This is a genomic window from Achromobacter arsenitoxydans SY8 (assembly GCF_000236785.1).
GTDB lineage: Bacteria > Pseudomonadota > Gammaproteobacteria > Burkholderiales > Burkholderiaceae_B > Achromobacter > Achromobacter arsenitoxydans.
Window position 1 is genome coordinate 1 of sequence record NZ_AGUF01000037.1, and the last position, 54684, is coordinate 54684.

At 67.0% G+C, this 54684-nt stretch carries 57 protein-coding genes; 27 read left to right on the forward strand and 30 right to left on the reverse strand.

Annotated features, from left to right (window positions below; translation table 11 throughout):
* Nucleotides 1-706: cytochrome c oxidase subunit II (locus tag KYC_RS08585; RefSeq protein WP_008161032.1), on the reverse strand; the 706-nt coding region annotated here is incomplete at its 3' end.
* A 158-nt stretch (nt 707-864) separates the two neighbouring features.
* On the opposite strand from KYC_RS08585, the gene KYC_RS08590 reads away from it, so the two are divergent.
* From KYC_RS08590 to KYC_RS08605, 4 genes are all read left to right on the forward strand, one after another.
* Nucleotides 865-1290, forward strand: a complete 426-nt coding sequence (locus tag KYC_RS08590) for a c-type cytochrome (protein ID WP_008161033.1) — start codon at nt 865-867, stop codon at nt 1288-1290.
* Nucleotides 1287-2135: a c-type cytochrome gene (locus KYC_RS08595; RefSeq protein ID WP_043517932.1), complete on the forward strand. Its 849-nt coding sequence runs from the start codon at nt 1287-1289 to the stop codon at nt 2133-2135. The genes KYC_RS08590 and KYC_RS08595 overlap by 4 nt, the downstream gene beginning before the upstream one ends.
* Before the next feature lie 115 nt (nt 2136-2250).
* The gene (locus KYC_RS08600; RefSeq protein WP_008161035.1) at nt 2251-2679 is read left to right on the forward strand and encodes a DUF2231 domain-containing protein; all 429 of its coding nucleotides are present in this window, start codon (nt 2251-2253) and stop codon (nt 2677-2679) included.
* Entirely contained in the window at nt 2676-4013 is a 1338-nt protein-coding gene (locus KYC_RS08605) for a PQQ-dependent sugar dehydrogenase (protein WP_043517933.1), read from the forward strand. The genes KYC_RS08600 and KYC_RS08605 overlap by 4 nt, the downstream gene beginning before the upstream one ends.
* A 75-nt stretch (nt 4014-4088) precedes the next feature.
* Here KYC_RS08605 and KYC_RS08610 read toward each other — a convergent pair whose 3' ends face one another.
* From KYC_RS08610 to KYC_RS08625, 4 genes are all read right to left on the reverse strand, one after another.
* On the reverse strand, nt 4089-4538 hold the full coding sequence (locus KYC_RS08610; protein WP_008161037.1) for a GNAT family N-acetyltransferase: 450 nt from the start codon (nt 4536-4538) through the stop codon (nt 4089-4091).
* 49 nt (nt 4539-4587) lie between these two features.
* The gene (locus KYC_RS08615) at nt 4588-5328 is read right to left on the reverse strand and encodes an MBL fold metallo-hydrolase (RefSeq protein ID WP_008161038.1); all 741 of its coding nucleotides are present in this window, start codon (nt 5326-5328) and stop codon (nt 4588-4590) included.
* Between the two features lie 117 nt (nt 5329-5445).
* Nucleotides 5446-6042, reverse strand: coding sequence for a TetR/AcrR family transcriptional regulator (locus KYC_RS08620; protein WP_008161039.1), 597 nt, complete (start codon nt 6040-6042; stop codon nt 5446-5448).
* Between the two features lie 23 nt (nt 6043-6065).
* Nucleotides 6066-6911, reverse strand: a complete 846-nt coding sequence (locus KYC_RS08625) for an NAD(P)H-dependent oxidoreductase (RefSeq protein ID WP_337999271.1) — start codon at nt 6909-6911, stop codon at nt 6066-6068.
* A gap of 146 nt (nt 6912-7057) precedes the next feature.
* Between KYC_RS08625 and KYC_RS08630 the strand changes: the two genes are divergently transcribed.
* Nucleotides 7058-7507 (forward strand): hypothetical protein, encoded by a 450-nt coding sequence (locus tag KYC_RS08630; protein WP_008161042.1) that lies wholly within the window; start codon nt 7058-7060, stop codon nt 7505-7507.
* A gap of 8 nt (nt 7508-7515) precedes the next feature.
* On the opposite strand, the gene KYC_RS08635 is transcribed toward KYC_RS08630, so the two are convergent.
* The 3 genes from KYC_RS08635 to KYC_RS08645 all read right to left on the reverse strand — a co-directional run bounded on the left by KYC_RS08635 (nt 7516) and on the right by KYC_RS08645 (nt 10136).
* A complete protein-coding gene (locus KYC_RS08635; protein ID WP_008161044.1) occupies nt 7516-7848 on the reverse strand; it encodes a cupin domain-containing protein in 333 nt (110 codons plus the stop codon).
* A gap of 88 nt (nt 7849-7936) precedes the next feature.
* Entirely contained in the window at nt 7937-8923 is a 987-nt protein-coding gene (locus tag KYC_RS08640) for a tripartite tricarboxylate transporter substrate binding protein (protein WP_008161046.1), read from the reverse strand.
* An 88-nt stretch (nt 8924-9011) separates the two neighbouring features.
* On the reverse strand, nt 9012-10136 hold the full coding sequence (locus KYC_RS08645) for a muconate/chloromuconate family cycloisomerase (RefSeq protein WP_008161047.1): 1125 nt from the start codon (nt 10134-10136) through the stop codon (nt 9012-9014).
* Between the two features lie 106 nt (nt 10137-10242).
* On the opposite strand from KYC_RS08645, the gene KYC_RS08650 reads away from it, so the two are divergent.
* Nucleotides 10243-11127, forward strand: a complete 885-nt coding sequence (locus KYC_RS08650; RefSeq protein WP_008161049.1) for a LysR family transcriptional regulator — start codon at nt 10243-10245, stop codon at nt 11125-11127.
* A gap of 18 nt (nt 11128-11145) precedes the next feature.
* Here the strand turns inward: KYC_RS08650 and KYC_RS08655 are convergent, their stop codons facing one another.
* Nucleotides 11146-11646: a hypothetical protein gene (locus tag KYC_RS08655; RefSeq protein ID WP_139026503.1), complete on the reverse strand. Its 501-nt coding sequence runs from the start codon at nt 11644-11646 to the stop codon at nt 11146-11148.
* 137 nt (nt 11647-11783) lie between these two features.
* On the opposite strand from KYC_RS08655, the gene KYC_RS08660 reads away from it, so the two are divergent.
* A complete protein-coding gene (locus KYC_RS08660) occupies nt 11784-12686 on the forward strand; it encodes a LysR family transcriptional regulator (RefSeq protein WP_008161052.1) in 903 nt (300 codons plus the stop codon).
* Nucleotides 12687-12725: 39 nt separating this feature from the next.
* Here KYC_RS08660 and KYC_RS08665 read toward each other — a convergent pair whose 3' ends face one another.
* From KYC_RS08665 to KYC_RS08695, 7 genes are all read right to left on the reverse strand, one after another.
* Nucleotides 12726-13595, reverse strand: a complete 870-nt coding sequence (locus KYC_RS08665; RefSeq protein WP_008161054.1) for an alpha/beta fold hydrolase — start codon at nt 13593-13595, stop codon at nt 12726-12728.
* Complete coding sequence (locus KYC_RS08670) at nt 13592-13978, reverse strand: hypothetical protein (protein WP_008161056.1); 387 nt, start codon at nt 13976-13978, stop codon at nt 13592-13594. The genes KYC_RS08665 and KYC_RS08670 overlap by 4 nt, the downstream gene beginning before the upstream one ends.
* 13 nt (nt 13979-13991) lie before the next feature.
* Nucleotides 13992-14807, reverse strand: a complete 816-nt coding sequence (locus KYC_RS08675; RefSeq protein ID WP_008161058.1) for an N-acyl homoserine lactonase family protein — start codon at nt 14805-14807, stop codon at nt 13992-13994.
* Nucleotides 14804-16009, reverse strand: coding sequence for an ABC transporter substrate-binding protein (locus tag KYC_RS08680; protein WP_008161060.1), 1206 nt, complete (start codon nt 16007-16009; stop codon nt 14804-14806). Before KYC_RS08680 ends, KYC_RS08675 begins: the two co-directional genes overlap by 4 nt.
* Nucleotides 16010-16092: 83 nt before the next feature.
* The gene (locus tag KYC_RS08685; protein WP_008161062.1) at nt 16093-17523 is read right to left on the reverse strand and encodes an NAD-dependent succinate-semialdehyde dehydrogenase; all 1431 of its coding nucleotides are present in this window, start codon (nt 17521-17523) and stop codon (nt 16093-16095) included.
* Complete coding sequence (locus KYC_RS08690; protein WP_043517938.1) at nt 17524-18501, reverse strand: Bug family tripartite tricarboxylate transporter substrate binding protein; 978 nt, start codon at nt 18499-18501, stop codon at nt 17524-17526.
* Between the two features lie 46 nt (nt 18502-18547).
* Entirely contained in the window at nt 18548-19441 is an 894-nt protein-coding gene (locus tag KYC_RS08695; protein WP_008161066.1) for an NAD(P)-dependent oxidoreductase, read from the reverse strand.
* Nucleotides 19442-19670: 229 nt separating this feature from the next.
* Here KYC_RS08695 and KYC_RS08700 point away from each other — a divergent pair, with 229 nt between their 5' ends.
* The 3 genes from KYC_RS08700 (at nt 19671) to KYC_RS08710 (ending at nt 24367) form a co-directional block, all read left to right on the forward strand.
* Nucleotides 19671-21026, forward strand: coding sequence for an MmgE/PrpD family protein (locus tag KYC_RS08700; RefSeq protein WP_008161068.1), 1356 nt, complete (start codon nt 19671-19673; stop codon nt 21024-21026).
* A 40-nt stretch (nt 21027-21066) separates the two neighbouring features.
* Nucleotides 21067-23148, forward strand: a complete 2082-nt coding sequence (locus KYC_RS08705; protein ID WP_043517940.1) for an acetate--CoA ligase family protein — start codon at nt 21067-21069, stop codon at nt 23146-23148.
* A gap of 67 nt (nt 23149-23215) precedes the next feature.
* Entirely contained in the window at nt 23216-24367 is a 1152-nt protein-coding gene (locus KYC_RS08710; protein ID WP_008161073.1) for an acyl-CoA dehydrogenase family protein, read from the forward strand.
* 39 nt (nt 24368-24406) lie between these two features.
* On the opposite strand, the gene KYC_RS08715 is transcribed toward KYC_RS08710, so the two are convergent.
* Nucleotides 24407-25324, reverse strand: coding sequence for a LysR family transcriptional regulator (locus KYC_RS08715; protein ID WP_008161075.1), 918 nt, complete (start codon nt 25322-25324; stop codon nt 24407-24409).
* A gap of 142 nt (nt 25325-25466) precedes the next feature.
* Between KYC_RS08715 and KYC_RS08720 the strand changes: the two genes are divergently transcribed.
* Nucleotides 25467-25871 carry a RidA family protein gene (locus tag KYC_RS08720; RefSeq protein WP_008161077.1) on the forward strand — a complete coding sequence of 135 codons (405 nt, stop codon included), beginning with the start codon at nt 25467-25469 and terminating at the stop codon, nt 25869-25871.
* A 21-nt stretch (nt 25872-25892) separates the two neighbouring features.
* On the opposite strand, the gene KYC_RS08725 is transcribed toward KYC_RS08720, so the two are convergent.
* On the reverse strand, nt 25893-26351 hold the full coding sequence (locus KYC_RS08725) for a MaoC family dehydratase (RefSeq protein ID WP_008161080.1): 459 nt from the start codon (nt 26349-26351) through the stop codon (nt 25893-25895).
* A gap of 168 nt (nt 26352-26519) precedes the next feature.
* Here KYC_RS08725 and proP point away from each other — a divergent pair, with 168 nt between their 5' ends.
* On the forward strand, nt 26520-28052 hold the full coding sequence (proP, locus tag KYC_RS08730; RefSeq protein WP_008161081.1) for a glycine betaine/L-proline transporter ProP: 1533 nt from the start codon (nt 26520-26522) through the stop codon (nt 28050-28052).
* A 9-nt stretch (nt 28053-28061) separates the two neighbouring features.
* On the opposite strand, the gene KYC_RS08735 is transcribed toward proP, so the two are convergent.
* Nucleotides 28062-28634 (reverse strand): cysteine hydrolase family protein, encoded by a 573-nt coding sequence (locus KYC_RS08735; RefSeq protein ID WP_008161084.1) that lies wholly within the window; start codon nt 28632-28634, stop codon nt 28062-28064.
* A gap of 164 nt (nt 28635-28798) precedes the next feature.
* On the opposite strand from KYC_RS08735, the gene KYC_RS08740 reads away from it, so the two are divergent.
* The 3 genes from KYC_RS08740 to KYC_RS08750 all read left to right on the forward strand — a co-directional run bounded on the left by KYC_RS08740 (nt 28799) and on the right by KYC_RS08750 (nt 31645).
* Nucleotides 28799-29677 carry a PhzF family phenazine biosynthesis protein gene (locus KYC_RS08740; RefSeq protein WP_008161086.1) on the forward strand — a complete coding sequence of 293 codons (879 nt, stop codon included), beginning with the start codon at nt 28799-28801 and terminating at the stop codon, nt 29675-29677.
* Between the two features lie 139 nt (nt 29678-29816).
* Nucleotides 29817-30302: a VOC family protein gene (locus KYC_RS08745; RefSeq protein ID WP_008161088.1), complete on the forward strand. Its 486-nt coding sequence runs from the start codon at nt 29817-29819 to the stop codon at nt 30300-30302.
* A 170-nt stretch (nt 30303-30472) separates the two neighbouring features.
* The gene (locus tag KYC_RS08750) at nt 30473-31645 is read left to right on the forward strand and encodes a GGDEF domain-containing protein (RefSeq protein ID WP_008161090.1); all 1173 of its coding nucleotides are present in this window, start codon (nt 30473-30475) and stop codon (nt 31643-31645) included.
* A 28-nt stretch (nt 31646-31673) separates the two neighbouring features.
* On the opposite strand, the gene KYC_RS08755 is transcribed toward KYC_RS08750, so the two are convergent.
* The 3 genes from KYC_RS08755 to KYC_RS08765 form a co-directional block, all read right to left on the reverse strand.
* Nucleotides 31674-32576, reverse strand: a complete 903-nt coding sequence (locus KYC_RS08755) for a hypothetical protein (RefSeq protein WP_008161092.1) — start codon at nt 32574-32576, stop codon at nt 31674-31676.
* Nucleotides 32577-33018: 442 nt separating this feature from the next.
* Nucleotides 33019-33954: a dihydrodipicolinate synthase family protein gene (locus tag KYC_RS08760; protein WP_008161095.1), complete on the reverse strand. Its 936-nt coding sequence runs from the start codon at nt 33952-33954 to the stop codon at nt 33019-33021.
* 42 nt (nt 33955-33996) lie between these two features.
* A complete protein-coding gene (locus KYC_RS08765) occupies nt 33997-34782 on the reverse strand; it encodes an SDR family oxidoreductase (RefSeq protein ID WP_008161097.1) in 786 nt (261 codons plus the stop codon).
* A 270-nt stretch (nt 34783-35052) separates the two neighbouring features.
* Between KYC_RS08765 and KYC_RS08770 the strand changes: the two genes are divergently transcribed.
* The gene (locus KYC_RS08770; protein WP_008161098.1) at nt 35053-35955 is read left to right on the forward strand and encodes a LysR substrate-binding domain-containing protein; all 903 of its coding nucleotides are present in this window, start codon (nt 35053-35055) and stop codon (nt 35953-35955) included.
* A gap of 1 nt (nt 35956) precedes the next feature.
* Here KYC_RS08770 and KYC_RS08775 read toward each other — a convergent pair whose 3' ends face one another.
* On the reverse strand, nt 35957-36811 hold the full coding sequence (locus KYC_RS08775; RefSeq protein ID WP_008161100.1) for an IclR family transcriptional regulator: 855 nt from the start codon (nt 36809-36811) through the stop codon (nt 35957-35959).
* A 322-nt stretch (nt 36812-37133) separates the two neighbouring features.
* Here KYC_RS08775 and KYC_RS08780 point away from each other — a divergent pair, with 322 nt between their 5' ends.
* Genes KYC_RS08780 through KYC_RS08800 form a run of 5 tightly spaced genes read left to right on the forward strand, consistent with a single transcriptional unit; the run spans nt 37134 to nt 41934 of the window.
* Nucleotides 37134-37889 (forward strand): substrate-binding periplasmic protein, encoded by a 756-nt coding sequence (locus tag KYC_RS08780; protein WP_008161102.1) that lies wholly within the window; start codon nt 37134-37136, stop codon nt 37887-37889.
* Between the two features lie 57 nt (nt 37890-37946).
* Complete coding sequence (locus KYC_RS08785; RefSeq protein WP_043517957.1) at nt 37947-38606, forward strand: amino acid ABC transporter permease; 660 nt, start codon at nt 37947-37949, stop codon at nt 38604-38606.
* The gene (locus KYC_RS08790) at nt 38603-39334 is read left to right on the forward strand and encodes an amino acid ABC transporter ATP-binding protein (protein WP_008161106.1); all 732 of its coding nucleotides are present in this window, start codon (nt 38603-38605) and stop codon (nt 39332-39334) included. The genes KYC_RS08785 and KYC_RS08790 overlap by 4 nt, the downstream gene beginning before the upstream one ends.
* A 10-nt stretch (nt 39335-39344) precedes the next feature.
* A complete protein-coding gene (locus KYC_RS08795) occupies nt 39345-40643 on the forward strand; it encodes an NAD(P)/FAD-dependent oxidoreductase (RefSeq protein ID WP_008161109.1) in 1299 nt (432 codons plus the stop codon).
* A gap of 22 nt (nt 40644-40665) precedes the next feature.
* On the forward strand, nt 40666-41934 hold the full coding sequence (locus tag KYC_RS08800; RefSeq protein ID WP_008161111.1) for an NAD(P)/FAD-dependent oxidoreductase: 1269 nt from the start codon (nt 40666-40668) through the stop codon (nt 41932-41934).
* A 67-nt stretch (nt 41935-42001) separates the two neighbouring features.
* On the opposite strand, the gene KYC_RS08805 is transcribed toward KYC_RS08800, so the two are convergent.
* The 4 genes from KYC_RS08805 to KYC_RS08820 all read right to left on the reverse strand — a co-directional run bounded on the left by KYC_RS08805 (nt 42002) and on the right by KYC_RS08820 (nt 45544).
* Nucleotides 42002-42976 (reverse strand): Bug family tripartite tricarboxylate transporter substrate binding protein, encoded by a 975-nt coding sequence (locus KYC_RS08805; RefSeq protein ID WP_008161113.1) that lies wholly within the window; start codon nt 42974-42976, stop codon nt 42002-42004.
* Between the two features lie 82 nt (nt 42977-43058).
* Nucleotides 43059-43823 (reverse strand): SDR family oxidoreductase, encoded by a 765-nt coding sequence (locus KYC_RS08810; protein ID WP_008161117.1) that lies wholly within the window; start codon nt 43821-43823, stop codon nt 43059-43061.
* Between the two features lie 28 nt (nt 43824-43851).
* Nucleotides 43852-44571, reverse strand: a complete 720-nt coding sequence (locus KYC_RS08815) for a fumarylacetoacetate hydrolase family protein (RefSeq protein WP_008161118.1) — start codon at nt 44569-44571, stop codon at nt 43852-43854.
* Nucleotides 44572-44590: 19 nt separating this feature from the next.
* Nucleotides 44591-45544, reverse strand: a complete 954-nt coding sequence (locus KYC_RS08820; protein WP_008161120.1) for a 2-hydroxyacid dehydrogenase — start codon at nt 45542-45544, stop codon at nt 44591-44593.
* Nucleotides 45545-45672: 128 nt separating this feature from the next.
* Here KYC_RS08820 and KYC_RS08825 point away from each other — a divergent pair, with 128 nt between their 5' ends.
* The 5 genes from KYC_RS08825 (at nt 45673) to KYC_RS08845 (ending at nt 51704) form a co-directional block, all read left to right on the forward strand.
* Nucleotides 45673-46815: a citrate/2-methylcitrate synthase gene (locus KYC_RS08825; RefSeq protein ID WP_043517941.1), complete on the forward strand. Its 1143-nt coding sequence runs from the start codon at nt 45673-45675 to the stop codon at nt 46813-46815.
* A 47-nt stretch (nt 46816-46862) separates the two neighbouring features.
* The gene (locus KYC_RS08830; RefSeq protein WP_008161124.1) at nt 46863-47414 is read left to right on the forward strand and encodes a sugar O-acetyltransferase; all 552 of its coding nucleotides are present in this window, start codon (nt 46863-46865) and stop codon (nt 47412-47414) included.
* A gap of 84 nt (nt 47415-47498) precedes the next feature.
* A complete protein-coding gene (locus KYC_RS08835; protein ID WP_043517942.1) occupies nt 47499-47903 on the forward strand; it encodes a DUF2946 family protein in 405 nt (134 codons plus the stop codon).
* A 190-nt stretch (nt 47904-48093) separates the two neighbouring features.
* Entirely contained in the window at nt 48094-50205 is a 2112-nt protein-coding gene (locus tag KYC_RS08840) for a TonB-dependent receptor (protein WP_008161128.1), read from the forward strand.
* 11 nt (nt 50206-50216) lie between these two features.
* Nucleotides 50217-51704, forward strand: a complete 1488-nt coding sequence (locus KYC_RS08845) for a PepSY-associated TM helix domain-containing protein (RefSeq protein ID WP_043517944.1) — start codon at nt 50217-50219, stop codon at nt 51702-51704.
* On the opposite strand, the gene KYC_RS08850 is transcribed toward KYC_RS08845, so the two are convergent.
* Together KYC_RS08850 and KYC_RS08855 are read right to left on the reverse strand one after the other, a co-directional pair.
* Nucleotides 51663-52532, reverse strand: coding sequence for an alpha/beta fold hydrolase (locus KYC_RS08850; protein ID WP_008161131.1), 870 nt, complete (start codon nt 52530-52532; stop codon nt 51663-51665). The genes KYC_RS08845 and KYC_RS08850 overlap by 42 nt on opposite strands.
* 52 nt (nt 52533-52584) lie before the next feature.
* The gene (locus KYC_RS08855) at nt 52585-53172 is read right to left on the reverse strand and encodes a hypothetical protein (RefSeq protein WP_008161132.1); all 588 of its coding nucleotides are present in this window, start codon (nt 53170-53172) and stop codon (nt 52585-52587) included.
* A 190-nt stretch (nt 53173-53362) separates the two neighbouring features.
* Between KYC_RS08855 and KYC_RS08860 the strand changes: the two genes are divergently transcribed.
* The gene (locus KYC_RS08860) at nt 53363-53692 is read left to right on the forward strand and encodes a YciI family protein (RefSeq protein WP_008161133.1); all 330 of its coding nucleotides are present in this window, start codon (nt 53363-53365) and stop codon (nt 53690-53692) included.
* Nucleotides 53693-53735: 43 nt separating this feature from the next.
* On the opposite strand, the gene KYC_RS08865 is transcribed toward KYC_RS08860, so the two are convergent.
* Nucleotides 53736-54635, reverse strand: a complete 900-nt coding sequence (locus KYC_RS08865; RefSeq protein ID WP_008161135.1) for a LysR substrate-binding domain-containing protein — start codon at nt 54633-54635, stop codon at nt 53736-53738.
* Nucleotides 54636-54684: the final 49 nt, after the last annotated feature.

Consider the following 54684-nt stretch of genomic DNA (forward strand, 5'->3'; position numbering starts at 1 on the left):
GCGGTCCGGCCGCTCGCGCTGGCTGGCGCTGCGCCTGCAGCCACGCGTCGAATCGCTCCGGGGACACCGCTACGGCGTCGAAGCGCATTCGCGCATGCTGCGCCCCGCAGTATTCCGCGCAGTGGCCGCGGAACGCGCCGGGCGTGCTCGCCAGGACGCGCATGCGGTTCACGCGGCCCGGAATCATATCCAGCTTGCCGCCCAGTTCGGGAACCCAGAAGCTATGGATCACATTGTCGGACTTGAGCAGGAGTTCCACCGGATGGCCGACGGGAATGCGGATGTCGTTGGCGGTTTCGAACAGCAGGGCGCCCGAGGCGTCCAGATAGCGCACGCGCCACCACCAGAGTTCGCCCGTCACTTCGATGCGCACGGCCGCCGGCTCGGCGTCGCGTGCGGCCAGCGATGCAGGGCTGAGCACATAGAGCAGCAGGGCCGTCAGCGCCACGATGGGAAAGGCGATCCCCGCTCCCAGGATCAGCGCGGGGCGGGACAGACGCCGGCGCAAGGAGGCCGGTCCGAACATTGCCAGCAACATCAGAACGGTCACGATCAGGAAAATGGCCGTTGCGCCCACATACAGCACCCAGCCTATATCGGCGATTCGGGCGGCCTGGACGCTGTTGGGCTGCGCCCAGACCACGGTCGGGGCAAGCGCGGCGAGCGGCAATGTGGCGGCGAGCACGTTCGGGATGGTAGGCGCCATATCGTTGCAGGTGTCGGACCGTGGGCCGGCGCGCCGATAATCCGGTTGACCGGGCAAGATTCCCGCGAATGGCGTCGTCAGCATTTTTCGTGCCTGCGCAGGTTCCAAGGGGGGCGGGCACGGCGCTTGCTGCAGTGCCCCGATCCAGGAGACAGCCCTTGTGCCGGATTGCCCGACCCTATCGCCTGCTGCCTGCCCTGACCGCCATGGTTCTGCTTGGCGCCTGCCATGACGACAGGGCGCCGCTGTTCGCCATGGACCGCGCAGGCGGAGCACGCTTGCAGGGCGACCCCGAGCGCGGCCGGCAGTTGATCGCCGAACGCGGCTGCATCGCCTGTCACGCGGTCCCCGGTGTCAGTGGTCCGTCGTCGCGAGTCGGCCCGCCGCTGGGCAATATGGCGCGACAGGCGTATGTTGCCGGGCTGCTGCCCAACACGCCGCAGAACCTGGTTCGCTGGTTGATGGATCCCCCCGCGGTCAATCCTCGAACCGCGATGCCGGATACAGGACTCCAATTGGCCGACGCCGAGGACATCGCCGCCTATCTGCTGCGAAACGCCGGCGCGAGGGAGAAAGCGCAATGAAGCCGGGAAGGATTGCCGCGCTCACCTTGGTGGCTGGCGCGTGCGTCGCCGGGTTGCTGGGTAGTGCGGTCGTCTATTTTGGCTTATACGACGTCAGCGCCACGTCGCCGCATACGATCCCCGTGCATCGCGTCATGGACCTTGCGCTAGCCCGGGCGGTGGAAACACGGGCAGCCGGCATAGAGGCGCCCGATCTTGACGGCGCCGAGCGCATCAGCAACGGCTCGCGGCTGTACCGGATGCATTGCGCCCAATGCCATGGTGGTCCCGGCGCTGCGCCACAACCTTACGCGATGGGGCTGAACCCCGCGCCCGCCGCGCTCGTTGCCACTGCGCGAACGCGGAGCGCGGCCGAAATATTCTGGATCACCCGGCAGGGGGTCAAAATGACCGGTATGCCCGCTTGGCAATACCGGTTGACGGACGACGAGATCTGGGACGTGGTGGCGTTTCTGCGCGTGTTGCCGACCCTTTCCGCCGAAGAATACCGGCGCGGCGAAGACGGCCGGCCGCCAACCGCGCAGCCGGACAAGAATGAGGCGTCCAAGGCTCGCGTCGGCGATGCCAGAGCCGGGCGCAATGCGCTCCAGCAATACCTGTGCGTCACCTGTCACGCCATTCCGGGGGTGCCCGGCGCCTGGAACTACGTCGGTCCGGCGCTGGGCGGAATCGCCGAACGGCCGTACATCGCGGGCGTGCTGAACAACACCCCGGAAAACATTGTGCGCTGGCTGCGCAGCCCCAGCACCATCAAACCTGGCACAGCGATGCCGGATCTGGGCGTCAGCGAGCAGGACGCGCGCGACATAGCGGCTTTCCTGGACACGCTGCAGGAAGGCCCTTGAATGGGTCTCTGGCGGGCCGGATCCCAGCCCACACGCGAAGGCGGCGGGCATGGCGCTTGCTGCGCCGAGCGCCACGGGCATGTGCTCGAGCGAGCTCGCAGCGAGGCGACCAAAAGTGACCCAACTCATTGAACACCGGTATGCCACGACCGTGCACCCGCTGCCCGCGGTATTTCTAGCGGGCACGCTTCCCATGTTTCTCGGCGCTGCGCTTGCCGATGCGGCCTATGCGAAGACTTTTCACATCCAGTGGAATAATTTCGCGTCATGGCTGGTCGTCGGCGGGCTGGTGTTCGGCGCCATCGCGCTGATCTTCGCGATCGTCGACCTCTTTCGGGCACGCCAGCGGGCCCGCGGCATCATTCCCTACGCCGTCGTGCTGCTGGCGGCGTGGATCGTGGGCATTTTCAATGCGCTGATGCACGCCCGCGACGCCTGGGCCAGCATGCCTGCCGGCCTTATCCTGTCCGTCGTCGCCGTGGTGCTGACCTGCTTGGCCATATGGCTGGGCTTTCGCACGCCGCATATCAGGGGCCCGATATGAAATGCCGCCGCTTGCTCGCCGTCATCCCGCTGTCCATCGTTGCGGGCGCAGCCATCGGCCAGGCCGGGCCTGCACAAGTGGGGCCGAATCCCGAATTGCCCAAGCCCGAGCGCGGGCTGCTGCCCGACATGGTGATCGCGAAGCCGGCGGAGTGGGGCGGCAAGACGCCCACCGTGCCGGAGGGCTACAAGATCAGCGCCATCGCCACTGGCCTGAAGATCCCGCGGCAGACGCTGGTCCTGCCCAATGGCGACATCCTGGTGGCCGAAGGCAGGGGCGGCAACGCCAGCGACCTCAAGCCCAAGGATGTGATCGCGGGGCTCATCAAGGCCCGGGGCACGAGCCCGGTCAAGGGGGGCAACCGGCTGACCCTGCTGCGCGACGCTGAAGGCGACGGCACGTATGCTGCCTCGACGTTCGCGGAAAACCTTAATGCCCCATACGGCTTGGCGCTGGTAGACAACAACCTCTATGTGGCGAACCAGGATGCCTTGGTGCGCTTCGACTATCAACCCGGGCAGACCAAGGCAAGCGGACCGCCCCAGATCGTCACGCCCCTGCCTTCGGAAATCAACCACCATTGGACCAAAGCCCTGACCGCCAGCGCCGATGGACAGTATCTGTACGTGGGCATTGGTTCGAACAGCAACATCACGGAACGCGGCATGACGGCGGAAGTCGACCGTGCCCGCGTCTGGCGCGTGAACGCGCGCACTGGCGAATACAAGACCTACGCCACCGGCCTGCGCAATCCCACCGCGCTGGCTATCCAGCCCGGCACCGGCCAGTTGTGGGCGGTGGTCAACGAGCGCGATGAGATCGGGCCGGACCTTGTTCCCGACTACCTGACCTCCGTCCAGGAGGGCGCTTTTTATGGCTGGCCATACAGTTATTGGGGGAACAACGTGGATGACCGCGTGCGCCCTCAGGATCCGGGCAAGGTCGCTGCGGCGATCAAGCCCGATTACAGCCTGGGCTCGCACGTCGCGGCGCTGGGGGTGGACTTCTCGACCGAGGCGATGGGCGCCAAATTCGCCAATGGGGTGTTCGTTGGCGAGCATGGCAGCTGGAACCGCCGCGATCCTGTCGGCTACAAAGTGGTCTTCGTACCGTTCAGCGATGGACGGCCGTCGGGCCCGCCCGTGGATTTTGTCGCCGGGTTTCGCGACAGCGACGGCACCACCCACGGCCGCCCGGTGGGCGTGACGGTGGATCCGAAGGGCGCGCTTATCGTGGCGGACGATCTTTCGAACACGATCTGGCGCATTACGCCGCCCGCAGCCGCTCAGGCGCAAAAGCCGGTCGCAGCGCTGTTGCGCGAGCATCGCCGTTGACGATGGGAACTGCCCGCGTGCTTCAGGTTTGCAGAAGTGCTCTTCAGAACGACTACAGCGGAACCTTCGCGGGATCTAGAAACGGATCGAAAAAAGCATCACGTCTCTGCCGTAGTGATGGGCCATGCACTCATATTCAAATCCCGCTCTTTCCAGAAGGCGCTGCGAAGGCGCATTGGCCGGCCAAACCACAGCGGCCAGCTCCGGCAATTTCAGACTGCGCCTTGCATAATCGCAGACATCCCGTAGCGCAGCGCAGGCCAGGCCCTTGCCCCAATACTCGCGCGCCAACCGGTACGCCACCTGCGTGCGCGTGGTGCCCGCCAATGGCGTAAGGCTGATCCAACCCGCCGTCTGGCTGTCGCTCGTAATGGCCCAATGCCCCAACTTGCCCTGGTCGGACGCAATGTAGGCGAGCAGGGCGGCACGGCTCTCCGGCGTAGGTTGGATCAGCCCGGTGCTGTGCCGCATGACTTCGGCGTCGGATTCCATCGCCAGAATCGCTTCCGCATCCTTTGCGTCCAACCGTCGTAATCTCATTCAAGAACCCCGTGTCAACGCATTGAAGAGCAGCCTAGTGCGGCGCCTGATCCCGTTCGACGCTGTCGGCAAGCGCGCGCAACAGCGTCGCGCCATCGCCGCGCCACGCGCTGCCGTGCATGCAGGCTAGCGTCTTCGGCTGCAATGCCGCAAGGCGCTCCAGCATCGCCCGCGCATTCCGGGTGTGCGAGAAGTAGTCCATCTGCCTGCGGAACGCCTCGCTGGGTTCAAGGATGTCAGACTCGGTCAGCGCCGGATTGGTTGAGCCACCCTGGGTGAACAGGTCGCCGCAGAGCAGCGTGGCCGTCGCGGTTTCCAAGAGGAACCCGCACTCCCACGCGTGAGGTAGATGCGGCGTGTCGAGCCAGCGCACCTGATGCCGACCGAGCGATAGGGTCTCATCGTCTTGCAGTGCGCGCGGCGGCCGGTCGGCAAAGTCGCCCACCGAGACCATGGCCGCGACCTGCCCGCATAGCGGCTCAGCATGCGGCGCGGCGGCCAGAAAATCATTCAGCGCGCCGCACTCGTCGGCCTCGAAGTGCGAGAAGCCGATATAGCGCAGGCTGCCGATAGGCAGAATCCGCCCGACCGCTTCGCTGACCACGGGAAACAGCTTGCGCAGTCCCGTGTGAAACAGCAGCGGCGCGTCGTCGTCGATCAGGTACTGGTTGAATGAGAACCCGCCGCCGGGGATATCGACGGGGGTGGAGATGCGATAGATGCGGTCGGCAATCTCGTCGATTGTGGTGCCGCTGGAAAGGGACAGAGTCGCCATGGCGCGCTCCTTTCTGGACAACGGACGTGGGACAGGCTTGGCCTGTGCCGGGGGAAATACTCGACGATTGTCGAGCGTCCGGCCGTGGAAGTCCATCCGACCAGGCAGGGCCGGCCATTAAGTCCGGCTGCGCTTCACCATATTCACAATGATCTGGAAAAGCTCGTCGCAAGCCTCGGCCTGGGTGATCTCGCCCGCCACGGCTGCCTGCGACAGCGCGTCCGCGGCGCCGAGCATGCCCCACAGGTTCGCCAGCGAAATCCCTTGAGGGCCGGCGTACGGCGCAAGAATCTTCTGGCATTTTTCGATGAAGACGCGCTGGTACTGCGCCTTCACCGCCGCAAGCTCCGGCGACCCGTTCAGCGCCGCGAGCACGCCGGGAATCTCGCGCCCCTGGGTCGACACGCACTCGATGTAGCTTGAGGCGATGACGCTGGCCTTGTCCTTCAACGTCGGCTTGCTGGCGGCGATGGCGTCGTCGATGATCGCGGTCTGGCGTACGTCGAAGTCCTGGTAGAGCATCGCCAGCAGGCCGTTGCGGGTGCCGAAGTGATCGTAGGCGACGGGCTTGGAGACGCCGGCGGCTTCGGCCAGCCGGCCCAGCGTCAAGGCGTCCGTGCCTTCATCGCGGATCAGCGTCCAGGACACGTCGATGAGCTGGCGCTGCCGCTCTTCTTTCGACAGCCTGCGGCGTGGGGCAGGGGTGGGCGGCATGGGGGGGCGTCCTTTCGTTCGGTTCACTGCTGCGCGGCAAAGATCCGCTTGCCGATGGCTTGCGCCGCATCCAGATGCGACGACGGATATCCGGCGTCGGACGATACCAGCAAATCGGATGTTGCCACGCGCGCGCCGCAATAGCCGAAGATCCCGTGGTCGATCTGCGTCTTCATCGCGCCGAAGTAGCCGTGGCGGGCATAAGTGCGCATGTCCGCGCCGCCGCTGGCGATCAGGTGCACCTGCAGCCGCTGCAGCTTCTTGACGACGCCGACGTCCGGATGGGCGTCGTAGGCCCAGCCGTTGGTGAACACGCGGTCGATCCAGCCTTTGAGCAGGGCGGGGAACGACCACCAGTGCACGGGATACACCAGCACCAGCGCGTCCGCACGGTCGATGCGCGCGTGTTCGGCGGCCACGTCGGCGGGAGGATCCTCTTTGGTCAGGTGCAGGGCCACGTCGGCCTGGGTGAACCTGGGATCGAACGCTTCCGACGCGAGGTCGGCGAACTCGAACGAATGCTGTGGACCGGAGGCGGCGACGCCTTGCGCCACATGATCGGCGATGGCGTGGGTGAGGGAGGCCTGGTCGGGATGGGCGACAACTATGAGTGCGTGCATGGTGGGGACTTCCCTGTCGGAGTGGCAACCTACCAATAGTAGACTACTATTGGTAGGTTGTGCGACCGGTTTGGAAGAACTTCGGCCCGGCCCCGCCGCGATCAGAAGTCCATGCTGGACGAAGGTGTCGTGCGCCAGATCTGCGGCGTGGTGGGCATCGCCCAGCCGCCGGTTGAGCCAGTTGCGCAGCCAGCCGTGATGGCCGACATAAAGGGCGCCAACCTGCTCCTTGAGGCCCAACTGAGACATGTATACGCGCCTCTTGTCACAACCGCTTAATTGAAAACAATTCTCGTTGTATAGGATTTGCTTGTGCGGTCTGTGGGTAGCCTGTTAGTTTCCCAACCTCGCCCGGCGCCCGGGCGCCTACTACCGTCCCCCAGGAGATTCCGGACATGCTGTGCAAGCGCAATTCTTTGGCAACCTGGCAATCGCAAGGCAAGCTGGCCAGTGCATTGGCGGTGGCTGCTCTGCTGAGCGGTTGTTCGATTTCTCAAGGATTGTGCGACGCGGCGGGCCCGGCCAAGTCAGCCACGATATCCATTCCGCAAGGCGCGTCGACCGAAGACGTCTTTGCGTGCATTGATCGGGAGACGATCGCAAAGGGTGAGGATGCCTATTATCTGGACAAGGGCTACGCCATCCGCGACACCAGCGCGGGCGTGCTCGAGACAGAGCATTACCGCACGTCCAACGTGACCGGTTTCCGTCTGAGAGCCGAGGTGTCGAACATTTCCACGCTGAAACTGTCGCTGCGCGGGGCAGGGGCCTATTGCGCCGATCCCGGCGTCGACAAGGAAATGGCCCGGCTGCAGTCGGCGATTTCAGGCTGCCTTGCGCGTTGACGTCTGGGCTACTGCCGCTTCAGCGCCACCGTGACCAGCACGGAGGCATCTTCCAGCGCAAACAGCGCATGCGGAGACCGGCCCGACAGGTATAGCAGTTGCCCCGGGCGCAGCAGGTGCGTGACGTCTTCCACCGTGATCTCCAGGCTGCCTTCGATGCACTGGATGGTGATTTCCCCGGCGACGTGATGGGATGGCATTTCGCGGCCGGCCAGCAGCACCAGGCGCATGACTTCCAGGTCTTCGGACTTGAAAAGCGCGATCGACTGCGCCTGGGTAATCCCGCTGCCGTAGGGAGCCAGGTCGATGACCTGCCCGGGATCCGCATGTTTCAGGGCCATGATGAGTCGTCCTTCGCGAGGATGGGTGATCAGACGATACCGCATCCTCGCGCCGGACCAGGCAAGTCGCCCTGGCGGGCGTGCCGGCTTAGTTGATCTTGATGCCGCGTTCCTTGACCAGGTCCTTCCATTGCGCGGTTTCCTTGGCCAGGTGGTCGCGCAGGGCGTCTGGCGTGCCGCCGATGGATTCCGCGCCGATCGAGTCCAGCGTGGCCTTGACCTTGGGCTCGGCCAGGGCGTTGCGCATGGCTTCGTTCAGCTTGGCCACGACCTCGGGCGGGGTGCCGGCCGGGGCGAAGGCGGCGAACCAGGGCATCAGTTCGTAGCCGGCCACGCCGGCTTCCTGCATGGTCGGCACGTCGGGCAGGGCGGCCGAGCGTTTGGCGGTGGTGACGCCCAGCGCGCGCAGCTTGCCGCTGGTGATGTGCGGCTTGGCCGACGTGATGCTGTCGAACATGTAGTCCACCTGGCCGCCCAGCAGGTCGGCGACGGCGGGGCCGCTGCCCTTGTAGGGCACGTGCAGCATGTCCACGCCCGTCATCGACACGAAGAGCTCGCCCGCCAGGTGGATGGACGTGCCAACGCCGGCCGAGGCGTAGGTGTAGTGGTTGGGCTGGGCCTTGGCCTTGGCGATCACGTCCTGCACGCTGGTGGCGCCGGTGCGGGCGGGATTGGTGACCAGCACGTTGGGCACCACCGCCAGCAGCGAGATCGGCGCGAAGTCCTTGATCGGGTCGTAGTTCAGGTCCTGGTACAGCGCCGGATTGACCGCCATGCCGTTGGCGACGATCAGGATGGTGTAGCCGTCCGGCTTGGCGCGCGCCACGCTGGCCGCACCGATGTTGCCGCCCGCGCCCGCGCGGTTCTCAACGATGAAAGAGGTATTGAGCTGCTTGCCCATGGACTCGCCGAGCGTGCGGGCGATGCTGTCCATGGCGCCGCCGGGCGGGAAGGGCACGATCCACTTGACCGGGCGGTCGGGGTAGGCGTCCGCGTGCGCGGCGGCCGCGCCGCCCAGCAGGGACAGGGCCACCAGGGCCCGGGCAAAGGGATTGAATACATGGCGCATGCGCATGGTTGTCTCCGTCGTTTCTGAAATTATTGTGGGTTGCGCCCGTCAAGGCGGGCGCGGCCGTAAGGATTGGCCGGCAGGGTGGTCGGTGTCAGTTGTCCCTGCGGTAGAAGGCCAGCTTGTCTTCGTCCAGCGTCAGTCCCAGTCCGGGACCGTCGGGAATTTCCATTTCAAAGTCCGCGTAGCGCGGCGGGTTGGCCACGATGTCGTCCTTCAGCAGCAGGGGGCCGAACAGCTCCGTGCCCCACGACAGGCGCGGCAGGCAGGCAAAGCCGTGCGCCGACGCGATCGAACCGACCGAACCTTCCAGCATCGTGCCGCCGTACAGCGACATGCCGGCGGCGTCGCCCACTGCCGCGGTGCGCAGCATTTCGTGGATGCCGCCGGACTTGGCGATCTTCAGCGCCAGCACGTCGGCCGCGCCCTGACGCGCGATGTCCAGCGCGTCCTCCGGGCCGTTCAGGGCCTCGTCCGCCATGATGGGCACGACAAAGCGGGCGGCCAGCCGGGCCATGCCGGCCAGGTTGGCGCGCGGGATGGGTTGTTCGATCAGGTCCACGCCGGCCGCTTCCAGACGCGCAATGGCGCCCGCCGCGTCGGCTTCGTTCCATGCCTGGTTCACGTCCACCGTGACGCGGGCGCGGTCGCCCAGCGCCTGCTTGATGCGGGACACGTGGGCCACGTCGTCGGCCACCGCGCGGCGGCCCACCTTCAGCTTGAAGGTGTTGTGGCGGCGACTTTGCAGCAGCGACTCGGCTTCCTCGATGTCGCGGGCGGTATCGCCGCTGGCCAGCGTCCACAGCACCGGCAGGCGCGTGCGCACCGCGCCGCCCAACAGGGTGGACACGGACACGTTCAGGCGCTTGCCCTGCGCGTCCAGCAACGCGGATTCCAGGGCGGACTTGGCGAAGCGGTTGCCGCGCGCCACTTTTTCCAGGCGCTGCATCGCCGCATGGATGTTGGCCGCGTCCAGGCCGGCCAGCGCCGGCGCCAGATAGGTGTCGATGGCCAGTTTGATGCCCTCGGGGCTTTCCTCGCCGTAGGACAGGCCGCCGATGGTCGTGGCTTCGCCGATGCCCTCGATGCCGTCGCTGCACTTCAGGCGCACGATCACCAGCGTCTGGCGCTGCATGACCGCCATGGCCAATTGGTGGGCGCGGATGGTGGGCAGATCCACCAGGATGGCCTCGACCGAAACAATGCTTACCGGATTCATACTTTTATAGCTAGGAATGAGGGATGGTGGCAGTATCGCTTGCCTTTTCCCAGCTAGTCCAAGACTATATGGGTTCCAATTAATACCTTTTGGGTCTGAATCAATCATGGAGCTCAGGCATCTGCGCTATTTCCAGGCGGTGGCGGAGGAAGGCAGTTTCACGCTGGCCGCGGCCCGTTTGCACATTGCACAGCCGCCCCTCAGCCGCCAGATCCGGCAGATGGAGGAAGAGCTTGGCGTCGTGCTCTTCGAGCGCACCACGCGCGCGCTGCGCCTGACCGAAGCCGGGCGCTTCCTGCTGGAGCAATCGCGCCTGCTCACCGCGCGGCTCGACGAAGTGCTGGAAGGCACCCGCAGGCTGGGGCAGACGCAGCGCCGCTGGTTCGGCATCGGCTTCGTGCCGTCCACGCTGTACGGTTTCGTGCCGGAACTGATCCGCCTGTTGCGCAGCGCCGATCCCCGGGTCGAGGTGGGACTGATGGAAATGAACACCTTGCCGCAACTCGAGGCCTTGAAAGCCGGCCGCATCGACCTGGGCATCGGCCGCATCCTGCTCGATGACCCGGCGATCGAACGCCGCGTGCTCATGACCGAACCCCTGCTGGCCGCAGTGCCGCTGCATCACCCGCTGGCCGGCCTGGGCAGCGTACCGGTGGAGCGTCTGGCGCGGGAACCTTTCGTCCTGTACCCGGCGCGGCCCCGGCCCAACTACGCCGACCACGTACTGGGCCTGTTCCGCGCCGCCGGCCATTCGCTGCAGGTGGTCCAGGAAGCGAACGAACTCCAGACCGCGATCGGGCTGGTTGCGGCCGGACTGGGCGTGACCGTGGTGCCGGCGTCCGTGCAGCGCCTGCAGCGCCAGGACGTCGCCCATGTGCGGATAGAAGCAGACGCCTTCGTGTCTCCGGTGATCGTCAGCTACCGCAAGGACGACGCGTCGGCGTTCCTGCTGCGGGCGCTGGAACTGGCGGAGTCGCTGGCGAAGCGGTAGCGATGCCCGGCGATGCGCCTAGGGATTGTGGTCAGCGGTCTTGCGCAACGCTTCAAAGGGGCTGAGGTCCAGGCCAGCGTCCTGGAAGCGCTTTAACACGCTTGCCAGAGCTTCGTCGCGCTTGCCGGACCGTTCGGTCGCGGTCAGGGCTTGCCGGCATTTTTCCATGTGGTCGGGGCAGCCATGGCCGGCGGGCAGGAGGTGCGCATACATCGACACGTTGATCGCCAGCGTCGACACCTGGATGCGGGTCGGCTTGCCCAGGTAGAAGTCGGCGATGTCCTTTCTTAGCGTCGCCACCGCCTTTGCCGCGATGGCGGCGGCCTCTCCGGGCGCATTCGCCTTTGCGGCGGCAACTTCGGGCGACGCGCCGATTAAGCTGGGGTCGCCCCGCATGAAGGCGGGCGCCTCGTCGCGCATGACGGCCTCGAGGACCGCGGCTTCGGTCGGATCCGGGACATAGGCCGCGTGGACCAGGGCGGGGAACATCGCGCACAGCAGGGCGCAAGCTTTTTTCATTGGTGCGTCGGTGCGGATAGGCAGGGGGGCAGAGCTTAACCCGCCCGGCGACATTGCGGATCGGCCATGTAGGCGTCCTCCTTTTCCTGGAACTGCGGCGCGTCCCCGCGCCGCGCCCGCCACGGTATATTGCCCCCATGAAAAAGCTAGACATCCCAGCGCTGGAAATCTTCGTCGCGGCCGTCGAGGAAAAGAGCCTGTCCAAAGCGGCCGAACGGGAAAACCTGGTGACTTCCGCGGCCAGCAAGCGGGTGGCCGAGCTTGAACGGCACCTGGGCCGCACGCTGTTGCACCGCCACGGGCGCGGCGTCGAGCCCACGGCCGCCGGCGCATTGCTGTATCAGCGCGCCAAGGCCATCCTGCGCAGCGTGCAACTGACTGAACAGGCCATTAACGGCTATTCCCTGAACGGGCAGGCGAAGATCCGCCTGGCGTCCAATCCGTCGACCATCCTGCAGTTTCTGCCCGGCGTGATGGGCCGGTTCCTGGCCGGCCGCAGCGACGTCAGCGTGGACCTGCTGGAAGGCCACAGCTACGACATTCCGCGCATGGTGGCGGAGGCTTCGGTGGATATCGGCATCTATCACGCGGACCATCCGGTGCCCGGCGTGGCCTCGTTTCCTTTCCGGCGCGACCGCGTGGGGCTGGTCGTGCCAGTGGGTCACGCGCTGGCCGGCCGTTCGGAGCTGTACCTGGAAGAGGCGCTGGATTACGACTTGCTGGGCTATTTCCCCCGGCATTCGCTGGATCAGTTCCTGGCCTATGCGGGGCAGACGCTGTCGCGGCCGCCCAATGTCAAGCTGCAGGTGTCCAACTTCGAGACCCGCTGCCGCATGATCCGCGAGGGCCTGGGCATCGGCGTGGTGCCCGAGGGCATCGCGCGCCACTATCTGTCGGCTATGGGCCTGACGCTGCTGCGGCTGCGCGACGATTGGGCGGAGCGCCAGTTCTATGTCTGCGTACGCGACACGAGCCAGCTGGCGCGGCCCGTGGACGAACTGCTGAAGGCGTTGACAGCGCCGGAAGCGCTGGCGGACTGACGGGCGCCCCGGCGACGCGGGGCGCCGGTTGCCTGCCGGCTAGCGCGCCCTCCGGGATTGGTCGGCCTCCGCCAGTACCGGCCGCAGATAGTCCAGGAACCGGTCGGGGTCTTCGCTCATGGGGAAGTGGCCCATGCCTTCCATGATCTGCCATTTCGATCCGGCGATGCGTCCCGCCAGGAACTCGGTGTCCTGCGGCGTGCAAGAGTAGTCGTATTCCCCGGTCAGCAACCACAGCGGGCAACGGCGAGTGTCGATGGCGGCCACGCGGTCGCGGATGTCGCCGTCGGCGGTGTAGAAGTGCAAGTCGCCCTTGAACACGCCGGGCCCGCCCTGCATGTAGTGCCACAGGGTTTCCCAGCGATGGCTGTCGGGACTGCCCGGGCCGACCAGGCCCGACACGATGCCGGCGCAGACTTCGCCGCCATGCACGTCCGGCCGGTTCAGCCACTCCAGGTCGTAGTAGGGATCCACGTGCGCGCCGGACTGCAGCCCGATGGCGCCGCCGAAACGGTCCGCGTGCTCCAGCGCCAGATGCAGCACGATGCGTCCGCCGATGGAGCAGCCCATGACGAGCGGCCGGTCCAGTTCCATGGCGTCGGCCACCGCGATGATGGCCTGCGCATAGTCCTGCGAAGTCAGCCGGTATGTTTCCTGGTGCCAGCCCTCGGGCGGCGAAGACTTGCCGTGCCAGGGCAGGTCGAAGGCGATGACGCGGAACGATGCCAGGATGGCCGGGTCGTTCATCACGGCGCGATACTGGCGCGAGTCTGCGCCGGCCGTGTGCAGGCAGAGTAGCGGCGTGCCGCTGCCGGCCTCCTCGACGTAGACGCGGTGCTGGCGTCCCCCCAGCGGCAGTTGCAGATAGCGGCCGACGATCGGCTCGAAGACGGCTGGGCTGGAATTCACAGGGTCGCTCCTTCGGCGCGCGGGCACGCCAGCACGTCCTTGAAATACAAGAGGTTGGACATCAGGGGATAGAGGTCGCCCTCGGCCCGCAGGCGGCGGAATTTCACCAGCGCCATCAGGTCGTGAAAGCCGGGCGGCGGCTTGGGGCTCCAGAACTGCGCCCAGTCGGCGGCGGCCGCGCGCAGTGCGAATTGCCAGCGCGGCATGACGAAGGGGCCGCGGCGCACGTCGTGGATGCGTCCCGCCGCCACCGTGATCAGGTAGGCGGCGTCGCCGCACTCCAGCAGGAACACGGTGTTCAGGTGGCGGCCCCGCCACACCAGGCGCTCCTGGCGGTTCACGGCGTCCGCCAGGCGGTGAAGGATGAAGTCGTTATTTTGCATGCTGCGGTCCTTGTCACAGGGGCGGAAGGTCCAGGCGGTAGATGCCGTCGTCGGCGCCGGCGCGCGGGTAGCGCTCGGCCACGGCGGGATCGTGGCCGGGCACGATGTGTGCTTCGGAATCCGCCAGGGTCCGGATGCGCGCATAGCCCTGCAGCATATCGCCCAGGTGGAAGATGGCGGGAAAAGGATTGTTGTCGGTGAAGTTACGGTAATAGTGCAGGGCGTCGGACGCCAGCACCACCCAGCCGCGCGCGGTGTGTACGCGCACCACCTGCAGCCCGGGCGTGTGGCCGCCGATGCGGTAGAGCTCCAGACCGGGCGCCAGGACGGCGTCGCCGTCGTGGAAGCGCACCCGCCCGGCGTACACCTGGCGCACGACCGACTGCACGTCGTCGACCGAAAAGAAATGCCGCATTGATTCAAAGCACATGTAGCGGCCGGTGGCGTACTGCATCTCGGCGTCCTGCAGGTGGACGCGGGCGTTGGGATAGGCCTCGACATTGCCCGCGTGGTCGTAGTGCAGATGGGTCAGCACGACATCGCCTATATCCGCGGGCGCCAATCCCAGCCGGGCCAGCGCCGTTTCAGGCGCCAGCGTGAAGGCGCGGTTGCGGGCGCGCGCCGAGCAGGCGGAAAAGCCCGTGTCGACCAGCACATTGCCCGCCGGACCCCGCAGCAGCCAGCAATAGAAATCCAGGGGCATGGGCCCGTCATGGATATCGGCGCGCGACAGGAAATTGTCGGCCGCACGCCGCGTCACGCTGGCGTAGCGGATGGCGTAGGCCTCGTAGGCCGGCAGGCCGCCGGCCGCCTCTGGCGCTGCCGTCATTGCTTGACCAGCTTGCACTGGCTTTCAGACAGGGGCATGAAGGCCTGGTCTCCCGGCACGGTCTTCACGATCTTGTAGTAGTCCCAGGCGGCTTTGGAGTCGGCAGGCGACTTGACCTCCACCACATAGGTGTCGTGGATGAGCTTGCCGTCTTCGCGCAGGCGGGCGTTGCGCGCGAAGGCGTCATGGATGGGCATGGCGCGCAGCGTCTTCATGACGGCGTCCACGTTGTCGGAGCCGGACTTCTCCACGGCCCGCAGGTAGTTGAGCACCGCGGAATACTGGCCGGCCTGCAGCGCCGTCGGCATCTTTCCGGATGCTTTGAAGAAGCGCTGGGCGAAGGCCCGGGTCTCGTCGTCCATGTCCCAGTAGAAGGTTTCGGCGAAGGTCATGCCCTGGCCGGCTTCCAGGCCGACGCCGTGCACGTCGGTGATGCTCATCAGCATCGCCACCAGCTTCTGTCTGGCGGCCAGCCCGAATTCACGCGCCTGCTTGATCTCGTTCTGCAGGTCGGCGCCGGCGCTGGCGAAGGCCACCGCGTCGGCCTTGCTGGACTGCGCGGACAGCAGGAAAGAGGCGAAGTCGTTACCCGGAAACGGGTAGCGCACGGAACCCGCCACCGAACCGCCGCCGTCCTTCACGAAGCGCATGCCGTCGTTTTCCAGCGAGTGGCCGAAGGCATAGTCGGCGGTGACGAAGAACCATTTCTTCGCGCCCGCCTCGACCAGCGGCAGGGTGCCCACCTTGGCGAGCGCGTAGGTGTCATAGACCCACTGGACGTTGTTGGGCGAGCAGTCTTCGCCTGTGATGCGGGTGGCGCCCGCGCCGGTGACCATGGTCATGCGGCCTTTTTCGCGGGCGATGTTCATGACGGCCAGGGCGACGGCGCTGTTGCCCAGTTCCGTCACGACGTCCACTTTCTCGCGGTCCATCCATTCGCGGGCGCGGCTGGCGGCCACGTCGGTCTTGTTCAGGTGATCGGCCGACAGCATTTCCACGGGCTTGCCCAGCACCTTGCCGCCGAACTCCTCGATGGCCAGCTTGGTCGCCAGGACCGAGCCCGGTCCGACGTTGCCGGAATACGCGCCCGACATGTCGGTCAGCACGCCAATGCGCACGACGCCGTCGGATATGCCGTCGGACGCCTGAGCCGCGCCGGCAAGGGCAGCCATCGCGATCGCCGCCGAAATTCTCTTCTGCATGGTTCTCTCCTTTGAATGGTCTGGCGGCGCGGTCAGTCGCCGCGCCGCTCGCGTAACGGTGGCGGCTGCGCGCCGCCGGCGGGCTACATCTGGCTCACATACTTGACCTGCATGAACTCCTGCAGGCCTTCCACGCCGCCTTCCTTGCCCAGGCCGCTGTCCTTGACGCCGCCGAACGGTGTCTCGGGCAGCGAAGCCTGGCAGTGGTTGATGCAGACGACGCCGCTTTCGATGCGCTCCGAGGCGATCCGCGCGGTCGCGGCGTCGCGGGTGAACACGTAAGCGGCCAGGCCGAACGGCAGGCGGTTCGCCAGCGCAAGGGCCTCGTCCGGGTCGCGGAAGGGCTGCACCAGCGCCAGGGGACCGAAGGGCTCCGTGTTGGACGCCAGGCAGTCGGGGCCCGCGTCGCGCAGCACCGTCGGCGCCCAGAACCAGCCGGGCAGGTCCAGGCGCTGCCCGCCGGCGGCCAGTTCGGCGCCGTGCTTGAGCGCATCGGCCACCATCGTCTCCATCGCGGCCAGCCGCCGGGGATTGGCGAGCGGGCCCATCTGCACGCCGGCGTCAAGCCCATTGCCCACGCGCCAGCTGCGCGCGCGCTCGGCCAGGCGCTCGACGAAGGGCTCGTACACGCTTTCATGGACGTACATGCGCGTGGGCGACGTGCAGATCTGCCCGGAGTTGCGAAGCTTGGCGGCCAACACCGTGTCCGCGGCGTTGACCGGGTCGGCGTCGCCGTACACCAGCACGGGCGCATGGCCGCCGAGTTCCAGCGTCGCGCGTTTCAGGCCGTTGGCCGCCATCACCGCCAGTTCGCGGCCGATGGACGTGGAGCCCGTGAAGGTCACCATGCGGATGAGGGGAGATTCGATCAGGCGGCGCGAGATGTCGCCGGGGTCGCCGAACACCATGTTCAGGACGCCAGCCGGCAGGCCCGCGTCCGTCAGGGCGCGCCCGATTTCCAGGGCGATGGCGGGCGTTTCCTCGGACGGCTTGATGACGATGGAGCAGCCCGCCGCCAGGGCGCCGGCGATCTTGCGCGACGGCGTGATCGCGGGCGCGTTCCAGCCCGAAAAGGCCGCGACCGGCCCGATGGGTTCCGGGATGGCCATCTGGCGGATGCCGCCCACGCGGCCGGGTATCAGGCGGCCGTAGGTGCGCCGCGCTTCCTCGGCGCCCCATTCGAACATCTCGGCGGCGGTCGCCACTTCCTTCTCGGATTCGGTCAGGGGCTTGCCCAGTTCGCGGGTGATCAGCCAGGCCAGCCGCGCCGTGCGTTCGCGCATCAGCGTAGCGGCGCGGCGCAGAATCGCCGCCCGCTCCAAGGGCGCCGTGTCGCGCCAGCCCGGAAACGCGCGGTGGGCGGCTTCCAGGGCCTCGTCGATGTCGTCGGGGGACGCCACCGGCACGCGGCCCAGCACTTCGCGGGTGGCTGGGTCGATCACTTCCAGGCCGGGGCGTTGGCCGGCGGGGACGGCGCGGCCGCCGATCAGCAGGGTCAGTTCGGGATATTCCATCTAGTCCGCCTTCGCTATGTGGCTGGTCTGCATGACTTGCGCCCAGCGTTCGGTCTGGGCGCCGATGTGCCGGGCAAAGTCCTCGGGGCTGCCGGTCATGGGGTACTGGCCCAGCTTGAGCAGGGCGTCGCGCGCGTCGGGCGTGCTCATCACCTTATTGATCGCGGCGTTCAGGCGCTGCGTCACGGCGGGCGGCACGCCGGCCGGGGCCAGCACGCCGTTCCAGGGTTCGGCTGTGAAGCCGGGAATGCCGGCCGCCTGCGCCACCGTCGGCACGCCCGGCGCGACGGAAGAGGGCTGGGCGGCGGCGATGCCCAGCGCCCGCATCTTGCCTGCCTGAACCTGCGGCATGGCGGCGATCGCGCTCAGGAACGCCATGTCTACGCGCCCGGCCACCAGGTCGGCGATCGCGGCGGAGTCGCCCTTGTAGGGCACGTGGGTGATGTCGACCTTCGTGGCGCTCTTGAACCATTCGCCGGCCAGGTGATTCACCGCGCCGCTCCCGGCGGACGCAAACGTGAGTGCGCCGGGCTTCTGGCGCGCCCCGGCGATCAGTTCCTGGACGCTGTTGTAGGGCGAGCCGGCCGGCACGACCAGCAGGTAGGGATAGCTGGCCACCATGGCCACCGGCTGGAAGTCCTTCAGCACTTGATAGTCGACCTTCTGCTTGTAGACGGGTTCGATGGACAGTGTGCCGCTGCTGCCCAGCATCAGGGTGTAGCCGTCGGCGGCCGCGCGCTTGACCGCCTGCACGGCCACGACGCCGTTGGCGCCTGCGCGGTTCTCGACGACGATGGACTGGCCTAGCTCGGTCTCAAGCTGGCGGGCCAGGTAGCGGCCGACGGCGTCCGTCGGTCCGCCGGCAGTAAATCCGATCACGAGCGTGACCGGTTTGGTCGGGTAGTCCGCGGCGGCGGCATTAAAGCCGATCGCGGCGGCAAGCAGGGGCAAGGCCCATCTGCATCGCATGGGAGTCATGGTTGTCTCGAATGAATAGGGACGGCGCGGCAGGCGCCGGGGACGCTCAGGCGTAGCCGCGCTCGATCAGCTTGACCATTACCGGGTAGTACTCCTTGACGTAGCCGGCGGCGCGGGTGCGCTCCAGCAGGTCGTGGGTGAGCTTGGCCGCTCGCGCGTCCACGTCGCCCTGGCTGGCCAGTTCAAGCGCCAGCAGGATGTCCTTGATGGCGTATTCGGTCGGGAAGGTTTTCTCGGGAAAGGTCTGCGCCGCCAGCGCCTTCTGGCCCGGGTTGCGCAGCACGAAGCTGTCGGCCGAGCCCTTGCTCAGCGCATCCAGCAGCAGAGCGCCGTCCACGCCGGCGCTGCGGCCGATGGTGATGGCCTCGGCCAGCGCGTGGACCGTCATGAAGACCACCATGTTGTTCATGATCTTCACCACCTGGCCGTTGCCGATGCCGCCGCACAGCAGCACATCGGTGCCCATGCATGACAGATAGGGCAGGACCGAGTCGTAGTCCTTTTGGGTGGCGCCCACCGTGATCATCAGGGTGCCCAGGCGGGCGGCCTCGCGCATGCGGGCCACGGGGGCGTCGATCAGCAGGATGCCGTGGCCGCGTAGCGTTTCGGCCAGTTGCCGGGTGCGCGTGACGTCGCTGGTGCTCATGTCCACCACGATGCGCACGCGGCCGGCCGCCTCGACCAGGCCGCCGGGGCCGGTGCATACCTGTTCCACCTGCACGATGCTGGGCAGCGACAGGAACACGATCTCGGCGCTCTGCGCCACTTCGACGATCGAGGCGCAGGCGCGGCCGCCCAATGCGCCGATGCGGGCCACGGGTTCGGGGCTGATGTCCGTCACGTAGACCGGGTGCCCGGACTTGCGGACGAGGTTGGCGCACATGGGTTCACCCATGACGCCCAGGCCGATGAAACCCAGCGGGGTCTTGGTCTCGCTCATTACTTCCTCCTTGGTATTGCGTCTGTTTTTCTGGTCTTGCCATGCAGCTTACGGACGGCGCCGGCACGCCGGTATGAAAAATTGGCAAAGCAACTTTCTCCAATTCCGCCCCCTGCGGATCAAGAACGCTCGTTTTCCTTTTTATCAATCCTCGGCCAGCGGGTCCGCCTAGAGTGATCGGCAGAACAGCGCGGCACGCGTGTTGCGGCGCAATAACCCGGAGAGACGAATGCTGCTGGACTCCATCGCCGCCTATGGCGCCAAAGACGCGGTGGGCAGACTGCCCGACGAGGTCATCCATTACGCCAAGCGCGCCTTCCTGGACTGGCTGTCGGCGCTGTATCCCGGCACCCGCGCCGCGCCGTGCCAGCAGTTGCTGGGCGCCCACGGCGCCGAACTCGGGTCGGGCGCGTCCAGCCTGCCGGGCTGCGCGACTACCGCCTTTGCCGCCACGGCGGCCTGGATCAACGGCAGCGTGTCGCACGCGGTGGAGTTCGACGACATCTTTCGCGACGCGATCTACCATCCCGGCTGCCCGACCATCGCCGCGGCGCTGGCGCTGGCTGAAGAGCAAGACGCCAGCGGACTCGCGCTGCTGCAGGCGATCGTGGTGGGCTACGAGATCTCCACCCGCATCGGCGCGGCGGTGCAGCCCGCCCATTACCGCTATTTCCATACGACCGGCACCGTGGGCTGCTTCGGCAGCGCGGCCGCCGCGGCGGCCTTGTGCGCGCCGGGCGACGCGCAGGTCATGCTGCACGCGCTGGCCACTGCCGGCACCCTGGCCAGCGGCCTGCAGCAGGCCTTCCGGTCGGACGCCATGAGCAAGGCGCTGCACGCGGGCCATGCCGCCGAGGTCGGCGTGCGGGCCGGGCAGGGCGCTGCGCACGGGGTCACCGGCGTGCCGGACATCCTGGAAGGCGAGGTCGGATTCGGCGCGGCGCTGGCGCGCAATCCTGACTGGTCCGTCGCCACGGCCGGGCTGGGCGACCGCTACAACATCCTGTCCATCACGCAGAAGAACCACGGCTGCTGCGGCCACACCTTTGCCGCGATCGACGCCGCCCTGGCGCTGCGCGAAGGCGGGCTGCGGCCGCAGGACGTGGCCTCGCTGCGCGTGGACGCCTATCAGACCGCGCTGGACGTCACCGGGAACTTCCAGCCTGCGACGGCGTTCGAGGCGAAGTTCAGCCTGCCGTACGTGGTGGCGCACGCGCTGGTTCATGGTTCGGTGCGGCTGGACGCCTTTGGCGAAGAACGTCTGCGCGACCCCCAGGTGCGCGGCCTGATGCGGCGGCTGGACCTGAAGGCGGATCCGGACCTGACCGCCGGTTTTCCAAAAATGCGCGCCGCGCGGCTGACCGCCACGACGCACGGCGGCGCCGTGCATGAACACTTTGCGCCGTACCGCAAGGGCGATCCCGAATCGCCGCTGTCGGACGCCGACCTGAACGACAAGTTTGCCGAGCTGGCCGGCCCGGTGCTGGGCAGCGCCCGCGCGCGCGCCTTGCGCGATGCGGTCTGGCGCCTGGACGCCATGCCGGTGCGCGCGCTGCGCCTGGCCGCCGACATGCCCCAGCTTTGAACTTCCACTCCCTCTGGCCTTTATGACGACAGCCACCTCCATGTCTTCTCCTTCTTTTGCCGACGCGCTGCTGTCCCCGCGCGCCATCGCCCTGGTGGGCGCCTCGGGCGATGCGCGCAAGAACACGGCGCGCCCGCTGCGGTTCATGCGCAAGCACGGCTACGCGGGCGCCATCTATCCCATCAACGCCGCCCGCCCGGACATCCTGGGCGAGCGCGCCTATCCCTCGCTGGCCGGGCTGCCCGGCCCGGTGGATCACGTCTTCATCATGATTCCGGGCGACGGCGTTGCCGCCTTGCTGCCGGACTGCGCCCGGGCCGGCGCGCGCGTGGTGACGGTCTATTCCGACGGCTTCGGCGAGACCGGGCCGGACGGGCTGGCCCGGCAGTCGGACCTGGTGCGCCAGGCCCGCGAACTGGGCCTGCGCCTGCTGGGCCCCAATAGCATCGGCCTGGCCGACCTGCACGCCGGCTGCATCCTGTCCGTCAATGCCGCCTTCGAGGCCGACACGCTGCTGCCCGGCGGCATTGCGCTGGTGTCCCAGAGCGGCTCCATGATGGGATCGCTGCTGTCGCGCGCCGCCGCGCGCGGCTTCGGGTTCTCGAAGTCGGTTTCCGTGGGCAATGAAAGCGACATCACGGTGGGAGAGGTGGTGGACGCGCTGGTGGACGATCCACATAGCAAGGTCATCCTGCTGTTCCTGGAAACCCTGCGCGACGCACCCGCGCTGGCCCGTGCGCTGGGCCGGGCGCGCGCCGCGGGCAAACCTGTGATCGCCTACAAGCTGGGCAGGTCCGAGCAGGGCGACGCGCTGGCGCAATCGCACACTGGCGCGCTGGCGGGCAACGACGCGGCGGTCGACGCGTTCCTGAAGGCGCACGGGGTAATGCGGGTCCAGCACCTGGAGACCCTGTTCGAGATCTCGCCGCTGGCCGCGCGCTACATCCGCGGCCCTCGTGTTCCCGGGCCGGACGAGGCGCTGGCCAGGGTGGCGGTCATCACCACCACGGGCGGGGGCGCGGCGACCGTCGTCGACAACCTGGGCCTGCGCGGCCTGGCGGCCGTGGCTCCGCCGCCCGAGTTCGTGCGGATGATCGCCGAGCACGGCCTGAAGATTCGGGAGACGCCCGTCATCGACCTGACCCTGGCGGCAACCAGCGCGCAGTACAAGATGCTGCTGGAAGCGCTGCTGCGCGCGGACTGGTGCGATGCCGTGCTGAGCGTTGTGGGTTCGTCGGCGCAGTTTCATCCGGGACTGGCGGTGCAGCCTCTGCTGGAGGCCGACAAGCCGGACGCCAAGCCCCTGGCGGTGTTCCTGGCGCCGGAAGCGCCGGAGTCGCTGGCTTTGCTGCAGCGGGGCGGGATCGCAGCCTTTCGCACGCCGGAAGCTTGCGCCGACGCGTTGTCGGTGTTCTTCACGCCCGTGGGCGCGCCGCCCGACCTGGGCTTTGAAGCGGCCTGGCCGGCCGGCCTGCCGCGCAGCGGCATGTTGAGCGAATACGAAGCGGGCGCGCTGTTCCGCGGCCTGGGTGTTCCTGTCGCACAGGCCCAGTTGATTGCGCCCGGCGCGCTGGCCCATGCCGTGCCGTATCCCGTCGTCGCCAAGGTCTGCTCACGCGACCTGGCGCACAAGACCGAAGTGGGCGCGGTGCGCGTCGGTATTGCCGACGCGGCAGCGCTTGAGAAGGCCGTGGGCGAGATGCTGGTCGCCGTCCGGCAGCGTGCGCCGCACGCGGCGGTGGACGGCATTCTGGTCCAGCCGATGGAAGGCCGCCTGATCGAACTGATTCTGGGCTACCGGTACGACCCTCTGGTGGGCCCGACGGTGCTGCTGGGCGCCGGCGGCATCGCCGCCGAACTCGCGCCGGACTATGCGCTGCGCCTGGCCCCGGTAAACCTGGAGGAGGCCCGCCGCATGATTCTTGAAGTGCGCCAGACCCGGCTGATCCGCGGATTCCGCGGCCTGCCTGAAGGCGATTGCGAGGCGCTGGCCCGCGCCATCGCGGCGTTTTCACGGCTGGCGCTGATGGAGGGCATGCGCGTCGAGGAAGCCGAAATCAATCCCTTGTTCGTCCGCGCCGACGGCGTGGTCGCCGTGGACGGCCTGGTCCGGCTGGCCTGACGCGCCTTCCTTACAGGCCTTCCTTACAGGCCGTCCCCATTCCCATTCTTGCCACAGGAAACATAAGATGGACTTCAAACTGACCCCGGAACAACAGGATTTCCAGACGGCCGTGCGCCGCTATGCCGAGCGCGAGTTGCGCGATGGCGCCGTCGAGCGCGCCCATTCCGACGACTACCCCTGGGACATCGCCCGCAAGATGGCCGGCCAGGGCCTCCTGGGCATCACGGTGGCGCAAGAGGACGGGGGCGTCGGCGGTTCGCTGATGGATGCCGTCATCGCTATCGAGACCGTGGCGTCCGTGTGCCCGCGCAGCGCCGACGTGGTGCAGGCGGGAAACTTCGGCGCCATCCGCGTGCTGGCCGAATACGGCAGCCCGCTGCAAAAGCAGAAGTACCTGACGGGCCTGCTCGCGGGAGAAGGGCTGATCTCCGTGGGCATGACCGAGCCCGACGCCGGCTCGGCCGTCACCGAACTGAAGACCAGCGCGACGCGCGCCGACGGCGGCTGGCGCATCAACGGCACCAAGATCTTCACCACCCACGGCCCGCACGCCAGCGTCATCCTGGCGTACGTGCGATTCGGGCCGGGCACGGGCGGCATCGGTTCGGTGCTGATCGGCACGCGCGACGAAGGCGTGAAACTGGGCAAACGGTCCGCCTTCATGTCGGGCGAGGAATGGGTCGAGATCTTCTTCGACAACGTGTTCGTGCCGGACGATATGGTGGTGCTGGGCGAGGGCGGCTTCAAGAAGCAGATCGCGGGCTTCAACGTCGAACGCATCGGCAACACGGCGCGTTCGCTGGCCCTGGGCCGCTACGCCTATGAAGAAGCGCGCAATTGGGCCATGCAGCGCAAGCAGTTCGGACGGCTGCTGTGCGAATTCCAGGGCCTGCAATGGAAGTTCGCGGACATGCGCATCAAGCTGGACGCCGCGCAACTGCTGCTGTACCGGGCCGCCACCGGCGCGGACACCGGCTTTCCGTCCGCCACCGAGACCGCGATCGCCAAGGCCTACTGCAACCAGGTGGGCTTCGACGTGGCCAACGACGCGCTGCAGGTGCTGGGCGGGCTGGGCTACAGCCGGGAATCCCTGGTCGAATACTGCGTGCGCCGGTGCCGGGGCTGGATGATCGCCGGGGGCTCTATCGAGATCCTGAAGAACCGCATCGCGGAAGGCGTGTTCGAACGCAGCTTCCCGCAGCGCCCGCCGCGCTGACCGGATGGCCCCGCGTGCGGCGCGCGGGGCCGTCAACGCCTACTGCGCGCGGATTGGCGCATAGCTGCCCATCAGTTCGACGATCCAGTCGATAAACGCGCGCAGCTTGGCGCTGACGTGGCGGTTGGGCGGAAACGCGACGAACATCGGCATCGGGTCGAGCTGCCAATCCTCGAAGATGGGAATCAGGTCGCCTTGCGCGACGTGGGCCTTGGACATGTAGTCAGGCAGCCACATCACGCCCATGCCGGCCAGACCGGCGGCCAGGTAAGCGTTGCCGTCGTCCACCGCCAGGATGTAGCGGCCATGCACGTTGACGCTTTCTTCGCCGCGGCGCATGGCGTAGGGCAGGGCCCGGCCGGTGCGCGCCCACAAAAAACCCACGATGCGGTGGTGCGAATCTTCAAGTTCGCGCGGGTGCGTGGGCGTGCCCGCGCGTTCCAGGTAAGCGGGCGCGGCATAGACGCCCAGCTGCAGGTCGCCGACGCGGCGCGCCATCAGCGACTGGTCGGCCAGCTCGCCGCCACGCACCACGCAGTCCACGTTTTCGCCGATCAGGTCCACGATGCGGTCGCTCACGCCCATGTCCAGCTGGATGTCGGGATAGCGGGCATGGAAGGCCGGCAGGGCCGGCACCAGCACCATCCTGGCCAGCGGGCTGGGCACGTCCACCCGCAGCCGGCCGCGGGGCGCCTCGGACGCGCTGGACAGGCTGGTCTCGGCGTCGTCCATGTCGGCCAGCAGCCGTATCACGCGCTCGTAGTAGGCGGCGCCGTCGGCGGTGACGTTGACCTTGCGGGTCGTGCGGTTCAGCAGCCGGACGCGCAGCCGCGCTTCCAGTTGTTGCACCAGCTGCGTCACAGTGGTCTTGCTCATGCGCAGGGTTTCGGCCGCCTTGGTGAAGCTGCCGGTCTCCACGACGCGCGCGAAGGCGTTCATTGCGTCGAAACGGTCCATCGCTGGCTCCTTGGGGGTTGGGATTGTTTGGATTCTACAAATAGTGCTGGATGAACTTGGCCGTTTATCGGGCGGGCGGGCGTCTTTAGAGTGTCCCTATGTTCAATACGGGCTGGATTCGGCCCACATCTGGAGATTACTGATGACGACTCGCGATGTTGTTTTCCCGCCCAATCGCCATGCGCTGTACGAGCGCGACCGTTATTCCCCGGCCGTCCGGTCCAATGGCTTCCTGTTCGTCTCGGGGCAGGTCGGTAGCCGCGAGAACGGCTCGCCCGAACCCGACCTGCGGGGGCAGGTGCGGCTGGCGTTTCAGAACCTGAACGCCATCCTGGAGGCGGCCGGCATAACATTCGACGATGTGGTCGATGTGACTGTCTTTATGGTCGATCCGCAATCGCAGTTCGAAACCATGTGGGAGGTGGTGCCGGAATTCTGGGGCGCCGCGCCGTACCCGAATATCACGGCGGTCGGCGTGACGTGGCTCAATGGTTTCCAGTTCGAGATCAAGGTGATCGCCAAGCTGCCGGAGGGCGCCGCGGGCTGACCCGGCGGTGCGCCGTGCAGGTCAGGGCCTGCGGAACACGACGACCTTGCTCGTCAGCTTCTGCAGGGCCTCATCGCGCTGGTTGGACGTGATGGATTCCACCACGACGATGGCGCGGTCGGGCTTGGAGCGCGACGGCGTGATGCTCAGCACGGTGCTCGTGACCTTGATCACGTCGTCGGGGCGGGTGGGTTGGGGCCAGGCGACCTCGGCGCCCGCGCCGATCACGCCGCGAGACACCGGAAAGCTGTCGACCAGCAGCTTCATGGTCAGCGCAGCCGTGTGCCAGCCGCTGGCGGCCAGCCCCTGGAACAGCGTGTCGCGCGCCGCCTGCGCATCCAGGTGGAAGGGCTGCGGGTCGAACTGCGCCGCGAAGGCGATGATCTGCGCGGCATCCAGGGCATGCGTCTTGCTGACGAAGACGTCTCCGACGGTCAGGTCTTCCAGGTAGATAAGCGGCGAATTCGGGGATTCTTGCATGCCAGGGCTCCAGGCGTGTGTCTGCGTGGACGAATTATCTGCGCACGCCATCGGGCGCGCAATGCGCGGGCGCGCCGGCCTGCTCCCGAGCCGGGGGAGGAGCCAGGACGGTGACCGCCGGCGGAATCAGGTCCATAATCGTCATGTCGAATTCAGGGATGGCGAGCCATGGCAGAAACCACACCGGCGGCACCAGCGGTTCGTCCGCTCGAGATCGGCGATATCACCGTCATCGACAACACCAAGCTGAAAAAGGCGGTGACAGCCGCCGCGCTTGGCAACGCGATGGAGTGGTTCGACTTCGGCGTATACGGTTTTGTGGCCTTCGCGCTGGGCAAGGTGTTCTTCCCGGACGCTTCGCCTGCCGTGCAGACCATCGCGGCGCTGGGCACCTTTTCGGTGCCGTTCCTGGTTCGGCCGCTGGGCGGCGTCTTCTTCGGCGTCATGGGCGACCGCTTCGGGCGGCAGAAGGTGCTGTCGCTCACCATCATCATCATGGCGATCAGCACGTTCTGCATCGGGCTGATCCCGTCGTACGCCACCATCGGCCTCTGGGCGCCCATCCTGCTGCTGCTGTGCAAGCTGGCGCAGGGTTTCTCGGTGGGCGGCGAATATACCGGCGCAGCCGTCTTCGTGGCCGAATACGCGCCCGACAGGCAGCGCGGCTTCCTGGGCAGCTGGCTGGACTTCGGCTCGATCGCCGGCTTCGTGGTGGGCGCGGGCATGGTCGTGCTGCTGCAGACCATGCTGGGCGAACAGACCTTCCTGGATTGGGGTTGGCGCATTCCGTTCTTCGTGGCCGGACCGCTGGGCTTCCTGGGCCTGTACCTGCGCCATGCAGCCGAGGAAACCCCAGCGTTCACGCAGCAGCTGGAGCGGATGGAAAAGGAAGACCGCGACGCCGTCCAGGAAAAGCCCACGGTCTCGTTCCGCGAGATCTTCGCCAAGTACCGGCGCGCGCTGCTGGTCAGCATCGGCACCGTGCTGGTGACCAACATCACCTACTACATGCTGCTGACGTACATGCCCACCTACCTGTCCGGCAGCCTGGGCTACACCGAAGGCCACGGCGTGCTCATCATCGTGGTGGTCATGGTGGGCATGCTGTTCGTGCAGCCGGTGGTGGGCTTCATCAGCGACAAGATCGGCCGCAAGCCCTTCCTGCTGGCGGGCAGCGTGGGCCTGCTGGTGTCGGCCATCCCGGCGTTCTGGCTGATCGGCAGCGACAACACCGGCCTGATTTTCCTTGGCCTGCTGCTCATCGCGGTGTTCCTGAACTGCCTGATCGGCATCATGGCGGCGACGCTGCCCGCGCTGTTCCCCACCCGCATCCGTTATAGCGCGCTGGCCAGCTCGTTCAACGTGGCCATCATCTTCGCGGGGCTCACGCCCACGGTGGCCGCCTGGCTGGTGGAAGAAACCGAAAACCTGATGATGCCGGCCTATTACCTGATGGCGGCGTCGCTCATCGGGCTGATCACGTCATTTTTCCTGCCCGAGACGGCCAACCGCCCGCTGCGCGGCGAAACGCCCACCGCCTCCAGCCGCCGCGAGGCCAAAGTGTTGCTGCAGCAGGCCTATGAACACATCGAGCAGAGCGTGCAGGACGTCGACGCCGAAATCGAGGCGCTGGAAGAGAAGCTCGCGGCGCTGCGGGTCCGCCGCCAGAGCCTGGCGGACCGGCATCCGGACATCGAATGAGCGCGCCCGCTAAGCCAGCAGCGCCAGCGCGTCCGCCAGTGTCAGCACCGTGGTCCGTGATGCGAACGCGGTGGAAAAAAGATGCTCGTGCACGACCTCGTCGGGGTCGAAGCAGCAGTCCTTGACCGTGTACAGACGGTAGTCCGCGTCGCTGGCGTGGGCGACCGACGACAGGACCACGCCGGTGGACGCAATGCCCGCCATGATGAGCGTGTCGATGCCGCTGGCCGACAGCCGCAGCGCAAGATCGGTGCCGAAGAACACGCTGGCGCGGTGCGCCACGATGAGCGGTTCGCTGGGGCGCCGGGCCAGTTCGGGGGCGATCTCATCCGAGGTGAACAGGCCCAGGTCCCGGATGCCCATCCCGTTCTTATTCAGGGGGCTGACCTCGGGGTACCCCGGGCTGAACCGGATCTGCGCGAAATAGACCTGCACGCCTGCGCTCCGGGCGGCATCGCACAATTGGCGCGTGTTGGCCAGCAAGGCGGGCGCGGCCTCGGAAAATAGGCGGGTGATGTCGGTCTGGTAATGCATGACCAGCAGGGCGGTTTTGACCGGGTCGATCGCGTGGCTAGGCGGCATGGGGAGTCCTGGGGCGGGGGGTGTTTCCGGGCAGGGCAGCGGCAACTGTAACGACAAACTCCGCAGGGATTGTCACTGTACCGCAGGCGGATCGGCCCGTAATATCGCTCGACAGACATCGGCGCCCGCGCTGCCCGCGGCCCCGCCTGCACAAGGACCTGATCATGACCGTGGCATTCAAGCAAGTGGACGTATTCACCCGCGAACCCTACCGAGGCAACCCCGTGGCCGTGGTTCTGGATGCGCAAGGCCTGTCGGACGAGCAGATGCGGCGCATCGCCAACTGGACCAACCTGTCGGAAACCACGTTCGTGTTGCCGGCCACGCAGCCGGGCGCGGACTACCGCGTGCGCATCTTCACGCCGCAGGCCGAACTGCCTTTCGCGGGGCATCCCACGCTGGGCACGGCGCACGCGCTGCTCGAGGCCGGCATCGTCGCGGCGCGCGGCGGCAGGCTGGTGCAGGAATGCGCGGCGGGGCTGATCGAGCTCACGGTCGCGGCGTCGGACGGCAATAGCCCGCTGATCGCCTTCACGCTTCCCGATCCGGCCCTGACGCCGCTAGACGCCGAACAGGTGAAAGAACTTGAGGCCATCCTTGGCGCGGCGGTGCTGCACGATCCGGTCCCCAAGCGGGTCAACGTGGGCCCCGTCTGGACGATCGCGCAGATGGCCAGCGCGCAGGCGGTGCTGACGGTCAAGCCAGACTTCGCGCGCATGGCCGATTTCGACCGCGCCAACAAGGCCGCAGGCATCGTGGTGTACGGCGCCAACGGCGAAGGCGCGGAGTCGGCCATCGAAGTGCGCGCCTTCGCGCCCAGTCTTGGCGCCAACGAAGACCCGGTCTGCGGCAGCGGCAACGGGTCGGTCGCCGCTTTCATCCGAGACGCCGGCCAGGTCGCGCAGTTCGGCATTGAATACCTCAGCACGCAGGGCGCGGCCGTCGGCCGGGCGGGCAGGATCCATATTGAATTTGACGGCGCCGCCACAATACGCGTGGGCGGCCAATGCGTCACCTGCATCGACGGGCGCATCGCCGTCTAAGGCCGGGCAACCCCCGGCGCGCCGGGGGCCGGCCATGCGCCGCAACGGTTTTCCGCGTGGCGCATCCTGGAATATGCTTGAACGTCGCGCATAGCAGCAAGGGTTTGAGCGCATCACTTTCCTTTCCAGGAGAACCAGGATGGCCAGCAAAAACACGATTTGCCTGTGGTACGACGGCGCCGCGCTGGATGCCGCCACGTTCTATGCCAAGACGTTCCCCGACAGCGCCGTGGGCGCGGTCCACCGCGCGCCCGGCGACTATCCGGCCGGCAAGCAGGGCGATGTGCTGATGGTCGAGTTCACGGTGATGGGCATTCCCTGCCTGGGCTTGAACGGCGGGCCGGGCGTCGAGCACAACGAGGCCTTCTCGTTTCAGGTCTTGACCGAAGACCAGGCCGAGACCGACCGCCTGTGGGAAACGATCGTCGGCAACGGCGGCCAGGAGCGCGAATGCAGCTGGTGCCGCGACAAGTGGGGGATCTCGTGGCAGATCACGCCGCGCGCCCTGATGGAAGCCGTTACCGACCTGGATCAGGCCGCGGCCAAGCGCGCTTTTGAGGCCATGATGACCATGAAGAAGATCGACATCGCGGCGATCGAGGCGGCGCGGCGGGGCAAAGCGTAGGGACTGGACGCGCGCTCCAGCGCTTTGGCGCCGGGATCGGAAAGTTGCATGTGTTGTCCGGGCGCCCCGGGGCGCCCAATCCGCGCGCCCGGTCACAAAGGAAACTCCCGTTTTCACCGTAAAATCCGGCTGCCGCCGCGATATTTCGGCGAAATCTCTTTCCTCCCGAGATGTACGTCGATCTTCTCACGCTTTACTTCCTGGCCATCGGAACGCTGCTGGCCAGCGCCGGAATGATGTTCTGGGAGCTTCGGGCCAATCCCAAGCGCCGCAAGGAATTGCGGATCCTGGCTTCAGGATTCGCAACGCTGGCGGTCGGCTGCGCCGCGGCGCTGTACCGCCGCGACCTCCCCGGCGTGACCGGTTCGGCCCTGAGCAACCTGGTCATCCTGGGCGGCTATCTGCTGATCCTGAACGGCGTTGCGGCGCTGAGCGGGCGGCACTACCGCCGCACCTCTTTGGCGATCCTGATCGGCATGGCGTTGGTGTGGACGGCAGGCGGCGTCCGCTGGCTGGACGTCATGTGGACTTACATCAGCTCGGTGCCGATCGCGCTCATCAGCGGCCTGACGGCCTGGGAAATGCTGCGGTGCAGGGCGATGAAACCGCTGCAGTCCCGTTACATCGTCGTGGCGGTGGCCGGCGCGCATACCGCCTTGTATGCGGGCAGGGCGTTCATTCTGCCCTGGTTCGCAACGCAGCCCGGCCAGGAGATCCAGGCGCTGGTCGGCAAGCTGACCATCTACGAAGGCGTGCTGTATTCCGTGGTGCTGCCGATGACGCTGCTCAAGCTCATCCGCGACGAGACCCATGGCCAGCTCCTGCTGGAATCCCAGACGGACTACCTGACCCGGCTGGGCAACCGGCGTTGGTTCTTCGAGCAGGGCGCGCGCATCTTCAACGGCAAGCAAGGGCGGGGCGCGGTGTCCGTCCTGGCGTTCGACCTGGACCACTTCAAGTCGGTCAACGACCGCTATGGCCACCAGGCGGGCGACGAAGTGCTGAAGGCCTTCGCGGAGATTGCGGGCGAGGTGCTGGGTCCGGACGCCATCCTGGCGCGCATCGGCGGCGAGGAGTTCGCCGCGCTGCTGTGGGGCGATGACGCACCCCTAGCGCAGACGCTGGGCAAGGCGGTAGCCGAGCGTTTCGCCATTACGGTATCGAACCGGATCGACGGCATCGGCATTGCGGCCACGGTCAGCATCGGGCTTGCGCGCTTTGACGGCGACGCACCCGGCATCATGGAAGCGCTGGCCATCGCGGATCAGGCGCTGTACCGCGCCAAGTCGCTGGGCGGCAACCGCCTGGAGCTGGCGCAGGCGGACGAGCCCGCCACCGCCTGACCTTCCGGCCGCCCGGCCGTTGCCGCGGTTATCGGGCCACAAACTCCTTGCGTGCGGCGTCGTACACGTAGGTGACGTTGTCGGCGTCGCCAAGCTTGCGGGTCTTGCCCGGGCCGGAAATCGTCGTACCCGTGAACCGGACGGTCAGCAGAGGCATGTCGCTATCGCCATTCGCGCTGAAGATCAATTCGCCCTCGCTGTGCGTGCACGGCATGACGTTGCCTTCGTCACAGGCCAGGCTGTTGTCCTCGCCCGTCAGCACATTGCCGGCATAGGCCCAGACCTTGTCCTTGCTTTCGTCCTGGCGCTTTTCCGGGGGGGTGAAGACCAGAAGGGTATAGGCGCCGATGGTGATCCCGTTCTCGAAGGTCTCGGTCGGCACCGCCAGCACCAGCTTGCCGGAGGCGCTGCGGAACTCGACCGGCTTGCGGGTGGTATCGACGTCCGGCGCCCGCTCATAGGCGCCGAACTCGCCGATTGTCGGTTCCATGCCGCGGAACTTCCAGGGGCGGTCTGACGCGGGGTTGTCCAGGATGAAAGTGGCTTCGGACAGGTTCACCGGCGTGGTGGGCGCGATGTCGTCTTCGCCGGGCTTGCCGTAGCGCTCGGCGGTTTCCCAGGCAAAACCGGTGAAGTACCGGGTGCCTTCCAGTTCGAAAGCGTGGCCGAACCAGTAGGTGGCGATGCTGCGGTTGGCGACTTCGTAGGACGTGGCGCCCTTGCCGTCGATCTGATGAATGAAATACAGAACGGTGGCGCCATCGGGCGGCGTGACCGCGGCCTGGGCATGGGCCGCCGATTGCGGCGCAGCGCTCACTCGTGCGGGAGCGTAGGCGGCAGACGTGGCTGCCAGCGTGGCGGCGGCAAGCAGGCCGGCCGCCGTCTTGCGGGCGGGCAGAACCTTGGCGTAAGACTTCCGCGTAAAAGCCATGAACTCGTCTCTCTGTATGTAAAAGCGCGTCGGGCGCGCCGTCTGGACGCCGCGCGCGCAAACCGCCTGTGTCACGCCGCAGGGCGGCAAGGGGCGGCTTCGGGATGGGGAATTAATGGTGCCGAATCATCGGCGGCACAGAACATAGTTGCTGCGTTCTGATGGTGTCAAGGCGAGGTTTGCGGCGCGAGTAGGGGGCGCCAAGGCGCTTGACGGCGCGGCGGCGCGTGCGGACAACGGCCGAAGATGCCGCGGGCTGGGGCGTTTTCGAGGGAGATGCCCCGTCCCGGGCGGACTTGGGCGCGCCGTGAGCACGGGCGCCCCGAATTAACTTGCTGTTACCTTGGAAATACTCGGGGTTACCAGGAGGGCCGGGCCGGCGCAGGCGGACACCAGGCAGCGCCCGCCACGGATGCCGACAGCCGGCCCGTCCACTCCGGCGTCAGACGAGACCCTTGGCCCGCGGGTCGCGCCGCCCCAGGCGGCCCAGCAGGTGGTCGACCTCGGCCTTGGCCTGCGGGGTCAGCGCGCCGCCCGGACGGCGCTGTGCGGCGGTGGCCAGGATGCCCCGGCGCATCATCACGTATTTGCGCACCGCCAGGCCCACGCCCGGCTGCTGCTCATAGCGCAGCAGCGGCAGGTGCGCGTCGAACAGGTCGTGCGCCTCTTCGGTCTTGCCTTCGCCCACCCATTTGACGAAGTCGCACAGCATGTCCGGGAAGCAATAGCCGGTATTGGCGCCGTCGGCGCCGCGGGCCATCTCGTAGTCCAGGAACAGGCCGTTATTGCCGCACAGGATGGAAATGTGGCGCATCGAGCCGTCGGCCTCGAAGCGGCGCAGGGCCGAGATCTTTTCCAGGCCCGGCCAGTCCTCGTGCTTGAGCATCACGCACGATGGCAGGTCGGTCACGATGCGGCGGATGACCGACGGCGCCATCTGCACGGAAAACGTCAGCGGATAGTCCTGCAGCACAAAGGGCACGTCGGCGCCGATGGCCTCGACCGCCTGGTGGTAGTAGGTGACGATCTGGTCGTCGGTGCGCAGGGTATTGGGCGGCGCGATCATCACGCCGGCGGCGCCGCGGTCCATCACCTCGCGGGTCAACGTGCGCATGGACGCAAAGCCGGGGGCGGACACGCCCACCACGATAGGCAGGCCGCCTGCCTTGCCGATCACGCGCGAGGCGATTTCCAGCGATTCCGAGAAGTCCAGCTTAGGGGCTTCGCCTAGCTGGCCCAGCACGGTCAGGCCGGTGGACCCGCAAGCCAGGTAGAAATCCATCATGCGGTCGATGGACGCGTAGTCCACGGCGCCGTCCTCGAAGAACGGCGTGGGGGCGATGGGGAAGACGCCCTTGGCGTCGGCAGTCAGTTTCATCGTCGATATCCTTTGATAGTGCGGTCGCGGCGCGCGCCGCGTTCAGATGCTGGCGATCAGGCCGCCGTCCACGCGGATCGTCGATCCGGTAATGTAGCTGGCGCGGGCGCTGGCCAGGAAGGCGACGGCGTCGCCGTATTCGGCCGGGTCGCCGTAGCGTCCCACCGGAATGGATTCGGTGCTTTCGCGGCTGACTTCCTCTTTGCTGCGGCCTTCACGCTTGGCGCGCGCTTCGTCCAGGAAGGCGATGCGGGCGGTCGCGATGCGGCCCGGCAGCACGATGTTGGACGTGACGCCGTCCTTGCCGACTTCGCGCGCCAGCGTCTTGGACCAGCCCACCAGCGACATGCGCAAGGCGTTCGAAATGCCCAGGTTGGGAATCGGCGCGATCACGCCCGACGACGTGCTGGTGATGATGCGGCCCCAGCGCCGTTCGCGCATGCCGGGCAGCACGCGGTCGGTCAGCTTGATGACGGATAGCACCATGCCCTCGAAATGCTCCCGCCACAGATCGGCGGATTGGCCGGAAGAGGGCGTGGGCGGGGGACCGCCGGTATTGTTGACCAGGATGTCGACCGGGCCCACGTTGGCTTCGATCCAGGCGACTTGACTGTCGAAGGCGTCCAGGGCGCGCAGGTCCCATTGCAGCGCATGGGCGGCCTGGCCGTCGGCCTTGATCTTGTCCGCCGTGGCCACGGCGGCTTCCAGGTTCAGGTCCGCTACCACCACCTTCGCGCCTTCCCGCGCCAGCGACGCCGCAATCGCGCCGCCCAGCCCGCCGCCGCCGCCCAGCACCAGCGCGGTCTTGTTCCCGATACCCAGATCCATCTTTACCTCCACAGATTGAAAATCCGGACGGCCGGACTCTGCGCCGTCCGTCCCCATCTTGCCTGCGCCGCGGTTTGGGTGCGCTGCGCAATGGCAATCTACGGGGCTATTCTCCGTCGGCAGGGGGCGTGCCGGAAAGCGGAAAATACTCAGGCACATCATTCGTTTTATGAATGAACTTTGGAAGCTGTATTGGGAATCCGCTGCAGGTCAAGTATGGTGTTGGCGCGGCACGGTATAGTGAGCCGGTTGAATTCATGTACTTAAAGAATGAACCCGCGCCGCCTGACTCCCTCCATGTCCCTGCTGCTGGCTTTCGAAGCCAGCGCCCGCCATCTGAGCTTTACGCGGGCCGCGACCGAGCTGGCGCTGACCCAAAGCGCCGTCAGCCGGCAGGTGCAGGCGCTGGAGGATTTGCTGGAGGTTCCACTGTTCCGGCGCGAAAAGCGGCGCATTCTGCTGACCGAAGCGGGCGTCGGCTATCAGAAGGAGCTGGCGGCGGCGCTGCAGCGCATCCGCAGCGCCTCGCTGCAGGCCATTTCGCACCGCACCGGCCGCGGCGCTTTCCATCTGGCCGCGCTGCCCACGTTCACCGCAAAGTGGCTGATGCCGCGGCTCAACCGCTTCTATGCGCGCCATCCCGGCATCCTGGTGCACCTGCATTCGCGGGTGTATCGCTTTGACCTGGACCTGGCCGGCATCGACGCCGTGATTGCCGTGGGCGACGGCGATTGGCCGGGGCTGGTCCCGCACCGCTTGATGGACGAGCATGTCATTCCTGTGATCAGTCCTGAATTGGCGGCCAGTCACCCCGCGCGCCAGCCGGCCGACCTGGCCCGGCACATGCTGCTGCAGGTGGCCGCGCGCCCGGCCGTCTGGCAGCGCTGGTTCGAGGCGCACGGCTTGCCCGTGCGCTCCATGCGCTGGGGCGCCCAGTTTGAACTGACGACGCACCTGATCCAGGCGGCCGCGTCGGGCATCGGCATCGGCCTGCTGCCCACGTTCCTGGTGGAAGACGAACTGCGGCAAGGCGTGCTGGCGCCGGCCCTGGACGAAACGTTCAGCACCGGCGCCGGATACTTCTTTCTGGCGCCGCCTGAGAAACTGGCAATCCCGGCGGTGGCTGCGTTCCGGGATTGGCTGCTGGAAGAGAGTGCCGGCGCGCCGGGCTGATTCAGGCCTTGCGTCCCGTTAGGCCTGGGGGCTGCGCGTGCAGGTCGCGGGCCGCGCCGCCGCCATAGGGAGCCAGCGGGCGCGGCGTGGGTGGCGAGTTTGAAATCTGCCGCGCCGTTTCCAGCATCATCGGGATGAAACGCGCTATGGCCCGTTTCGCGGTCCACTTGCTAGCCGAAACCGAAAGTTGCAGGCCCGCCACCACGCGCTGGCTCAGGTCGTGGATGGGCACGGCCAGCGCCAAGTCGCCGCGGTAGTATTCCTCGACGCAGCAGGCGTACCCCTGTTCGCGCGATATGCGCACCTGTTCCATCAGCGCATCCACGTCGGTCAGCGTGTTCGGCGTGTACTTCACGCGTTCGCACTCGGCGAGCGTGGCGTACGCATCTTCGTCGCTCATTCCCGCCAGGTAGACGCGCCCGGTGGAAGAGCAGTACATCGGGATGCGGCGGCCCACCGGCATGTGCACCAGGAGGCGCAGCGGGCTGGGAAACCGGCCAATGTAGATCATGTCTTGTCCGGCCGGTTCGGCCAGGTTGACCGTTTCGCCCGCGTTGCGGTTTAGCTCGAGCAGGAAGGGGTTGGCGCGGTCTAGCAGCGGATGGGATTCCAGGTAGCGGCAGCCCGTGTCAAGCGTGCGCGACGACAGCGAATAGCGCTTGGTGACCGGATCCTTGTTGAGCAGGCCCAGCGCTTCCAGTGTGAAGGCGAAGCGCTGCGCTGCGCTGCGGGTGATGCCGGCCGCTGCGGCGATGTCCGGCAGGCTCATGGACGCGCGTTCGGCCGTGAAGGCGTCCAGCACCGCAATACCGGTTGCCAGCGATTGCACATACAGCGAAGAAGTTTCCGGATTCATTGGGGGCGGGCGGCTGCGGCCGCCGTTTACAAATGGCGATATGCACAGATTGCATTCCAATGCGCTTGAATGCAAGAAAAATGCACCCTGAATCACTAGGTTTCCTGCGAAAAATCATACGGCGATTTGGGGAAAACCCTTAATTAGTAAGACCTTATGGGTGGGTTGACCCGTGTTGACAGCCTTTGCTCGTAGCGCTTATAAAATCTACATGCGATATAGACATATCGCTATTCGATACGATAATGCGCGCCAAAGCGGGACGAAATCGAACGTCCAACCGACGTGCCGGCGCGCGATTCCGGCTTCCAAGGGGATTCCGATGCTGCACAAAACACTGAAATCGTTGTTGGCGACGGCGCTGTGCGCTGCCGCGCTCTCGGGTGCGCATGCCCAGACCGTCAAGGTCGGCGCCACGCCCACGGCGGTGCCCTTCAACTTCCTGGACCCGAAGACCAACACGCTGAAGGGCGTGATGATCGACATCGCTGATGCGGTCGGCAAGAAAGCCGGCTTCGCCCCGGAAGTGATGCCCATCCCGTTCGCCTCGCTGGTGCCGGCGCTTCAGACGAACAAGATCGACATGATCGCGTCGGCATTCGCCAAGACACCGCAGCGGGCCGAAGTCGTCGATTTCACGCAGATCGTGCTCGAGTACGGCGAAGCCCTGATCGTGCCGGACAAGGACAAAGCCGACTACAAAAGCATCGCCGACCTCAAGGGCAAGACCGTGGGCGTCCAGATCGGGACCCTCTACGTTGAACCCCTCAAGTCCGCCCCGGGCCTGAAGGAAGTCAAGATGTACGAGACCATGGCCGACCTGGTGCGCGACGTCGCGCTCGGCCGCTTGGACGCCGCCTTTGGCGACGGTCCGGTGATCTCGTACCAGGTGCGCACCCAGGGTGTGCGCAACGTGCGCTACGTCGACAGCTACCAGCCGGCCATGCCGACCAACATCGCGCTGGCGGTGCGCAAGGGCGACGCCGACCGCGTCAAGCAGCTCAACGCCGCTATCGACGCGCTCAAGCAGGACGGCACCATTGCCGACATCATGAAGAAGTGGGGCGTCACGCACTGATCCCGCGTGCCGCGCGGCCTGGCCGGCGCGGCGCACAGCCAAACAGGGTTTCCCAAGATGTTCCAATCTTTCTTCAGTGACGCCCAGGAGTTCTTCCCGGTGCTGATGCAGGGGGTGATGACCACCATCGCCATCACTGCTGCGGCCTTGGTGATCGCCACGGCGCTGGGCCTGTTCTGGGCCCTGCTGCGGGTCAGCGGCATTGCGCCGCTGTCGCATGCCAGCCGCATCCTGACCAACCTTATCCGCGGCGTGCCGATTATCGTCGTGCTGTTCTACATGTACTTTGTGCTGCCCGAGGCCGGCGTCAGCCTGACCGCATTCCAGGCCGGCGCGCTGGGCCTGGGCGTGGCGTACTCCTCCTACATGTCCGAGGTCTTCCGCGCCGGCATCGACGCGGTAGATCTCGGTCAGTTCGAGGCGGCCCAATCGCTGGGCATGTCGCGCGCCAAGCTGATGCGCCGCGTGGTGCTGCCACAGGCCTTCAAGGTGGCGCTGCCGCCTTACGGCAACAACGTGGTCATGATGCTCAAGGACTCCTCGCAGACGGCGGTGATCACCGTGGTCGAGCTGTCCATGCAGAGCAAGCTGATCGCCTCGGCCACCTTCAAGAGCGCCACCATCTTCACGCTGGTCGCGCTGATGTATCTGGCCATGAGCCTGCCCATGATGTATTTCATCGGCAAACTCGAACGCCGCCTGGGACGCCGCCAATGATCAAGATCGAAAACCTCAGCAAATCGTACGGCAGCCATCGGGTGCTGGACGGCATCAACGCCGAAATCAACCAGGGCGAAGTCGTTTGCCTGATCGGGCCTTCCGGCTCCGGAAAGTCCACGCTTCTGCGCTGCATCAACGGCCTGGAACGCTACGAGGGAGGGCGCATCACGGTGGACGGCGTGACGGTTGACGCGCGCAGGAAAGACATCCAGAACATCCGCCAGCGGGTGGCCATGGTGTTCCAGCGTTTCAACCTGTTCCCGCACCGCACGGCGCTGGAGAACGTCGTGGAAGGCCCCGTGCATGTCAAGGGTGAAAGCCTGGCATCGGCGACGGAGCGGGGGCGCGAGATCCTGGCTTCCGTCGGGCTGGCGGAAAAGATGAATCATTATCCGCAGCAGCTTTCCGGCGGCCAGCAGCAGCGCGTGGCCATCGCCCGCGCGCTGGCCATGGAGCCCGAGGCCATCCTGTTCGACGAGCCCACGTCGGCCCTGGACCCCGAACTGGTGGGCGAGGTTCTGGCGGTCATGCGCACGCTGGCCGAGAAAGGGATGACCATGGTCATCGTCACGCACGAAATGGACTTTGCACGCAACGTGTCCGACCGCGTGCTGTTCCTGGAGCACGGGCGCATCGCCGAACAAGGCCCCTCGCGCGAAGTGCTGACCAACCCGCGCAACGATCGCATGCGCGACTTCCTCAAACGCGTTACCCACGTCCAATAGCGCCGGCGCCATGAATAACGATCTGTTTTCGCCCGTGGCGTCGCTGTGGGCCGCCACCACGCCGCCGCGCCCCGCGTCGCCGGCGCTGGCCCGTCCGCTGAACGTCGACGCTGCCGTGGTCGGCGGCGGCGTCACCGGTCTGTCGGCCGCGCTGCACCTGGCGCAGGCCGGGTTCAGCGTCGCGCTGTTCGAATCATACGAAGTGGCGCACCGCGCCTCCGGCCGTAATGGCGGCCAGGTGGTGCCTGGCGTCAAGCCCGGGCCCGAGGCCCTGATACGCCGGTTCGGTTCCGACGCCGCCGCGCGCATGATGCGCTTTGCCTATGGCAATGCGGACTACCTGTTCGACCTGATCGAGCGCCTGCGCATCGACTGCGCGCCCACGCGCAACGGCTGGATCCAGGGCGCGTTCTCGGCCGCCTCCGGCGACTACGTCAAGCGCCGGGCAAGCGAACTGAACGCGCATGGCGGCGATGTCGAGTATCTGGATTTCGATGCGATGCGCGCGGCCACGGGCTCGTCGTTCTGGCCGGCCGGCCTGCGGGAGAAGCGCGCCGGCTCTGTACATCCGCTGGCGTTCTCGCGCGGACTGGCGCGCGCGGCCGTGGAGGCAGGCGCGGCGATCCATGACCACTCGCAGGTGTCGGCCATAGCGCCTGACACCGGCGGTGGGGCCACGCTGACCGTCAACGGCATCGCGGTCAAGGCGCGCCACGTGGTGCTGGCCACGGACGCCTACACCGACCGGCTTTGGCCGGCGGTGGCGCAGTCCTACGTCAACGTGGCCAGCGCGCAGATAGCCACCGACCCGCTGCCGGTGTCACTACAGCAGCAATTGATGCCGCTGCGCGCCGGCGTTTCGGAAACGCGCAAGATCACCTACTACTGTCGCATTGATCCGGAAGGCCGCTTCGTCATCGGCGGTCGCGGCCATTCCTCCGAACGGCTGGACCCTTCCACCAGCGACCAGCTCCGGCGTGCGGCGGTGGCGCGTTTCCCGCAGCTTGCCGACGTGTCCTGGCGCCACGGCTGGGCGTGCCGGGTGGGCATGACCATGGACGACCTGCCGCACATGCATCGGCTGGCGCCGGGCATCTGGACGGCCTACGGCTATTGTGGGCGGGGCGTGGCCATGGGCACGGCGCTGGGCCGGGTGCTCACGGACGCGGTTCGCGGCGTGCCGCTGGACAAGCTTGATTACCCCGTCACACCTGTCGGGCGCATGCCGTTCTATCCGGCGCGGCAGTTTGGCGCCGCGCTGGCCATCAACTGGTACCGCCTGCGCGACGCGCTGGGCTACCCCGCATGAACGTCGCCATTCATCAATCGTCATGACTACTGAAACGCAGTTTCCCGCCACCGTCGACGTGGCGGTCATCGGCGGCGGCATCATCGGCGCCAGCACGGCGCTCGCGCTGGCGCGGGCCGGCGTGCGCACCGCGCTGTTCGAAAAAGGCACGCTCGCGTGCGAGCAGTCCTCGCGTAACTGGGGGTGGGTGCGCACGCTGGGCCGCGACATGCCGGAAGTTCCGCTGGCCGTGCGGGCACACCAGCTCTGGACCGACATCCAGGCTCGGGTCGAAGTCGGCTACCGCCGCAACGGGCTGGTGTACCTGCACGAGAACGAGGCGGACGCGGCCGCCAACGAAACTTGGCTGCGCGAGGCGCGCGCTCACGGAGTCCAGGCGGAAATGCTGGGACGCGACGCGGCGCTGCGCCTCCTGCCGCAGTCGGAACGCGCCTGGACAGGCGGCATGTACAGCGCCGGCGACGGCGTTGCCGAGCCTCAGATCGCGACGCAGGGCGTTGCGGCGCTGGCGCGCGAGGCTGGCGCGATGATTTACGAAGGTTGCGCCGTGCGCGGCGTGGAAAAGACGGCCGGCCGGGTCGACACTGTTATCACCGAACGCGGCGCCGTGCGCGCGCAGGCCGTGCTGGTGGCGGCGGGCGGATGGTCGCGCCTGTTTTGCGGCAACCTGGGCGTGGAGTTCCCGCAGCTCAAGGTGCGCGGGTCGGCCCTGCGCACCGAACCCTTCGATGCTGGCGTGTCGCTAGCCATCAATGGCAAGGATTTCACGGTGCGCAAACGCGCCGACGGCGGCTACACGGTGTCGCAATTTTCCGCGTCGCTGGCTGAGATAGTGCCAGACAGCTTCCGCCTCATGGGCAAGTTCCTGCGCACCTGGATCGCCAACAATGCGCTGGTCCGGTTGCGGTTCGGCCCGCGCTTCTTCGAAGAACTGGCCATTCCCCGCCATTTTCCGGCCGACCGAGAAACGCCATATGAGCGCTGCCGGGTCCTTGACCCGGCGCCGTATGCGCGCGGCATCGACCAAGCCTGGAACCGGCTGGTGCACGCTTTCCCGGTATTCCGCCAGACGCGTGTCGCGCAATCCTGGGGCGGCTACATCGACGTGACGCCCGACGCCATGCCCGTCATGGCGCCTATCACGCAGGCGCCGGGACTGTTCCTGGCGTCGGGATTCTCGGGGCATGGATTCGGCATCGGACCGGCGGTGGGCGAGACCATGGCGGCGCTTATCCAGGGCAAGCAGGCGCCCGTGGATGTGCGGCCGTTCCGGTTGGAGCGGTATGCGTGACGTTGGATAGGGGCGCCGCATTTGGGCCCGGGAATTTTGCTCGCGGCCGGTCCCGGGCCAGCAACCATCACTCCGGCTGTATCCCCGCCTCCTTCACCACCTTGCCCCATTTATTCAGATCCGACTGGATCAGCGCCGCATAGTCCTGCGGCGTGCCGCCCTGGACCTCGATGCCCGCCGCTTCGAGTTTGGCGCGCACCGCGGGCTGCTTCAGCGCCGCGTTGATTTCGGTGTTGAGCTTCGCAATGATTTCCTTGGGCGTGCCAGCTGGGGCCAGGAAGCCGCCGTTGGTGTTGGCGTCGTAGTTCTTGAATCCCTGTTCCTGCGCGGTGGGCACGTCGGGCAGCGCCTTGGCGCGATTGGCGGTAGAGATCGCGACGGCGCGAACGTTGCCGGCCTTGACCTGTTCCTGCATGGCGCTGAGCGTGTCGATGTACAGCACCGTGCGGCCGGCGAGCAGGTCGGGGTGGGCGGCAGACGACCCCTTGTACGGGATCAGCAGCATGGGCGCGCCGCTGACCATGCGGAACATCTCGGCCGCCATTTCCTGCGCGCTGCCGCGGCCGGACGTTGCGACCTTGGCGTCGTCGGGATGGGCCTTCATCCAGTCCACCAGTTCAGGCAGCGTCTTGGCGGGGATCTTCGGGTAGACCGAGAACACGAGCGGGATCTCGTGGGTGTAGACGATGGGCTCGAAGCTCTTCTGCGGGTCCCAACCAAGGTTTTTGAACAGGAACTTGTTGATGTTGTGGCTGCCGCCCACGATGCCGATGGTGTAGCCGTCGGGCTTGGCGTTGGCCAAGAGGGCGGTGCCCAGGTTGTTGGACGCGCCGGGACGGTTGTCTACGATCACCGGCTGCCCCAGCGAGGCGGACAGTTTTTCGCCGACGACGCGGGCGATCATGTCGATCCCGCCGCCCGGCGGCGCGGGGACGATGATGCTGATGGGGCGGGCGGGGTAGCTCTGCGCCGCGGCCAGGCCGGGCATGGCGGCAAGGGCCGCCGTGAAGGCCAGGGTCCTGGCCAGCGTGGTGAGGGTCATGCTTGTCTCCTTGGTGGTCAACTTCTGTCAACTCTGTGAAGCGCCCGCGGGTGTGCTGGACCCCGAGGCGCGGCATGGGGCCTTATCCGCGCCCGGCGAAGGGCATGGCGCTGGCCATCACGGTCATGGTCAGGACGTTGGCGTCCAGCGGCAGCGACGCCATGTGGCGTACGGCGTTGGCGACGTGGACGGCGTCCATCATGGGTTCCGGCGCCGTCGTGCCGTTGGCTTGCAGGACGCCGCGCGTCATGCGTTCGGACAATTCAGTCAGCGCGTTGCCGATGTCGATCTGGCCCGCGACGATGTTGAAGGCGCGGCCGTCCAGCGCCAGCGACTTGGTCAGGCCGGTGACGGCGTGCTTGCTGGCGGTGTAGGGCGCGGTGTAGGGACGCGGCGTGTGCGCCGAGATCGACCCGTTGTTGATGATGCGGCCACCCTGCGGCGATTGGCGGCGCATGAGTCCGAACGCCGCGCGGGCGCACAGGAATACGCCGGTTACGTTGGTGTTGATGGCGTTGAACCACTTCTCCAGAGGCAGTTCGTCCATGGGCACCGCAGGCGCATTCACGCCGGCGTTGTTGAACAGCAGGTCCAGGCGGCCGAAGCGGGTTTCGATGGTGTCGAAGAGCGCCTGAACGCTGTCCGGGCTGGTGACGTCGGTGGGTACGGCAAGGGCCGTCTGGCCGCGCGAGGCGGCCTCGGCCTGCAGCGTCTGCAGCGGATCGGCGCGGCGGCCGGCCAGCACGACGGTCCAGCCGTCGTTCAGCAGGGCGATGGCCGTGACGCGGCCGACGCCGCTGCCTGCGCCCGTGACCAGGGCGATTTTCGGGGTAGCGCTTGCATTCAAGGGAAGACTCCTGGGGTCCGATGAGGGATTAGTGAATGAAAGAGGCGGGATGGCTGTGGGTGGCGCCCGTCACGGTCAAGGTGAACCGCCCGATGTCCGCGACGCCCGCGCTGACGGTGTCGCCAGGCGTCAGGGGGCCGACGCCTGCGGGCGTGCCGGTGTAGATCAGGTCGCCGGGCATCAGTGCGACCGAGCGCGACAGCATCGCCAGCAGTTCGGGCACGGGCCACAGCAAGTCGGAGATGTCCGCGCGCTGGCGCTCCATGCCGTTGACCGTCAGCCACAGCGCGCCCTGGCGAAGGTGTCCGCAGTCGGCGACTGGAACGATTGGCGTGCAGGGCGCGGAGCGGTCGAAGGCCTTGGCGGGTTCCCAGGGGCCGCCCGCGCGCTTGGCCTCGTGCTGCAGGTCGCGGCGCGTCAGGTCCAGGCCGGCCGCGTAGCCCCAGATGTGCCGGTCTTCCGCGTGTTCGGGCGCGATATCCCGGCCGCCGCGGCCGATAGCCACAACCAGCTCGATCTCATGGCAGAAGTCCGCCGTGCCGGGCGGGTAGGGCAGGTCGCCGCCGGCCGGCGTGATGGCGCTGGCGGGCTTCATGAACCAGGCCGGCATGGCGCGGGGCGCCGGCTCGCCGGGCTGCCACCGGTAGTTGCGGCCAATGCAGAAGACGCGGGCCACGGGAAACCGGGAGGCGCTGTTGGCGATCGGCAGGGTGACAGGGGCGGGTGCGGGAAAGGCGAAGTCCGTCATGGCGGTGATCGTCCGGCGCTCAGGTGGTCAGGCTCATTGCCGGGCGCTGGCCCGCGAGCGCCTGGGACAGGCTGTCCAGCACCATCTGTCCCATTGCGGCGCGGGTCTCCCAGGTGGCGCTGGCGCGGTGCGCCTGCAGCGTTGCGCGGTCGGACTGGCGCAGCGCCGCCGGTACGCGGGGTTCGTCGACGAAGACATCCAGGCCGGCGCCGGCGATGCGGCCTGCGGTGAGCGCAGCCGTCAGGTCGGCCTCGTTCACCAGGCGGCCGCGCGCCACGTTCACCAGGAATCCGTTCGGACCCAGCGCGTCCAGCACGGCGGCGTCGACGATGCCTTCAGCTTTGTCGGCCGCCGCACACAGCACCAGCGCGTCCGACGCGCGCGCCAGATCCGCCAGCGCCGGCACGAATTCGTGCGCCACGTCGTCCATCGGACGCAGGTCGGTGTAGCGTATGGGGCAGCCGAACGCCGCCGCCCGCGTGGCCACGGCGCGGCCAACGCGGCCCATGCCCACGATGCCGACGCGCATGCCGCTGAAGCGGCGCGCCAGCGGGATTGCGCTGGGCGAAGGAAACTGTTCCCACTGCCCGTCGCGCACGAAGCGGTCGCCGGCGCACAGGTTGCGGCACGCGGCGATCAAGAGGCCGATCGCCAGGTCGGCCACATCTTCCGTCAACGCGCCCAGCGTGGCGGTGACGGGCAGGCCGCGGCCGCGGCAATACGCCAGGTCCACGGCATCGGTGCCCACGCCGTTGACGGCGACCACTTTGACGCGCGGCAATTGCTCCAGCATCGCCCGTGAAATCCCCGTATGGCCGCCCGTGATGACGGCATCGACCGCCGCGCCGTGCTGGCGCAGCCACGCGGCCTGGTCGGAAACTTCGAAGAACTTGTGCACCTGGTACAGCGAGGCAAGCTGATCGTTGACCGCGGGGATCAGGATGGGGTTGAGTTGCAGGACCTGAGGCTTCATGTCGGTTCGGCTCTGAAGTGCGGACCGGATTGAAGTCCGCGTTGACGATGCCCCATCGTATTTAATGATTGATTTACAAAGCAATATTGATCTATAAAATCAACATATAAACTTTGCTACAAGACATCATGGGTTCCTGGATAAGCATGGCCGAAGCCTGCAGCCGGCTTGGCGTGCGGCCGCAGACCATCTACGCCTACGTCAGCCGCGGCAAGCTCGAAGTCATGCCGGATCCCGCCGACACGCGCCGCAGCCTTTATCGGGCCGAAGACGTCGCCGGGCTGGCCAAGCGCAAGCAGGCCGGCCGCAAGCACGAAACGTTGGCGGCCAACACGCTGTTCGGCGCGGAACCCAGCATTCCCACCGCCATTTCCACGTTTCACCGGCAGCGGCTGTACTACCGCGGCCGGGATGCCGTGGAACTGGCGCGGTCGGCCAGCCTGGAAGATGTGGCGCAGCTGCTTTGGGACTCGGAGCTGGCGGCCGATTTCTCGTCCGAGTCGCGGGTGGCCGCGCCGGGGCGCGTGGCCGCCTTCACCACCCTGGCCGGCCTGGCCGCCACGGGGCACTCCACCCACGGCCGCATGACGCGCGTCCTGCACGGCGAATGCCAGAGCCTGGTCGGTCAACTGGCGGGCGCCTTCGGGGCTCAGCCCGGCAAGCAGCCGCTGCATCTGCGCTTTGCGCGCGGCTGGAAGCAATCCGCGCAGGCGGCAGAGCTCTTGCGCACCGCCATGGTCTTGCTGGTCGACCACGAACTGACCAGCTCCGCCTTCGCGTCCCGCATCGCCGCGTCGACGGGCGCCTCGCTGCCCGCCTGCCTGCTGTCCGGGCTGACGACCTTGTCCGGCCCCTTGCACGGCGACGCCTCCGGGCGCGTCAAGGCCCTGTTCAACGACGTCGAGCGGCAAGGCGAGGACCAGGTCATTGCGCACTACCTGTCCACCGGCCTGCCGCTTGCGGGCTTTGGCCATCATCTGTATCCCGATGGCGATCCGCGCGCGGCCGCGCTGCTGGCGCTGTTCGAGCCGGCCGATGTCATCACCCGGTTCATCGACAAGGCGACACAGCTCACCGGCCTGCATCCGAACATCGACGTCGCCTTGGCCGCGCTGGCGGCGCATTGCAAGCTGCCGGACGACGCCGCGTTCGGCCTGTTCGCCACGGCCCGCAGCATCGGCCTACTGGCCCATAGCCTGGAGCAACTGAGCGTGGCGCAGGTGATCCGCCCCAGGGGCCGTTATGTGGGGGTGGCGCCCCTGTCCGCGTAGCAGGCATCATTCCAGCGCCGAGGCGCGGACACGATAGGGAGAAATTTATGACACGGACGGAAAAGCAGAAGATGCTCGCGGGAGAGCTCTACACCGCGGCCGACCCGGAGATCCAGGCGGACCAATTGGCGGCCGGAGCGTGGATGAAGGCCTACAACGCCATGCTGGGCGAACCGCCGGAGCGCTGGCATGCCTTGCTGAAGACGCGATTCGCGCACGTGGGGGACGGCGCCGTCATCCGGCCGCCGTTTCATTGCGACTACGGGTACAACATCTCGCTGGGCGCAGGGGTCTTCATCAACTTCAACTGCGTCATCCTCGATGTCGTGCAAGTGACCATCGGCGACGGCACGCAGATCGGCCCGGCCGTGCAGATCTACACCGCCGACCATCCGCACGATCCGGAACAACGCCGCGCGATGCTCGAATCCGGGAGGCCCGTGCGCATCGGCAGCCAGGTGTGGATCGGAGGCGGGGCCATCATCCTGCCCGGCGTCTCCATCGGCGACGGCGCCATTATCGGCGCGGGCAGCGTGGTCACGCGCGATGTGCCGGCAGGCGCAACGGCCGTCGGCAATCCGGCGCGAGTGCGGGGGTAGGGCGGCCGGCGCCGCCTGCGTCCGATTGCCGCACGCGCGGCAAATCGGGCTGTATAGGCAGACCGTTGTAATAGAATCCCGCCCATGCCTGGACCCCGGTACTCTGCGATCAAGCCTCGCGGCCTGCCTTGGCGGATGCTCATCTGCCTGGCGCTGGCCGCTTTTGTGCTGCGCGCGGTGATCCCGAATGGCTACATGGCGGCGCCCTCGACAACGTCGCTGATGCTGACGCTGTGCGAGGCCGGGGGGGCGATGAACGTTTCCTTCGACCTGCCGGGACAGTCCGACGCCAAGCACGCGCCTGCCGATGCTTGCGCGTTCGGCGCTCTGGCGGCGCATGCAATCCTGCCCGAGGCCGGTCTGACGCCCGTGCTTGCGGCGCAGGCCGCCTATGACGCGCCGCGCGTGCCCGTCTATCGTGCGGCGCCGGCGCTGCCGCCGCTTGGCCCTCCTTTAGGTTCCCGGGCTCCTCCTTCCCTGTCTGTCTGACATCGCCGTCGGCGCGCGCTTTTGCGCGGCCGATGGCAGCGAAGAGAGGAAGCCTGCGCAGCGCTTTCCCTACGGCATCGGCATGCGCCGGGGCCGCCAGCACGACCTTTCCCTCTTCGCCACGCGTTCCGTCATCCGGCCCTGAGCCGGCGCCGGATCCAGACTAGCCATACGCAGAAGAGGGGTCATTTTGGCCATCGTTCGTTCGCACGCGTGCCTGAGCACGCTCCTGGTCCTGGCCGCATCCAACGCGGCTGCCCAATCCACTCCCGCCACGCTGGCGCCCATCACCGTGGTGGGCGGCGCCGAAACGGCGCTCGCCACCCCGGCAAGCACCGGTTCCAATCTGGGCCTCACGCCAATGCAGACGCCCGCCAGCGTGGACATCATCTCGCGCGAGCAGATCGAAGCGCGCGGCGACGCCAGCGTCGTCACCGCCATCACGCGCGCGCCGGGCTTTTCGGCGATGCCGCATCCCGGCAACGGCAACAGCGCGCTATCGGTGCGCGGCTTCACGGACAGCACGTCGGTCATGCGGCTCTACGACGGCCTGCGCCAATACGGCGGCGTCGGCCTGACGTTCCCGTTTGACACCTGGTCGGTCGAGCGCATCGAAGTGTTGCGCGGACCCGCATCGGTCATCTACGGCGACGGCGCGATCGGCGGCGTCGTCAATGTGATTCCGAAACGCCCCACGCGCGGCCCGATCGAAAACGAAATCCAGGCCACCATCGGCACGCAGGACACCGCCCGGCTGGGCCTGGGTAGCGGCGGCGCGCTCAGCGACACGCTGTCCTATCGCCTGGACGTCAGTGGCAACTACACCGATGGCTGGGTGGGCCGCGGCCAGTCGGGCGACGCAACGTTCTCGGGCGCATTGCGCTGGGACGCCACGCCGGACCTGAACGTCACGCTCAGCTACGCCTACGGCTATCAGCGGCCGATGCGCTACTTCGGCACGCCGCTCATCAACGGGAAGCAGGACGACGCCGTCCGCAAGCAGAACTACAACGTCGGCGACAGCTTCATGCGCTTTCGCGACCAGTGGACGCAGCTGGACACCGTCTGGACGCCGAACGAGGCGACCACCGTGCGCACCCGTCTGTATCACGTGCAGAGCGACCGCGATTGGCGCAATGCCGAGCGCTATGTCTACAACCCCGGTTCCGGCCTGATAGACCGGTCCGACAACACGCAGATCACGCACGACCAGACGCAGACCGGGCTGACCACGAGCGCGGCCTTCAAGGGCAGGCTGGCCGGGCTGGACAACACGGTATCGGTGGGGTTCGATGTGAACCACGCCAGCTTCGAGCACATCAACAACACCTACGCCGGCAGTTCCGGGCCCGTCGATCCCTATGACCCGGATCACGGCAAGTTCCAGAGCGACGCGCCGTTCATTCCCCGCTACCGCAACAAGGCGGACCAGTTCGCCCTGTTCGTGGAAGACCGGCTGGCGTTGACTTCCCGCTGGTCCGTCATCGGCGGCCTGCGCTATGACCACGCCAGGGTGACCCGCGACGACCTGGTGACCAATGAGCGGGCGCTGTCGCAGACCTACTCGGACGTGGGCTGGCGCGTTGGCACGGTCTTTGATGTGACGCCCGACCTGGCCGTTTACGCGCAATACGCCGAGGCTGCCGATCCCGTGGGCGGTTTATTGATGATCAGCCCGGCCAATGCCAAGTTCGACATGTCCAAGGGCAAGCAGATCGAAATCGGCCTGAAACAGGCCTTTCTGGACAACCGCGGCGAATGGACGCTGTCGGCCTATCACATCCGCAAGTCGAATCTGCTGTCCAGGGATGCCGCCGATCCCAGCCTGCGCGTCCAGGTTGGGGAGCAATCGTCGCGCGGGCTTGAGACCTCGCTGTCGCTGGCCTTTGCGCCTGGCTGGAAGATCGAGGCCAACGCGGCCATGCTGCGCGCCAAATACGACGACTTCACCGAGTCGGCCGGCGGCGCGGCCGTGTCCCGCGCAGGCAACGTGCCTCCCAACGTGCCGCAGCGCCTGGCGAATGTGTGGCTCAGCTGGAACTTCCAGCCCGGCTGGACCGCCATGGGCGGGATGCAATACGTGGGCAAGCGCTACGCGGACAACGCCAACACAATCGAACTGCCGTCGTACACCACCACGGACGTCGCGCTGCGCTGGGACGTGAACCAAGACACCACCATCACCGCGCGCGGCTACAACATCTTCGACCGCGCCTACTTCACGACGGCCTACTACACCAACACGCAGTGGCTGTACGGGCCCAGCCGGCGGTTTGAACTGACGCTCAACCATCGCTTCTGAGGGGCGCGGCGATGAACCTGCGGACGCGATGCCGAAGGCTCACCTACCTGGCCCACCGCTGGTTGGGTGTGACGGGGTGCGTGCTGATGCTGCTGTGGTTTCTAAGCGGCATCGTCATGCTGTATGTCGGCTATCCGAAGCTGACGCCGGCGGAGCGCCTGGCCGGGCTGCCCGTCCTGACGCCGGACACCTACCAGGTTCCGGACATGGCGCCAGGGCAGGACCGCGTGCTGACTTCGGTACGGGGCCAGCCTAGCTATGTCATCGCCGCCAAGGACGGTCCGCGGGTCTATGACGCGCTGACTGGCGCGCCTTACGGCGCCGTGACGGCGGACATGGCGATGGCCGCCGCCCACGCATTCTGGCCCGACGCCATCCCGCGGCATGAGGCGCTGATTCAGGAAGACCGGTGGACCCATTCGCGCGGCCTGGACCGGCACCGGCCGTTGCACAAGGTGCAGATGGACGGCCATCAGGCCGGGACGCTGTATGTGTCCTCGGCAACCGGCCAGGTCGTCCTGGATGCGCCCCTGGCGCAGCAGCGCTGGAACTACGTGGGCGCATGGCTGCATTGGCTGTATCCGGTGCGAGACCGCTCCGTCGATCCTGGATGGAGCTGGATCGTGATCATCCTGTCGGCCGCCTGCACCTTGCTGGCGATCAGCGGCGTGGTCGTCGGCGTCTGGCGCTGGCGCTTCCGCGGCCGGTACAAGTCGGGTGCTCGCACGCCGTACCGCGAAGGCTGGATGCGCTGGCACCATATTGTCGGCCTGCTGTTCAGCGCCTTCGTCTGCACCTGGATCTTCAGCGGGTTGATGTCCATGAACCCAGGAGGGATCTTCACGGGCAATGGCCAGGGCCCCGATCTGCGGGCGATGTCCGGTCCCGTGCAAGCGGCTAGCCTGGCCGATCCTTCGCCGGTGCTGCGGGCATTGCAGGATGCGAATTTCCGGCCGGTAGAACTGACTTGGCGCGGCATGGGCGGCGAAGGCTACGTGCTGGCGCGCGACGCGAACGCGGACAGCCGCATCGTGCGCGCGGGGGCTGGCGGGTTGATCGTGCAATCTGCATGGCGGCCGGACCCGGTCATCGACGGGGCGCGAGCCCTGTTCCCGGGCGCCTCGGCAGCGGCGCGCGTGCTCGAGCGCTACGACGCCTACTACTATGCGCGCCACGCCGAAGCCATGAACGGCGGCGCACCGCGCGGCCTGCCCGTGCTGCAACTCGATTTCGACACGCCGGCGCACGATCGCGTCTACATCGACCTGCGCACCGGCGAAGTCAGCCTCAGTCTGTCGCGCGCCGAGCGGGTCGGGCGCTGGCTGTTCTACTTCCTGCATAGCTGGGACACGCCAGTTCTGCTGCAGGCCGGGGCGGGAAGGGACCTGGTGATCATCTTGCTCAGCCTGGGCGGCTTGGCGTTGTGCGCGACGGGAATCGTGCTGTCCGGCAGACGGCTAGGGTTGGGGCAGGGGAGGCGGAAAACCGGCGGACGCTGATGGCTTATTTCCCGGCATTGACGTCTGCTTCAGCACCGCGGCCACAATGGCTTCCGGCCGATCTTCCTGCACCAAATGCCCCGCGTCGGGCACGGAGATAAGGGGCTTATCGGAAATCAACGCCGCCAGGGTTACGCCGCGGTCATGCGGAATCCACTCGTCCCGTTCGCCCCACAAGACCTGCACCGGGCAGTCCATCGGCGCGTAAAGCCCCTGGACCTCGTCCGTGTACTTCTGGTCCATCTGTGCGATCTGCCGGTAAAAGGCGGGCTGGCCCACCGGGCCGAGCCAGGGGCCGCTGTAGACGTCCAAGGCCTCATCCGACAATGGCTTGTGCGCGGCCGTCTGCAAATACGCCTTCAGGAGCGCCCGATGCATGTAATCGGGCATGCCCGAAAACGCGGCCTCATGCTGGCGTACATGCTGCACAAAAGGCGAGCCCCAGGGCGCCAGCGCCACCGCGTCGAAGATCGTCAGCGAGCCGTAGCGCAGCCCGTCCAGGTAGTAGGCGCGCAGTGCCGTGGCGCCGCCGAAATCGTGCGCCAGCACATCGGGGCGGTCCAGGCCCCATTCCTTGAACAAGGCCGCGAAGATCCTGTTCTGCACGCCCAATGACACATCCTGCCCGTCGCGCATCTCGGACGCGCCGTACCCCGCCAGGTCAAAGAAATAGACCGTCCGGCGGTCGGCCAGCAGGGGAATGATTCTGCGCCAGACCTGGGACGAGAAGGGCGTGCCGTGGATGGCGACCAGGGCGGGTCCATTGCCGAGCTTGCCCCAGCGGATGGTGTTGCTTTCGATAGTGGAGGAGCAGGGCAGTTCTAGCATGGGCGTCGGCCGTGGCGTCGGTCTGGATTCATCGAGTGTACAGACCGGGACATCAAGCCGAGGCTTTGCGCGGCCGGCGGTGGAAGGCGTCCGCCGCGTCTTCAGTGCTGCTGCGCGGCTTCGCGGTCTGCGCGACGGGATGCACCGCCGCCTGCGCAGCGCTCGCCATGGCGGTCAACTGCTGGGCAAGAATGGGCGGTATTCCCACTGAATAGCGATAGGGCTGCAGCCGCAACAGGCCTTGGATCGTGCCCAGGTCATTGGCCGCCTCGGCCCGCGCCTGGAGCATGGTTTGTTCGGCCTTCATGGCCTGATTGATTTCAATGGCGCGCGCGTCCAGCCTGGCCTGCTGATCGTGGAAGGCCTGGATGGCGGCCTTCAGGCAATGGGCGGTGTAGTCGTCGCGCAGCGCGGTGGCGGATTCGAGATGACTACCTTTTGTCGAGATACTCGTTTTTGGGCCGGAGGGCGTCGCTGCCGCAACCGGCTTTCGCGCGGCCTGCATACGCTGGAATTGCGACACCTGCACGCGCGCGGCATGGCCGGCACGGATCTGGGCGCGCAAGCGCTCGGCGCGGTAGGGATCCCGGACATCGTCAATACCCGCCGCGCCTATCGGGTCGATGGTGTGCGTACTCATGGCGCCTCCGCTTCGGCTGCGTGATAGAGGCGACCAATCTACTAGTTGGTCGGTTTCGTGTCAAGGCAGGCCGCTCGAATGGCGGTCCTCAAGGTTGTACGATCAATTGCCCATCAGGAAGGCCGTGAGTAGACATGCCTGCGCAGACGTAAAAGGGCCCTGAATCGCAGCAAACCGGAGGAGACGAACCATGCCTATGTTCATAACGATCGGATATGGCGAGCAAGAGGGATATGACCGGACGGCAGTCGCCATCCGGAACGCCGCGCACGCGCACGACGCGGCGCTGCAGAAGGAGGGCGTGCTGATGGGCATTGCCGGCGCCCCGGTGCAGGTGCGCAATCCCGAGGGGGCCGGGGTGCAAACGACGAACGGGCCGTTCATGAAATCGCCCCTGCCTGTGGCTGGCTTTGCCGTCATTGAGGCTGCGGATCTGGCCGAGGCGATAGAAAAAGTGTCGCGCACGCCATGCGCGGTTGCGCATGGGGTTGTGGAGGTTTGGCCGTTGGAGCAGCCCTAGCAGGGCAAGTCAGGGAGGGGTAGGGCGGGCGGCAGCCCCGCCGTCAACGCCCTTTGGCCGGCGCGTCCAGCGCGGCGAAGGTCTCGCGCACGCACTCGGCCAGGCGCCGCGCCAGGGTATTGACCGGGAAGTGGTCGGAGGTGACGGCGTAGCTGTGGAACTCCACCTTTTCCGAGAAGGGGATTTCACGCAGGTTGGCAATGCCCAGCGCGCGCGGCACCACGGGGTTGACGATGGAGACGCCCAGTCCCTTGGCGACCATGCTGCAGATGGTGGTCGCGTAAGGGGTTTCGATCGACAGCACGCGCGTGTCGTCGGGAAAGTGGCGGTCGATGGCGGCACGGTTGAAACTGCCGACGGGCAGCGAGATGAAGTTCTCGTCCTGGAAATTCGCCGGCGCGAGCCGCCGCTTCGACGCCAGCCGATGGCCGCGCGGCACGATGCCGACGCCATGGGCCGTGTTGATGCGCTCGTAGCGCACGCCGGGCAGGTCGGTATGCAACGAGCAGAAGCCGATGTCGCAGACCCCGGTGGCCAGCCACTTGGCGACCACGTCCGAACCGCCGGTGTTGACCACCACCGGAATATCCGAAAACTTGCGCCGGAACAGCGCGATCGCGTCCGGCAGCACGCACTGGGTAATGGAGCCCACCGCACCGACGCGCAGCAGGCCGGTGCCGCGGCGGCGGATGGAACTGGCGCTGTCGTTAAGCGATTCCAGGCCGATGAAGGCGCGTTCGACGTCGGCGTAGAAGGCCTCGGCCTCGGGTGTGGGGATGATGCGGGTGCCGACGCGCTGGAACAGGACGAAACCCAGCGCCTTTTCCAGCAGCGCAATCCAGCGGCTGACGTTCGGTTGCGAGGTGTGCAGCAGGCCGGCCGCGGTGGTCATGGAGCGGGTCATCATGACCGCGCGGAAGGCCTCGACTTGTTTGAAATTCATGCGCGGGACGGACTCTGGAAACGGGCGTTCAAATCATATCAGTTTTGTA

Coding starts and splice junctions, on each gene's coding strand:
- KYC_RS08865 (WP_008161135.1), bottom strand. CDS start 54,635: ATGAATTTCAAACAAGTCGAGGCCTTCCGCGCGGTCATGATGACCCGC.
- KYC_RS08825 (WP_043517941.1), top strand. CDS start 45,673: ATGGGTTCCTGGATAAGCATGGCCGAAGCCTGCAGCCGGCTTGGCGTG.
- KYC_RS08635 (WP_008161044.1), bottom strand. CDS start 7,848: ATGGCCCTGAAACATGCGGATCCCGGGCAGGTCATCGACCTGGCTCCC.
- KYC_RS08860 (WP_008161133.1), top strand. CDS start 53,363: ATGCCTATGTTCATAACGATCGGATATGGCGAGCAAGAGGGATATGAC.
- KYC_RS08835 (WP_043517942.1), top strand. CDS start 47,499: ATGCCTGGACCCCGGTACTCTGCGATCAAGCCTCGCGGCCTGCCTTGG.
- KYC_RS08750 (WP_008161090.1), top strand. CDS start 30,473: ATGTACGTCGATCTTCTCACGCTTTACTTCCTGGCCATCGGAACGCTG.
- KYC_RS08615 (WP_008161038.1), bottom strand. CDS start 5,328: ATGGCGACTCTGTCCCTTTCCAGCGGCACCACAATCGACGAGATTGCC.
- KYC_RS08735 (WP_008161084.1), bottom strand. CDS start 28,634: ATGCCGCCTAGCCACGCGATCGACCCGGTCAAAACCGCCCTGCTGGTC.
- KYC_RS08790 (WP_008161106.1), top strand. CDS start 38,603: ATGATCAAGATCGAAAACCTCAGCAAATCGTACGGCAGCCATCGGGTG.
- KYC_RS08695 (WP_008161066.1), bottom strand. CDS start 19,441: ATGAGCGAGACCAAGACCCCGCTGGGTTTCATCGGCCTGGGCGTCATG.
- KYC_RS08650 (WP_008161049.1), top strand. CDS start 10,243: ATGGAGCTCAGGCATCTGCGCTATTTCCAGGCGGTGGCGGAGGAAGGC.
- KYC_RS08645 (WP_008161047.1), bottom strand. CDS start 10,136: ATGAATCCGGTAAGCATTGTTTCGGTCGAGGCCATCCTGGTGGATCTG.
- KYC_RS08625 (WP_337999271.1), bottom strand. CDS start 6,911: ATGTCTCAGTTGGGCCTCAAGGAGCAGGTTGGCGCCCTTTATGTCGGC.
- proP (WP_008161081.1), top strand. CDS start 26,520: ATGGCAGAAACCACACCGGCGGCACCAGCGGTTCGTCCGCTCGAGATC.
- KYC_RS08700 (WP_008161068.1), top strand. CDS start 19,671: ATGCTGCTGGACTCCATCGCCGCCTATGGCGCCAAAGACGCGGTGGGC.
- KYC_RS08745 (WP_008161088.1), top strand. CDS start 29,817: ATGGCCAGCAAAAACACGATTTGCCTGTGGTACGACGGCGCCGCGCTG.
- KYC_RS08660 (WP_008161052.1), top strand. CDS start 11,784: ATGAAAAAGCTAGACATCCCAGCGCTGGAAATCTTCGTCGCGGCCGTC.
- KYC_RS08800 (WP_008161111.1), top strand. CDS start 40,666: ATGACTACTGAAACGCAGTTTCCCGCCACCGTCGACGTGGCGGTCATC.
- KYC_RS08640 (WP_008161046.1), bottom strand. CDS start 8,923: ATGCGCATGCGCCATGTATTCAATCCCTTTGCCCGGGCCCTGGTGGCC.
- KYC_RS08740 (WP_008161086.1), top strand. CDS start 28,799: ATGACCGTGGCATTCAAGCAAGTGGACGTATTCACCCGCGAACCCTAC.
- KYC_RS08850 (WP_008161131.1), bottom strand. CDS start 52,532: ATGCTAGAACTGCCCTGCTCCTCCACTATCGAAAGCAACACCATCCGC.
- KYC_RS08670 (WP_008161056.1), bottom strand. CDS start 13,978: ATGCAAAATAACGACTTCATCCTTCACCGCCTGGCGGACGCCGTGAAC.
- KYC_RS08655 (WP_139026503.1), bottom strand. CDS start 11,646: ATGAAAAAAGCTTGCGCCCTGCTGTGCGCGATGTTCCCCGCCCTGGTC.
- KYC_RS08805 (WP_008161113.1), bottom strand. CDS start 42,976: ATGACCCTCACCACGCTGGCCAGGACCCTGGCCTTCACGGCGGCCCTT.
- KYC_RS08845 (WP_043517944.1), top strand. CDS start 50,217: ATGAACCTGCGGACGCGATGCCGAAGGCTCACCTACCTGGCCCACCGC.
- KYC_RS08630 (WP_008161042.1), top strand. CDS start 7,058: ATGCTGTGCAAGCGCAATTCTTTGGCAACCTGGCAATCGCAAGGCAAG.
- KYC_RS08830 (WP_008161124.1), top strand. CDS start 46,863: ATGACACGGACGGAAAAGCAGAAGATGCTCGCGGGAGAGCTCTACACC.
- KYC_RS08620 (WP_008161039.1), bottom strand. CDS start 6,042: ATGCCGCCCACCCCTGCCCCACGCCGCAGGCTGTCGAAAGAAGAGCGG.
- KYC_RS08760 (WP_008161095.1), bottom strand. CDS start 33,954: ATGAAACTGACTGCCGACGCCAAGGGCGTCTTCCCCATCGCCCCCACG.
- KYC_RS08675 (WP_008161058.1), bottom strand. CDS start 14,807: ATGACGGCAGCGCCAGAGGCGGCCGGCGGCCTGCCGGCCTACGAGGCC.
- KYC_RS08780 (WP_008161102.1), top strand. CDS start 37,134: ATGCTGCACAAAACACTGAAATCGTTGTTGGCGACGGCGCTGTGCGCT.
- KYC_RS08720 (WP_008161077.1), top strand. CDS start 25,467: ATGACGACTCGCGATGTTGTTTTCCCGCCCAATCGCCATGCGCTGTAC.
- KYC_RS08775 (WP_008161100.1), bottom strand. CDS start 36,811: ATGAATCCGGAAACTTCTTCGCTGTATGTGCAATCGCTGGCAACCGGT.
- KYC_RS08770 (WP_008161098.1), top strand. CDS start 35,053: ATGAACCCGCGCCGCCTGACTCCCTCCATGTCCCTGCTGCTGGCTTTC.
- KYC_RS08785 (WP_043517957.1), top strand. CDS start 37,947: ATGTTCCAATCTTTCTTCAGTGACGCCCAGGAGTTCTTCCCGGTGCTG.
- KYC_RS08680 (WP_008161060.1), bottom strand. CDS start 16,009: ATGCAGAAGAGAATTTCGGCGGCGATCGCGATGGCTGCCCTTGCCGGC.
- KYC_RS08705 (WP_043517940.1), top strand. CDS start 21,067: ATGTCTTCTCCTTCTTTTGCCGACGCGCTGCTGTCCCCGCGCGCCATC.
- KYC_RS08715 (WP_008161075.1), bottom strand. CDS start 25,324: ATGGACCGTTTCGACGCAATGAACGCCTTCGCGCGCGTCGTGGAGACC.
- KYC_RS08855 (WP_008161132.1), bottom strand. CDS start 53,172: ATGAGTACGCACACCATCGACCCGATAGGCGCGGCGGGTATTGACGAT.
- KYC_RS08690 (WP_043517938.1), bottom strand. CDS start 18,501: ATGACTCCCATGCGATGCAGATGGGCCTTGCCCCTGCTTGCCGCCGCG.
- KYC_RS08595 (WP_043517932.1), top strand. CDS start 1,287: ATGAAGCCGGGAAGGATTGCCGCGCTCACCTTGGTGGCTGGCGCGTGC.
- KYC_RS08725 (WP_008161080.1), bottom strand. CDS start 26,351: ATGCAAGAATCCCCGAATTCGCCGCTTATCTACCTGGAAGACCTGACC.
- KYC_RS08765 (WP_008161097.1), bottom strand. CDS start 34,782: ATGGATCTGGGTATCGGGAACAAGACCGCGCTGGTGCTGGGCGGCGGC.
- KYC_RS08755 (WP_008161092.1), bottom strand. CDS start 32,576: ATGGCTTTTACGCGGAAGTCTTACGCCAAGGTTCTGCCCGCCCGCAAG.
- KYC_RS08795 (WP_008161109.1), top strand. CDS start 39,345: ATGAATAACGATCTGTTTTCGCCCGTGGCGTCGCTGTGGGCCGCCACC.
- KYC_RS08685 (WP_008161062.1), bottom strand. CDS start 17,523: ATGGAATATCCCGAACTGACCCTGCTGATCGGCGGCCGCGCCGTCCCC.
- KYC_RS08710 (WP_008161073.1), top strand. CDS start 23,216: ATGGACTTCAAACTGACCCCGGAACAACAGGATTTCCAGACGGCCGTG.
- KYC_RS08605 (WP_043517933.1), top strand. CDS start 2,676: ATGAAATGCCGCCGCTTGCTCGCCGTCATCCCGCTGTCCATCGTTGCG.
- KYC_RS08820 (WP_008161120.1), bottom strand. CDS start 45,544: ATGAAGCCTCAGGTCCTGCAACTCAACCCCATCCTGATCCCCGCGGTC.
- KYC_RS08815 (WP_008161118.1), bottom strand. CDS start 44,571: ATGACGGACTTCGCCTTTCCCGCACCCGCCCCTGTCACCCTGCCGATC.